Source organism: Gemmatimonas sp. (assembly GCF_027531815.1).
Classification (GTDB): domain Bacteria; phylum Gemmatimonadota; class Gemmatimonadetes; order Gemmatimonadales; family Gemmatimonadaceae; genus Gemmatimonas.
Map to the genome: position 1 here is coordinate 1 of NZ_JAPZSK010000007.1, position 56,993 is coordinate 56,993.

A 56,993-nucleotide genomic window follows, 5' to 3' on the forward strand; every position below is an offset into this window, starting at 1 on the left:
TCTCCGGCGCCACGCCCCACACCCAAACATCCACCCCCAACACCCCCACACACACCCACACCACCACCACCACACCCCACCCCAACCCCACCAACAACCCAACCACCAACCAAACCAAACCCACAACCGCCACCCCAACCCCACGTACACCGTTCACATCCCCCCGCCATTCTTGTATGGGGGGTGGGGGGGGGCGCCTGGCGCCCCCCCCCACGACCGGCTAGGCGCTCACCGCCGCCCGGTCGTATGGGATGCCCCGCTCCATGGCTTCCCACACATAGCCCATTACGTCAATGGAGCCAAGCAGGAAACGGGCACGTCCGGCACTGGCCGTTGGACTCTCCACCTCGAGGACGCTGATCGGCGATCCCGCCAGCCGCCCAAAGAACCCGGCGAACAGCCCGGTGGTGACCAGGCACCCGCCGGCGCTCTCCGGCGCCTCGCCCCAGTCGGATACATCGAGCGCCATGACGGCCTCACTCAGCGTCTGCAGCTCCACCAGACCCCAGCCGATGCCGTGGAAGTAGGCCTCCAGGAGCCATGGGAACCGCTCATCGGCCAGCCGGTCGGGGTGTGACTCCCCCTGCTCGGCCAGCCAGGTGGCAAAGTGATCGTAGAGCGCCTTGCCGGCGGCATACCCGGCATCACGAATGGCGTCGACCGGAAGCACCGTCCCGTCGCCGTACGCGGCCAGGGCGGAGTGGCGCAGGCCGGCGAAAAACTCCACCGGTAGCGAAACGGTGCGGGGCTGGAAGCTGGAGACTGGGCTCATGTTCCCGTGACGCTCGCTGACTCGGTTCGTCACGTCAAGTCGTCCGCGGTGTGACGGTCCGTGCTGGCGGCGGACGTGCGCCGCCGCAGCTCGGCCTCGTCGATGACCTCGACCCCCAGCTCGCGCGCCTTGTCGAGCTTGCTCCCGGCCTCGTCCCCCGCCACCACGAAGGTGGTCTTCCTGGAGACGCTGCTCGTGACGCGCCCCCCGGCGTTTTCCACCAGCGCCGTTGCCTCCCCCCGCGACAGCGAGGGCAGGGTGCCGGTCAGCACGACCGTGGCCCCGGTGAGCGGCCCATCGGCCTGGATGGCGTTGGGTTCGTTCAGGCGCAGGCCGTGCGCGCGGAGCGTGTCCAGCAGCAGCTGCACGGCGGGGTCGGCGAAGTAGGACGCTACGCTCGCCGCAATGATGGTTCCCACCCCGCGCACCTCGCCCAACTGCGCCGCCGACGCTGCCATCATGGCGTCGAGGGTGCCGTACTGCCGTGCCAGCAGCTGTGCCGCCTGCGCCCCGACATGCCGGATCCCCAGTCCGAAGAGCAACCGCGACAGCGGCTGCTGCTTGGCCGCGGCAATGGCGGCCACCAGGTTCTCGGCGCTTTTGCGACCGAACCGCTCGAGCCCCACCAGCTGCTCGACCGTGACCTCGAAAAGGTCGGCGACATTGTGCACGTACCCGGCAGCCAGCAGCTGCTGAATGCGCGCATACGAGAGGCCGTCGATGTCCATCGCGTCCTTGGAGGCGAAGTGCACGAGCCCTTCGAGCTGGCGCCCGGGGCAGGCGACGTTGGTGCAGTAGCTGGCCACATCCTCGCCGTCGCGCACGACGGGGGCACGGCACTTGGGGCACACGGTGGGGATCTGCCAGGGACGCTCGGTCCCGTCGCGTCGTTCGGGTACCGGCCCGAGCACGTACGGAATCACATCGCCCGCCCGCACCACCTGCACCCAGTCGCCCTCGCGGAGATCCTTGGCCGCGATCTGGTCGGCGTTGTGGAGCGACGCGAAGGTCACCGTGGCGCCGCCCACTTCCACCGGCTCGAGCACGGCAAAGGGGGTGAGCACGCCTGTGCGCCCCACATTCACGTCGATGCGCGTCAGGCGAGTGACCGCCATGTCCGGCGCGAACTTGCGCGCCACCGCCCAGCGCGGCGTGCGATCGTTGCGCACGCCGAGTTCGTCCTGCAGCGCCACGTCGTTCACTTTCACCACGCCGCCATCGATCGCGAAGCCCAGCGCCGCGCGCGTTTCGTGTTCCACCGTATCCGCCCAGGTGGCTACGTCGGCGATTGTGCGGCAGCGGGCGCGGTGGGGCGCCACCGGTACACCCCACGCCTCCAGTGTCTCCAGCAGCTCCCACTGGCTGCCGGCGGGGACGCTCCCGTCGGGCAGCACGGCGGCATACCCGAAGAAGCGCAGCGGGCGTTGAGCGGTAATGGCGGGGTCGAGCTGCCGCATGGAGCCGGCCGCTGCGTTGCGTGGGTTCACGTACACCGGCTCGCCGGCAGCAACGCGCGCCTCGTTCATGCGTTCGAAGCCGGCAAACGGCAAATACACCTCGCCGCGGATTTCCATGAGCGGCGGGTGTCCGCTGCCCATGAGCCGCAACGGCACGCCGCGAATGGTGCGCACGTTGAGCGTCACATCCTCCCCCTCGGTGCCATCGCCGCGCGTGGCGGCGGTCACGAGGAGGCCATCGCGGTAGGTCAGCGCCACCGCGGCGCCGTCGATCTTGAGTTCGACGGTGTAGCCGCTCTCGTGCACGGCGGCTCCCACCACCCGTTCGATGGACTGTTCCCACGCCTGCAGCTCGGTCTGATCGAACGCGTTGTCGAGCGACATCATGCGCACGAGATGCCGGTGCGACTGGAATGCCGACTGAATGGGCGCACCGACCCGTTGTGTGGGGGAGTCCTCGGTGCGCAGGGCCGGGTACGCGTTCTCTATGGCCTGCAGCTCACGGAAGAGCTGGTCGTACTCCTGGTCGGACAGGGCGGGACGGTCGAGAACGTAGTACTCGTGCTGCGCGCGGGTGAGCAGCGTTCGCAACGCTTCGGCGCGCACGGTCGTGGCGGATGGGACGGCTGACATGTCAGGAATCTACCGCTGGCGGCGGCGTCACCCGAGGGGCATGATGCCTACGTTCGCTGGTTTGTGGGTCCACACGCGGAGGGAGAGATGGTCCATCGAATCGAGACGCACGACGTCGACCAGGAACCACAGGACGACGTGGACGTGCGTGAGGTGCTGCTCACTGCGCCTGATGCCGGGCGCACCGACGGCCGCGCTTTCGGGCTGGGGCTGCTGCTCGGGGCGGCGCTCGGAGCCGGCATGGCGCTGCTCATGGCACCGGCCAGCGGCGAGGATACGCGGCGCCAACTGCGCCGTGGTGCGCGGCGGCTGTACGTGCGTGGCAGCGAGGCGGTCACCGATCTGCGCGACGATGCCGATCGCATGGCGCGTCGGCTGGCCCGTCGTGGCGCGCGGCGCAGCCGCGACATGGCGCAGGAGCTTCAGGATCGGGTGCGCGGGTAACGGCTGGGGAGTAGGGGGGGAGCCCCCTTCTCCCCGTTACTTGAGCCGACGCAGTTCTTCGGTGGCCTGCTGCCGATACACCCGGTCATTCGGGTCAAAATCGGCACTGGCGACCGCGGCCCGATACGCGGCGCGCGCGTCTTCCGTGCGCTCGAGGTCGCGATAGATGCGCGCGAGGTCGAGCCGGTGCACAAGCCGCTCCGGCTCCACCTGCACCGCCAGTTCGAGATAGCGTACGGCTTCGCTCCAGGACGCGGTCGAGAAGATCTGTCCACCGAGGAAGGCCTTGGCCACCGTACGGGCAATCCCGTTGAGGCGCATGATTTCGGCGTTCCACACGCCCATGACGTGCAGCGCGCCCGGGTGACGCGGTGACAGTTTGAGTGCCGCCAGCGCCTGCTCCCGCACCTCGATGCCCAGCTTCACCCGTTCGCGAGGACCAAGCGCCAGCGCCGTGCGCCCCACGGCTCGCGACAGGTGGAAATGGCCTTCGGCATCACCGGGGTTGAGCGCCACGGCACGGCGCGCATACGCGGTGGCCTTGGCGTACAGCGCGGTGCGCACGGCGTCATTGCGTTCGAACTCCCCCTGGTCCACCGCCACGGCGGCCGCCTGCCACAGCTCCGTGTAGGTGGCGGGCTCACGCGCCGCTGCCGCCGCTGCCGCCGGCAGCTGGGCCGCAACCGAGCGCCACGGAAGCAGCGCCACCGCGCTGCCCGCCACCAGCGCGCCAATGCAGAGTGCGCCCGACAGGGTGCGCGGCCGTCGTGCGGGAGCGGACAGGCTGGTGTAGGTTGGCATGACGTATGGAAGCACGAACTCTGATCGAGCGGAAGCGGAATGGCGGACGCATTGATGCGGCCGAGTGGCGCTCCCTCATGAAACACTACGCGGCGGGCGAAGTGCCCGACTACCAGATGGCCGCCCTGGCCATGGCCATCTACTTCGTCGGGCTCGATCGCACCGAGATCGGGGCCCTGACCGACGCCATGCTCGAGAGTGGCGCCATGCTGCAGCTGGACCACCTCGCGGTCGGACGGGTGGACAAGCATTCCACCGGCGGCGTGGGCGACAAGGTGTCGCTGGTCCTCGCCCCGCTCGTGGCCGCCTGCGGCGTGGCCGTGCCCATGATGTCCGGCCGCGGGCTCGGGCATACCGGTGGTACCCTCGACAAGCTCGAAGCGATCCCCGGGTTTCGCACGGATCTGTCGCTCGAGCGCGCCACGCGGCAGCTGGAGGCCATCGGGTGCGCCCTCATCGGCCAGACCCGGGAGATCGCGCCGGCCGATCGCAAGCTCTATGCGCTGCGGGATGCCACGGCCACCGTGGAGAGCATTCCCCTCATTTCAGCCAGCATCATGTCCAAGAAGCTCGCCGAAGGGCTCACCGGGCTCGTGCTGGATGTGAAGTACGGGTCGGGGGCGTTTCTTCCCGAGCTCGAGCGTGGGCTGACACTGGCGCGCACGATGATCGAGCTCGGCGCAGATCACGGCTGCCCGGTCGTGGCGTTGCTCACGGCCATGGACCGCCCGCTGGGACGCGCCTGCGGCAACGCGCTGGAAGTGGAGGAGTCCATTGCCGCGCTGCGTGGCGACGGACCGGCGGATCTCATGGACGTCACCTATGCCCTCGGCGCCGAGATGCTGGTGCTGGGCGGTGCGGCGTCGAGCCGCAACGAGGCCCGCCGGCGCATGGAGGTGGCGATTTCGAGTGGCCGCGCCGCTCGCAAGTTCCAGGAGATCATCGAAGCGCAGGGGGGGAACCCGGCCGTGGTCGACGACCCCGGGCTGCTGCCGCAGGCCGCCGAATGCGAGCTGTATCTGGCGCAGCGCGACGGCGTCGTGGCCCAGGTGGAGCCCCGCGCGATAGGTCGGGGCATCACGGCGCTGGGGGGAGGACGGACTCGGGTGGACGATCAGGTGGACCCGTCCGTGGGGTTCGTGATTACGGCGCGCCCCGGCGATGTGGTGCGCGCCGGGGAGCCACTGGCCACCATCTTCGCCCGCGATGCCGCTGGGGTTGCCGCCGGCCGCCGGGCACTCGGCGAGTCCATCCGCCTGGCGGACGAGGCGGACCCGCCGCTGCCCCTCATTTCGCACCGGGTTACGCCGGCCGGCGTCGCGGTCTGGGCCTCTGAGGACGAGGAACCGTAGGCCCCCACTCCCCGTTCGCCTCCGGATCGTCTAGCTTTGCCACGTCGGCGGCCCTCCGGCCCCTCCCTGCTCACCGGTGCCTCGCACCCCTGTCCGATCTCGTGATGCCTGCGAAAGTCGCTCCGTCCACGAACAAGCTGCTCAGCCTGGTGGCCGCGGCCGCGGTCCTGCCGCTGCTGGGCCTGTACGGGTTGCTCATGTACATCTCCACGCCCAGCCCCACGGGCGGCATGGAGCCGACGGTCACGACGGTCTGCTACATCGCCTTCACGTTCCTGTTCGGTGCGCTCATCACCGTGGCACTCAACTTCTCCAGCCAGTTGAGCCGTGAGGCCAAGGGGCAGTACACCACGCCGTAACGCCGTCTCGGCGACGCAGTCGCAAGAGGCCGCCGGGATCTCCTGGCGGCCTTTGTCGTCTCGCGTGCGCCCGCCTCGCCTCATGGGCGCCGGCCGCCGGCGTTCACCCGGCCAGTTCGAGCAGCAACGTCGTGAGCCGGACGGGCTCACTGATCATCACGTCGTGCCCGCCGCCGAAGAGGGTGCGCGTGGGATACCCGAGCCGGGCCGCGCGAGCGGCGGCCTCAGCGAACCAGGCATCGGTCGTGCACTGGATGTACGCGCGAGGCAGGTTGGCGGGCACGTCGGGCGCTGTGGGGAGCGGCTGCCCGAACGTCTTGCCGGACTGGCTGCCAAGTCTCGCCTGCACCCAGTCCACGTCCGCGCGCTCCCGGACCCCGAACTCCTCCGCGGTCGACCGGGGCGGCACACGCCAGTCACGCGCGGGCGCCGCGGCTGACGAGGTCGTCGTCGACGGTGGCGCCGGCGACGTTACCGCACCAGCGGGTCGCGTGTAATCGGCAAGCGATCGCCCCGGGTCAGGCATGAACGCGTCGAGATAGATCAGTTGCGCGAGGCGTTGCGGAGCACGCTGGGCAACGCCGGTGATGACCATGCCGCCGTAGCTGTGTCCCACCAGGACGACGTCGCGCAGATCCTCGACCTCGAGCATGGCCACCACATCCTGAATGTGGGTGTCGAGCCCGACGTCCGCCGTAAGCAGGTGCGCGCGCTCACCGAGCCCCGTGAGGGTCGGCGTGTACACCTCGTGTCCCGCGGCCATCAGCCGCGGTCGGATCTTCTTCCAGCACCAGCCGCCGTGCCACGCGCCGTGCACCAGCACGAAGCAGCGCCCTGAGGCACCAAACGCACGCGGCGCCGCGGACGAGGCGGCGAACGGGAGGGCGGCGAGTCCGGCAACGGCCTGACGGCGGGAAACGGGAGACATGCGAAACACGTTCGGGAAGGGAAGGGAATGCCGCTGGGGCAAATTGCACGCCCATGCGATGAGGCGCAGCCCCGACGCTGCCTTGGTGCAGAGACGCTCCCCCGCTTCTATTCGAGTATGGCGGACGCCCACGCATTTCTGGCCAACCTGACCCTCGTGCTGTGCGTGGCGGCGCTGACGACCTTCGTCTTCCAGCGCATCCGCCAGCCGGTCGTGTTCGGTTACCTCGTGGCCGGCATGATTCTCGGGCCGTACCTCGGGGTACCGCTCTTCGCCGACCGCAGCATGGTCACCACGCTCTCCGAGCTGGGCGTGATCCTGCTCATGTTCGGCCTCGGGCTCGAGTTCAGCCTGCGCAAGCTGGCCGAGGTCGCGCCCACCGTGGGACTCATCGCCCTCGTGGACACCAGCGCGATGTTCGGCTTCGGGTATCTCACCGGCCAGCTGCTGGGGTGGACCACGCTCGAAAGCGTGTTCGGCGGCGCCATCGTGGCCATCTCCTCTACCACGATCATCGTGAAGGCGTTCGCCGAGCAGGGCGTGCGCGGGCGTTTCACCGAACTGGTGTACGGCATCCTCATCATCGAGGACCTCATCGCGATCTTTCTCATCGCGATGCTCACCACGGTCGCTTCGGGAGCCACCGTTTCGGCTGGTGCGGTGGGCGAGACCGCGGCCACGCTGCTGCTCTTTCTCGCGCTCTTCGTGGGGCTCGGCCTGGTCGTGGTGCCGCGTATCGTGCGCGCGGTGGTCAAGCTCGACCGTCCGGAGACGACGCTCGTGGTGAGTCTCGGGCTCTGCTTCGGCGGCGCGCTGCTGGCGCTTGATGCCGGCTATTCCGTGGCGCTCGGGGCCTTCATCGCGGGTTCTCTGGTGGCCGAGTCGGGGGAAGGCAAGCGCGTCGAACACCTCGTCGTGGGCGTGCGCGACATGTTCGGCGCGGTGTTCTTCGTGTCGGTCGGCATGATGATCGACCCACGGCTCGTGGCGGAGCACTGGGTGGCCGTCGTCGTGCTCTCCGCGGTGGTGGTGGCCGGGAAGCTGCTCGCGGTGAGCGTGGGCGCGTTCCTGTCCGGCAACGACGTGCGTACCAGCACGCAGGCGGGGATGAGTCTCACGCAGATCGGCGAGTTCGCCTTCATCATCGCTGCCGTCGGCACCACGGCCGGGGTGGTGGGTGACTTCCTCTACCCCGTGGCCGTGGCGGTGTCGGCGGTCACCACGCTCACCACGCCCATCGCCATCCGTGCGTCGGGCGCCTTCGCCGCCTTCGTCGACCGCCGGTTGCCGCGTCCCCTGCAAACCTTCGTGGGCCTCTACGGCACGTGGATCGCCTCGTTGCGCACGACGCCTGACTCGGCGGGTACGGCCCCGCTGGTCCGTCGGAAGATTCGACTGCTGGTGCTCGATACCGCGTTGCTCGCCGTGGTGGTCATCGGTACCGTGTTCGCGCGGCCGCATCTGCTGGCGAAGTTCACGCCGGTGGTGCTCTCCCCCGCGTGGGCCAGTGTCGCTCTGTACATCGTCGCCGCGTTGTTGGCCGCACCGCTGATCTTCGGCGTGGTCCGGGTGTCGGGGGCCCTGTCGTCGCTGCTGGCCTATCGGGCGCTACCGCAGGGCGCGGCCAACCGGCTCGACTACGCCGAGTCGCCGCGACGGGTCCTCATGGCCACGCTGCAGCTCGGGTTGGTGACCATGAGTGGTCTGGTGGTAGTCGTGGTCACGGAGCCGTTCGTGCCGGTGGGACGCGGTGTGGCGGTGCTGGCCCTGTTCGTGGGGTGGCTGACGGTGGTGTTCTGGCGGCGGACGTCGGATCTCTACGGGCACACGCGGGCCGGGGCGCAGGTGTTGCTCTCAGCGCTGTCGAAGAGCATCGCCACCCCGCCGTCGGCGATCGGGGCCCCGTCTTCGTCGCCCGCACCCGCCTCGTCGCCCCGCGACCTGTCTACCGTGCACCGGGTGCTGCCCGGGCTGGGCGACCCCGTGCCGTACGTCATGCGTGCGGGAGATGCCGCCGCGGGCCGGACGCTGGGCGACCTGCAGATGCGCTCGCAGACGGGCGCGGTGGTGCTGGCCATCACCCGCGGCGACGACCACGTGCTGCTGCCGGTGGGGGCGGAGCGGTTGGCGGTGGGTGACGTGCTCGCGCTGGCTGGCACCGCCCAGGCGCTCGCCGACGCGATGCGCCTGCTGCACGGCGAGACCGTGGCCTCGGCCGACGCCGCGGGTGCCGTGGACGCGATCGCCACGTAGGGACTCCTGGCGCGGATCGGCGGTCGGCGCGCCCGGTGGACCGGAAACGCAAGGGGCCCCGGTCGGCTGACCGGGGCCCTTCGTGCGGCGTGCAAACGACTCAGATGTCGAGGTTGCTCACGAACCGCGCGTTCGTTTCGATGAACAGGCGCCGCGGTTCGACTTCGTCGCCCATGAGCGTCTGGAACGTCTGGTCGGCCAGCACGGCGTCTTCCATGGTGACCTGCAGCATGGTGCGCGTTTCCGGGTCCATGGTCGTCTTCCAGAGTTGCTCGGGGTTCATTTCGCCCAACCCCTTGTAGCGCTGAATCATGATGTTGCCGCGCCCTTCCGGGCCGCCGAGACGCTCGGCGTACGCGTCGCGCTCCTTCTCGGAATAGGCGTAGAACTCTTCCTTGCCCTTGGCCACGCGGTAGAGTGGCGGTTGCGCGATGTACATGAACCCGGCGTCGATGAGTTCGGGCATCTGCCGGAAGAAGAACGTGAGCAGCAACGTGCGGATGTGCGCGCCGTCCACGTCGGCGTCGGTCATGATGATGATCTTGTGGTACCGGCACTTCGCAATGTCGAACTCTTCCTTGATGCCGGTGCCGATCGCCGTGATGATGGTGCGGATTTCCTCGTTGGAGAGCACCTTGTCGAAGCGCGCCTTCTCCACGTTGATGATCTTGCCCCGCAGCGGCAGGATCGCCTGGAAATCCCGCTTGCGCCCCTGCTTGGCCGACCCGCCGGCCGAGTCGCCCTCCACCAGGTACATCTCGCAGAGCGCCGGGTCCGACAGCGAGCAGTCGGCCAGCTTGCCGGGAAGCGCGGCCACATCGAGTGCCGACTTCTTGCGCGTGAGATCGCGCGCCTTGCGCGCGGCCTCGCGCGCCCGGGCGGCCGAGATGGCCTTGTCGATGATGGCGTTGGCCGTCTTCGGATGTTCGTCGAGGTACTGCGAGAGCAGCTCGTTGACCACGCTGCGCACGGCGCCCTCGGCCTCCGAGTTGCCCAGCTTGGTCTTGGTCTGCCCTTCGAACTGCGGCTCGCGCACCTTCACCGAGAGCACCGCGGTGATCCCCTCGCGCACGTCGTCGCCGGAGAGACGGATTTCCTTGTCCTTCTTGTTGAGATTGCTCGAGCGCTCGATGTACTTGTTGATGACCGAGGTGAGCGCGCTCTTGAAGCCGGTGAGGTGCGTGCCGCCTTCGTGCGTGTTGATGTTGTTGACGAAGGAAAAGGTGGTGTCGGCGTAGCTGTCGTTGTACTGCAGCGCCACCTCGATGGCGATGCCGTCGCGCATGGTGTCGAGGTACACGACATCCTGGTGCAACGGCTTCTTGTTGCCGTTGAGGAACGTGACCATGTCCCGGAGGCCGCCGTTGGCCCAGAACAGCTCCTCACGCGGCTGCCCGTCACGACTCTCGTCGGGGCGCTCGTCGCGCAGCGTGATCTGGATGCCCTTGTTGAGATACGAGAGCTCCCGGAGCCGGCTGGCCAGCGTGGTCCAGTCGTAGCGCGTGGTTTCCTGGAAGATCGTCGCGTCGGGCTTGAACCAGACCTTGGTGCCCGTTTCCTTCACCGCCACCGTGCGCAGCACCTTGAGCTTCGTGGTGGTCGTGCCGCGCGCGAAGTCCATGTAGTGCTCCTTCCCCTCCCGCTTCACCCACACCTTGAGGTTGTCGGAGAGCGCGTTCACCACCGACACGCCCACGCCGTGGAGACCGCCCGACACGGCATAAGCATCCTTCTCGAACTTGCCGCCGGCGTGCAGCACGGTGAGGGCGATTTCCACGCCGGGCATCTTCTCGACGGGATGCACGTCCACGGGAATGCCGCGGCCGTCGTCCTCGACGGTAATGGAATTGTCTTCGTGGATCGTGACGAAGATGCGCTTGGCATGGCCCGCCATCGCTTCGTCGATCGAGTTGTCCACGACCTCGTACACGAGATGGTGCAGACCGCGCGCCGACGTCGAGCCGATGTACATGCCGGGGCGCTTGCGGACCGCTTCGAGTCCCTTGAGTACGGTGATGGATTCTGCGCCGTATTCCTTCTCGGACTCTGCGCTGCTGTTGGCCATGATGCGGAAAGCTACCGGAGGGTTTGGAGGGCAAGGACTGGCCCGGAAACACAACCTTTCAATATACCCACACCGGGGGGTGGAAGCAACTGTCCGATGGGTTTCTAAGTTGTTGTCAAGTAAAGACTTGCGGACGGGTTTTCTGCCTCCTGCTCCCCGCTTCCCGCTCCCCGCTCCCCAGCGGTGCCGGGAGGGGGCGGGACACAGGGGGCTGGGGGCAGGAACCTGGACATTACCGGCGCAGCATCCAGCGCAACTTCACGATGGGCGGACGCGACGTGTCGGCATTGAGCCGCGTCAGCAGCTGCGGCTCGAGCAGGGTGAGCTCCTGCATCCACGCGTGGGTCTTCACCATCACCACCAGCGTGCCGTCCTGCTGCAGCAGCAGCGGCTCCGTCACGCCGGCAATCTGCGCGCCCACCAGGGCGGGCCACTCGGGAATCACCGCCGCCTGCGCCACGCGATCGGTCAGCCCGGCATGCTTGAGCACCGACGCCACCACGTCGCCCAACTTCGACGGCGAGCGCTTGTGTTCGCTCATGCGTCGCTCCGGAGGGGCGTCATGTGAGCACGCCGTCGTGCATCGTGCGCCGCTCAAGCCGGGTGAAGGCCGCCGGAATGTCCTCGTCCCGCGGCACGGCCAGCAGCACCTGCGTCGCCCCGGCGTCCTCCAGCAGCTCCAGGACACGCCCCGCACGACGCAGGTCGAGCTCGGCGAAGGGATCGTCGAGCAGCAACAGCGGGGCATGGCCCAGCGCCGCGCGCAACGTGGAGAGTTCCAGCAGGCGCAGCGCAATGGCCGCGCTCCGCTGCTGCCCGGCCGATCCGAAGGTGCGCAGGTCGCGCGCCCCCAGTTGCAGCAGCAGCTCGTCGCGGTGCGGACCCGCCAGCGTTACGCCACGCCGCAGTTCGCTGGCGCGCTGTTGCGCAAAGGCGCGCGTGAGCGCGGCCGACTGCGCGTGGCTGCTGGTGCACAGCGCGTCGGTGTTGTCGCCGCCTGCCGCCACGCAGCGCAACAGCGCCGGCTCCCGCTCACCGATGGCCGCGCACAGCTGGGCATAGCGCGCGCCCTGTTCCTGCACGAACCGGTGACGCGCCGCGGCAATGACTCCCCCGTATTCCGCGAGCGCCGGCTCCCAGAGCTGCACCTGCGCCGCGTAGTCGCCACGCCCGCCATCCCGCTGCGCCGTACGCAACGTGGCATTGCGTCGCAGCAGCGCGGCCCGATACTGCTGCAGCGCCTGCAGGTACGCCGGTGAGGACAGGGCGAGCATCACGTCGAGGTAGCGCCGGCGGTCACTCGGGGCGCCGGTCACCAGCGTCACGTCATCGGGCGAGAAGGCCACCGACGGCAACGCTCCCAGCGCATTGGTGAGCCGCGACTGCTCCACGCCGTCGAGGGTGGCGCGCTTGCGCTTGGTGGAACGTTCGTAGCCCACGCTCACGGTGGTCCACGCCGCCGGGGCCGCTAGCGTGGCCCGCACGTGAAACGCGGCTGCGCCGAAGCGCACCACATCGGCATCCCGCGCGCCACGGAAGGAGCGGAGCGACCCCAGAAACGCCGCGGCTTCCAGCAGGTTGGTCTTGCCGTGCCCGTTCTCCCCCACGATCACCACACCGGCGGGGGGCACCGCCACGTCGAGGCGCGCGAAGTTGCGATAGTCGCGCGCGGTCAGGTGCTGGAGCACGGGGTGAGGACCGGCGCGCGGTGGTCGGTCAGCGGCCGGTGAAGGTGGCCGCGCGCTTCTCGAGGAACGCCCGCATCCCTTCCTTCATGTCGGCGGTCGCCGAGAGCAGGCCGAAGAAATCGCTCTCGATGGTGCACCCTTCCTCGAGCGGGACGTCCTGCCCGCGGTTCACCGCCTCGATGCACCCGGCCAGGGCGAGCGGGGCATTGGCCGCCATGGTGGTGAGCAGGGTGCGCGCGGTGTCCAGCAACGCCTCCGGCGCGACCACCTGATCCACGAGTCCGAGGCGCAGCGCCTCGGCGGCGTCGATCATGTCACCGGTGAGCAGCAACCGGAGCGCGGCGCCACGACCCACGAGGCGTGGCAGCCGCTGCGTGCCGCCGTAGCCCGGTACGATCCCGAGCTTCACCTCCGGCTGGCCAAGCTTCGCCTTGTCACTCGCGAGGCGCACGTGGCACGCCATGGCGAGTTCGCAGCCCCCGCCCAGCGCGAACCCGTTGATGGCCGCCACCGTCGGCTTGGGGCTGGTTTCGAAACGGCGGAAGATCGCCTGCCCCACACGCGCGCGGCGCTGCGCCTCGAGCGGCGACTGACTCTCCAGCTCCGAAATGTCGGCGCCGGCAATGAACGACCGGCCCGCTCCGGTGAGCAGCACCGCCGCCACGTCGGCGCGGGCATTCGCCTCGTCGATCGCGCGACCGAGTTCGGCAATGGTGGCGTCGTTGAGCGCGTTCAGCTTGTCCGGCCGGTTCACCGTGATGGTGGCAATGCGGTCGGCAACGTCGAAGGTGAGGAACTCGTACATGGGCGCGCGGGCTCGGGGCAGGGAAGTGGGAGCGGGATAAAGCTAGCGACGCGCCGGTCGCCGCCGGCATTACCTTACCCTCCAATGCATATCCCCTCCGTGGGCTGGTCCCCCGACACCGGCGCGCTCCGCATCCTCGACCAGCGCTTCCTCCCCGAGCGCGAGCTGGTGCGCGACCTCGTCGCGCTCTCCGAGACGATCGACGCCATCCGGACGCTGGCGGTGCGTGGTGCCCCCGCCATCGGGGTGGCCGCCGCCATTGGCCTGGCGGTCTCGCTGGCCGCTGACAGCGGGGGGCAGGGGAGTACCGCCCGTGCCCTGCTTCCGGAATACGCGTCGCGTCTCGTCGACGCCCGTCCCACGGCGGTGAATCTCGCCTGGGCCGTGCACCGGTTACTCCGGTTGGCTGCCGACACCGACGATGAGCGGCTGCTGGAGGCGCTGCGCGTGGAGGCCGAGGTGATCCGCCAGGAAGACGTGCAGATGTGCGCCGCCATGGGGCGGCATGGGCTGCCACTGGTGCCGGACGGGGCTCGCATTCTCACCCACTGCAACGCGGGGGCGCTGGCCACCGCGGGAACCGGGACGGCGCTCGCGCCGATCTACGCGGCCCATGCGGCCGGTCGCCTGGTGACGGTGTATGCCAACGAAACCCGTCCCCTCCGCCAGGGTGCGCGGCTCACGGCCTGGGAGCTGTCCCGTGCTGGCATTCACGTCACGGTGTTGCCCGACGGCGCGGCCGCGTCGCTCCTGGCGCAGCGGCAGGTGGATCTGGTGATCGTCGGCGCCGATCGCATCACGGCCAATGGGGATGTGGCGAACAAGGTGGGCACGTACGGGGTGGCCCTCGCGGCACGCGCCCATGCGGTACCGTTCTACGTGGCGGCGCCGTGGAGTACGATCGATCCGGCCACGGCAACGGGAGCCGACATCGTCATCGAACACCGCAGCAGCGATGAACTGGGCGAGCTGCCGCCCGGCGTGCCGGCGTGGAATCCCGCCTTCGACGTCACGCCGCACAAGCTCGTGACGGGCTATCTCACCGACCGCGGTCTCGTCACTCCTCCCTTCGCCTGAGCGACCCATGTCCGTCCTCGCCATCGATCAGGGTACCACCGGCACCACCTGTCTCGTCATCGCCCGCGATGGGCGCGTCATGGGCCGCGCCTACCGCGAAATCACGCAGCACTACCCGGCCCCCGGATGGGTGGAGCACGATGCGCATGAGATTCTTGAGCGCACGCTCGATGCGGCCCGCGAGGCAATGGCGGCGGCGGCGCAGGCGGGCGCCGAGGCGCCGGTGTGCGTGGGGATCACCAACCAGCGCGAGACCATCGTGCTCTGGGAACGGGCCACGGGACGTGCCGTGCACCGGGCCATCGTGTGGCAGGATCGGCGCACCGCCGCGCGATGCGCCGAACTCGAACCCCACAAGGCGCGCATTGGCGCACTCACGGGACTGGTGACCGACCCCTACTTCAGCGGGACAAAGTTGGAGTGGCTGCTGGCGCAGGGCGATCACCACGCGCGTGCCGATCGCGGCGAGCTGTGCGCGGGGACGATCGACAGCTGGCTGGTGTGGCACCTGACCGGCGGGGCGGTCCACGCCACCGATCACACGAATGCGTCGCGCACCATGCTGTACGACATTCACCGGCGCGTCTGGAGCGAGGAGCTGTGCGCGCTGTTCGGGGTGTCGCCCGCCCTGCTGCCCGCGGTGGTGTCGTCGAGCGGCGAAGTGGGGCGCACCACCGTGGCCACGCTTGGCGTGTCGCTGCCCATTACCGGTATCGCCGGCGACCAGCAGGCCGCGCTCTTCGGGCAGGGAGGGTGGAGCGCCGGCGACGGCAAGAACACCTACGGTACCGGCGCCTTCCTGCTGCTGAACACGGGCACGCACCAGCCGGCGTCGGGCTCCGGCCTGCTCACCACCATCGCCTGTGACGAGCGCGGGGAGCCGGTGTATGCCCTCGAGGCCTCCATCTTCATTGCCGGCGCCGCCGTGCAGTGGTTGCGCGACGGGCTGGGGATCATTGCCACGAGCCGTGAGACGGAGGCGCTCGCCCGCTCGTTGCCCTCCAACGAAGGGGTGTACTTCGTGCCCGCGCTCGTGGGGCTCGGCGCGCCGGACTGGGAGCCCAACGCCCGTGGTACCATTGTCGGCATTACCCGCGGGACCGGCGTGGCGCACTTCGCGCGCGCGGCGCTCGAGGCCATGGCCTACGCCACCCGCGACGTACTGGGGGACATGCGCACCCACGGTCGGGTGCCGTTCGACAAGCTGCGGGTGGACGGCGGCGCCACCGCCAACGATTGGCTCATGCAATTCCAGGCCGATGTACTGGGGGTGCCGGTCGACCGCCCGGACATGGTCGAAACGACGGCCCTCGGAGCCGCCGGCCTGGCCGGTCTGGCGGCCGGTGTCTGGGCCAACGGGAGCGAATTCCTGGCCAGCCGGCCGTTCACGCGCTTCTCCCCCTCGGCGGGCGGAACGGCCGCGGCCGCTGCCGCGTATGAAGGGTGGCGCCGCGCCGTCCGGGCGGCGCTGGGGTGGGCCCGTGACTCCCGGTAGTATTCCGATTAAGCCTGTCGGGAATAGTGCCCTTTCCCGGCCGTCGTAGTATCTTCCAGCCCTACCCTCCCGACCTAACAGGACGGCGACCCCGTGAAAGCTCGCAACAAGTTCCTGCTCGGCGGCGTGCTGGTGCTCGGCACTGCCTCCTATCTCATGGCCAGCTCAATCGACGAGACGGCCACCTATTATCTCACGCCGGGTGAACTGGCGGCGAAGGTGGCCGTCAACCCGCGCTTCTCCAAGAACGGCGTGAAGATCGGAGCCCGAGTGGTGGACGGCACGATCAAACGTGACCCGGGCGGCCGCGAGCTGACGTTCATCATGACCGACGGTACGAAGACGTACCCGGTGCACTATCGCGGCGTCGCTCCCGACACCTTCACCGACGGCGTGGATATCGTGGTGGAGGGGCGTCTCGACGCCAACGGGGTGTTCCAGGCCACCACGCTCCTGGCCAAGTGCGCCTCGCGCTATGAGAACGCGCCGGGGCAGCCGGGGCAGTACCCGCCGGGTGCCAAGCACCCCGACAACGTCCCCAAGGCGTAACTCGGCGTTCGTCGTGCGCGGCCGTCCGTGCCGCGACCCGTCACACCGTAGTGGCAACTCACGCGCCGGGCGCGAGTCGGCGCCCGGCCTCCGCGCACCGCGCGAGGCGTCATGATTCTTGTTGGTGAGCTGTCGCTCTGGATCGCCCTGCTGATGGCGGCCTGGACGACCACGGTCTCCTTTGCGGGCGGCATGCAGGCGCGCCCCGATCTGATCAAGAGTGGCGAACGGGCCATGTACGCCACGTTCGGCTTCGTCGTCCTGGCCTCGATCGGCCTGTGGACGGCGCTCTTCACACACGATTTCTCGCTCAAGTTCGTCGCGTCGTTCACCAGCGCGAATCTGCCCAAGGTGTACCTGTTCACGGCATTCTGGGCCGGGCAGGAGGGGTCGCTGCTGTTCTGGACGCTCATCATGACGATGTACGCGGCCATCGCGGTGTTCACCAACCGCGACAAGAACCGGGCCATGATGCCGTTCGTGACGGGGACGCTGGGCGTCGTGGCGCTCTTCTTCCTCATGACCATGGCGTTCGCGGAGAATCCGTTCGAGCGCCTCGACTGGGTGCCGGCCGACGGCCGCGGCATGAACCCGCAGCTGCAGAACCCCGGCATGGCGGCGCACCCTCCCATGCTCTATCTCGGGTACGTCGGCACCGCGGTTCCCTTTGCCTTCGCCATTGGCGCGCTCGTCACGCGGCAGCTCGATGCGCAGTGGCTGGGGGCGGTGCGTCGCTGGGCCCTCGTGTCCTGGTTCTTCCTCACCATCGGCATCGTGCTGGGCATGTGGTGGGCTTACGTGGAGCTGGGCTGGGCCGGCTACTGGGCATGGGATGCGGTGGAGAACTCGTCGTTCCTGCCGTGGCTCACGGTGACGGCGTTCCTGCACAGCATCATGATCCAGGAAAAGCGCGGCATGCTGCGCAAGTGGAACGTGACGCTGGTGGTGCTGAGCTTCCTGCTCACCATTCTGGGCACGTTCATCACCCGTTCGGGTGTCATCGAAAGCGTGCACGCCTTCGCGCGCTCCCCGATCGGCAACTGGTTCCTCGGTTTCCTCATCGCGGCCACGGCGGTCACCGTGTACCTCGTGAGCACGCGCCTCAATGACATGCAGGCCAAGGCCGAGCTGGAAAGCATGGTGAGTCGCGAGGCCGCCTTCCTGTACAACAACCTGGTGCTGGTGGGCATCTGCTTCGCCACGCTCTGGGGCACGCTCTTCCCCATTCTTTCCGAGTGGGTGAAGGGCGACAAGATCACGGTGGGGCCGCCGTTCTTCAACGCGGTCAACGGCCCCCTCGGCTTGTTGCTGCTCGCGCTGACCGGCATCGGTCCGCTCATTGCCTGGCGCCGGGCCTCCGTGGCCAACCTGCAGCGGCAGTTCACGGCGCCGCTCATTGCGGGTGTGGTGGTCTTCGCGGCCCTGCTCGCACTGGGAATGCGTGACCCGTATGCCTTGGCGTCCTACCTGTTGGCCGGGTTCGTGTTCGGCACCATCATCCAGGAGTTCGTGAAGGGGGTGGGGGCACGGCGCCGCATGTACAGCGAAGGCCTCTTGGCGGCCTTCTTCCGCCTCATCGGTCGCAATCGCCGCCGCTACGGTGGCTACATCGTGCACTTCGGTGTGGTGGTGCTCTTCTGTGCCTTCGCCGGCCTCATGTTCAAGAAGGACATCACGGCCACGCTCAAGACCGGCGAGTCGGTGAAGATGACCGACGCCTACGGTCACGACTGGGTGTTCACCAGTCAGGGCATCTCGTTCTTCGAGCAGCTCAACCGGCGCGTGACGGCCGTGACGTTCGATGTCACCCGCGATGGCAAGCGCATGGGGCTGCTCTCCAGTGAGAAGCGCCAGCACGTGAATTCGCGCGGCGAGCCCACGTTCGAGCCGTCCACCGAGGTGGGCATTCTCGAGTCGCCCAAGCAGGACGTGTACTTGGTGTTCACAGGCGCCGTGGATCGGGACACCGCCGCGGTGCACATCAACTTCAACCCGCTCGTGTGGTGGGTCTGGTTTGGCGGCATCGTGATGGCCTTCGGGGGACTCATCGTGATGTGGCCGCAGGCGCAGAAGGCGGAACGCGAAGGCGGGTACGTGGCGCAGATCCCCATGGGGCGCGAACTCGAACCGGTGGGTGCGGGCGCGTGATGGAGTCCCGTAATCCGCTCACCTCCCGCAGCGGGCAGTCGCGGCGGGCGTTCCTCCTGCGGGCGGGTGCGCTGACTGCCGGAACGGCGCTCGTGTCCCGTCGCGCGTTGGCGCAGCAGCCCGCTGCGGCGGCCCCGGGTGGCGAGGAGATGACATCGGACAGCTACAAGCCGGTGTCGCGCCCACCCAAGCCCGGCGCGAAGCCGACCATGGACGCGAAGCAGCTCGAAGCCTTCGAGCGTGAACTGGCCTGTCCGTGTCCGTGCACGCTCGACATTTACACGTGCCGGACCACCGACTTCTCCTGCGGCATTTCGCCGGCGGTGCACGGTGACATTCAGCGTCTGGTGGACGGTGGCTACAGCGGCGCCGAGATCATGGAGGCGCTCACCGGTACCTACGGCGACTTCATCCTCAACGCGCCGCGCAAGGAAGGGTTCAGCCTCGTGGCGTGGTTTGCCCCGTTTGCGGCGGTGGCCATAGGGGGGGTCGGCATTGGTGTGCTGCTGCGCAGCTGGCGCATGAATGCGAAGCGCACGGAGTCTGCACGTCCGTCGCGCACGGCAGCAACCACCGGCGAGACCACTCTCGATGCCACCCCCGAGGAACTGGCCAAGTTGCAGGCGGCCTTACGGGAGGAGCGGTAATGGCCCTGCCCGAAGGCGCCCTGCCGCTGGTGGTGGGGACCGGCCTGGCGCTCGCCGCCCTCACCCTCGTGCTGTCGCCGCTGCTTGGGGCCATGGATGCGTCGGAGAGCGTGAAGCCGGCGCGCAAGCGGCGCCGCGACGAGGACGAAGCGGTCAATACCGCCGTCGATGCCCTCCGCGAAATCGAATTCGATCGCGAAACCGGGAAGCTGAGCGAGAGCGATTACGCCGATATGAAGCAGCGCTACACCCGCGAAGCACTGGCGGAGCTGCGGGCGGCGGAGGCGGCGGCGGGTGGTGGCACCGTCGCAGCGCCCGCGCCGGCGCGGGCCGTACTCGATGGCGCGCTCGATCCGGTGGAAGCGGCCATTGCCCGTGCCCGCGCCGACGTGCGCAGCTGCGGGGTGTGCGGACCGCGGCCGGAGCCGGATGCCACGTATTGCTCCAGCTGCGGGCGCTATCTGCCGGAAAAGTGTGGTGCGTGCGGCACGGCAATCGATCTGGTCGGCTCGCGCTTCTGCAGCGGCTGCGGCACGCAACTCGCCGCAGCCTGACCGCTGACCGCTGACGGCTGACGGTTACCAGTCGGGCAGATCGGGCAATTCGTACAAGTCGTAGCCATCCACGCGCGCGTCGCCCGTGCCAATCAGCACACCGCCGGCGCGCGTGGCAATTTTGCTCCCCGCCTCGGTGGCCGCAGCGAGCAGCAGGTGAATGGTCAACCCGCGGGCTCGCCATTCGGCCAGCAGGGCGCGTCGACAGCCGCGCAGGGCCTGCGCGGCGGCACGACCGTGCGGTGTACCGGGGTGCGTCACGCACATGCCCGCGAGGTACAGGGTCACCGCACTGCCTGCCGGCAGCTGCGCCACGGCTTCATCGCCCAGCACATCGTGCTTGGTGAATTGGGCTTCGTCGATTTGGCCGGCGCGCAACGCGGCGGCCGTGCCCGGCGCGAGGAACAGCTGATCGGCGTAGCCGAGGAACTCGCCTGTTTCCGGGGATTCGGCCACGAAGAGGATGTTGGCGCAGCGCGCGGCCCAGGCGTCGAAGCACGACTCGCTGAAGTTGGGGCCGAACCACGCCTGCCCCAGCGCTTCGGCGCTGGCGTGTGCGGCGCGGTCGTGCAGTGGCGCGGTGCGCGCACGTACCCCGTCAACCTCACAGAAGATCATCGAAGGATCATCGAAGGATCGTCGAAGGATCGTCTCACGCGATCGAGCGGAGCTGCCGGCCGGTGGCGTCGCGTGGCATTACGTGCCGGTGGCGCGCTTTGGCACCGATCGCGGTATGCGATCGACGCTGGCACACAGGCCACGCACGGGGCACACGCCGCACTTGGGGGCACGCGCCGAACAGACGAGGGCCCCCAGCTCCATGAGTGCCTGATTGTGTGTCCAGCACTGCTTTCCGCTGCGCGGGAGCAGCTGTTCGGCCAAATGCCAGAGGCGCTTGAGCCCGGCCCCACTCTTGGGGTTGAGCTCAGGGGCGAAGACCCGGTGCAGGACACGCGCGACATTCGTGTCCACGAGCGCCGCACGCTTCTCGTACGCGAACGAGGCCACGGCCCCCGCCGTGTAAGCGCCCACACCGGGCAACGCGCGCAGCTGCTCGGGCTCACTGGGAATGACGCCATCACGTGTGGCCGTCACGTGGCGCGCGAGCTGGTGGAGATTGCGCGCCCGAGCGTAGTATCCGAGCCCCGCCCAGTACTCCATGACCGAGTGCGAACGGGCCCGCGCGAGCGTGGGCAGATCGGGAAAGCGTTCGAGAAAACGCCGGTAGAAGTCCAGCACCCGTGACACCTGCGTTTGCTGGAGCATGAGCTCCGAAATCAGGATGCGGTACGGGTCGCGGGTCTGCCGCCAGGGCAGGTCACGCGAGTGCTTGCGGAACCAGGCATGCAAGCGCCGCCGAAAGGCGGTGGCCGTTTCAGGGGGCGGGGCAACGAACGACGGGGCGGCGACGCGCGGAGACATGAGGCGCAAAGCTAAAGGATCGCCGGCGCCCCTTCACCCCCTGGGCACCGCGGGTCATCCCCGTTCGAGCGCGTCGAGGCGCTGCCGCGCCAGCAGCAACGGCACCGCGGTCGCCGCCGCGCACACCAGTACCCCCATGGCAAACGGCACCGCCAGGTCCAGCGGATCACGCACGCGCCCGAAATGCTCGGCCACCACCCAGCGGGCCGCCGGACGTCCAGCGAGGTACGCCACCACGCCAATGAGGCCGATGGCGGTGATCATGAACAGGAGGCCGCCGAAGGAGGTGGGAATCTGGGCGGCATTTTCGGAATCGAAGCGCGGATAGAAGGTGCCGTACCCCAGCGCCAGCGCGGTCAGCGGGAACACCAGCGCCGTGATGGACACCAGCGACACCAGATGCACGAACGGCGTGACGCGCAGCATGACGTTGGTGGCTCCCACGAGTACCAGCGCCAGCACCAGCAGCGGCACGGCGCCCACCCAGAACTTGGCCCACAACAGCTCGCCCATGGGGAGCGGACTCGAACGCAGCAGCCACAGCGCGCGCCCCTCAAGTGAGACGCTCGGAAAGACGAAGCGCGCGGCGATCGACGCCAGTACGAAGCCGGCCAGCGCCAGATTGAGGAAGGGAATGAGGTTGCGCAGCAGAACCGTTACGCCTTCGCCATTGAGTGGCAGGTAACGCACGTTGGCCACGTAGACCACCAGCAGGACCGCCAGCAGCACGAGCTGTGACCACTGGGTGCTGTCGCGGGCGAAGACCCGCATTTCCTTGAGGACCAGCTCACGACGCCGCGGGCCAAGGAAGGTGAGTGCACGATCGAGCCACGGCCGGGCACTGCGTGCCGTGCCGCGCTTGGTGGCTCCTTCCTGCGCCATGCTGTAGGCGCGGCGCCACCCGCGCGCGTACAGCACATGTCCCACTCCCACCAGCACGGCGGCCGCCGCCCAGAGGCGCAGCAGCGGTTGCCACGCGGCCTTCCCTTCGAGGTACTTCACCACCGCCGCGCTCACCCACTCGCTGGGAAGCCACGGCGAACTCGGGGTGTCGAGGGCGGCCACGAACTGCATGAAGTTGGCGAAGCCTTCGGGACGCGCGAGCTGCTCGGGGCGCGCCGCGCGGAAGAGCAGCACGAGTCCCGCCACCGCCAGAGCCGCGATCACGCTCAACAGGTCCCGTGTGCGGCGCGCGGGAAAGATGTTCACCAGCAGCAACGTCACCGCCGAACCGAGGGCGGCGGGAATGAGCAGGAACGGAACGAATACCGCGAGCGCGAAGAGCACGAAGTCGAGCCCTCCGCGATAGGCCACGCCGTAGGCACCCACCAGCGGGACCAGCAGCAGCGCCACCATCCAGCTCGAGTGCAACGCGGTCTCAGCCAGGCGCGCCCGGTACAACGAACCACTGCGCACCGGCGCGGCCGCCAGCTGGTCGAGGTCGCGGGCCAGGAAGAAGTTCGAGAGCGCCGCGATGGTGTTCGAGAGCAGGAGGATGGAGCCGAAGGAGAGCAGGATCATGGCCAGGAGCTTGGCCGCCAGCAGCGCGCCAATGTCCTCGGCGCTGCGGAAATAGCGAAGCAGGCGCAGCGCGAGCGCGAAGGTCGCACTCCAGAAGAGCAGCGCGACGGACCCCACCACGACGACGCGCCGCAGGTCACCCTGCTGGTGGTGGCGGGTTCGATTGCGTGCCATCTGCCACTTGGGGCGCAGCAGCGACCACGCGCCGCCATCCATGGTGCCAGGCACGGGGGGCATCCCCGCCTCAGGCATCCAGCACCTCCACCAGTTCCCGCGCCACGAGGTCGCCCGTGAGTCGCAGGAAGATGTCCTCCAGGGCGTCGTCCTGTCCCGACGAGGCGCGCAGCTCGTCCATGGTCCCGCACGCCACCAACTCCCCCTTCTGCATGATGCCGATGCGATCGCACATGCCTTCGGCGATCTCCAGGGTGTGCGTACTCATCATCACCGTGTGGCCACGGCGAGTGTACTCGCGGAACAGGTCCTTGAGGATCTTCGACGACTTCGGGTCGAGACCGACCATCGGTTCGTCCACGACGATCACGGCCGGACGGTGCACGAAGGCGCTGGCGATGATCAGCTTCTGCCGCATGCCGTGGCTGTAGCTCTCCACCAACTCGTCCCGCCACGGCTCCAGGTCGAACAGGGCGAGGAGCTCGTGGCCGCGACGATCCACGTCGGGACCCGCCTCGCCATAGAGCCCGGCGCTGAAACGCAGGAACTCGATGCCGGTGAGCTTCTCGTAAATGAACGGCCGGTCCGGAATGAACCCCAGCGCGCGCTTGGCCTGCATGGGGGCGGCCAGCAGATCATGACCGGCGATCCGAATGGCACCGGCGCTGGGCTGCAGGATGCCGGCAATCATGCGCATGGTGGTCGTCTTGCCGGCGCCGTTGGGCCCCAGAAAGCCGAACAGCTCGCCGGCGGGGACCACGAGGTCGAGGGAGCGTACGGCGGTGAAGGTGCCGTACTGCTTGGAAAGCGAAGAGATCTCGATCATGCGCAATAGACGACCGAGAGCCGTCGGGCGGCACGGACCCGGCGGGGTTGTGTCGCTCCGGGGCTTCTCGCAGCTTCCACGACTATGCCTGAACCGACGATCCCCTCTGTGAATCCGCCCGCGGCGCCCGCATCCGACGCCCTCGTGGTTCGTGGGGCGCGTGAGCACAATCTGCGCAACATCAGCGTCACGATCCCGCGCGACAAACTGACGGTCGTCACCGGCTTGTCGGGTTCCGGAAAATCCTCGCTCGCGTTCGACACGATCTACGCCGAAGGGCAGCGGCGGTACGTGGAGTCGCTGTCGGCCTACGCGCGGCAGTTCCTCGGGCTCATGGAGAAGCCCGACGTGGACGCCATTGAAGGGTTGTCGCCGGCCATCTCCATTGAACAAAAATCGGCCGGACACAATCCGCGCTCCACGGTGGGCACGGTCACCGAGATCTACGATTACCTGCGCCTGCTGTTCGCCCGTACCGGAACACCGCACTGCCCCAGCTGCGGCCGGGCGGTCCAGCGACAGAGTCCCACGCAGATTGCCGAACAGGTCCTCGCGTGGCCCGACGGGACGCGACTCGAGATTCGCGCGCCCCTCGTGCAGGAGCGCAAGGGCGAGTTCCGCGAGCTGTTCGAAGGGGCACGGAAGCAGGGGTTCGTTCGCGCCGTCGTGGACGGGGAACTCATTGAGCTCGCCGATCCGCCCAAGCTCAACCGCCGGCTCAATCACTCGATCTCCGTGGTGGTCGATCGGCTGGTGGTACGCACGGAAGACCGCGGCCGCATCACCGATTCGGTGGAAACCGCGCTGCGGCTGGCCGAAGGACTGGTGGAGGTGGTGCGCTACGACGGTGGGGACCCACACACGGAGATGTTTTCCGAGCGCTACGGGTGCCCCACCTGCGGCATCTCCATGCCCGAGCTGGAGCCTCGCCACTTCTCCTTCAACTCGCCCTTCGGCGCCTGCGAGAGCTGCAGCGGCCTCGGGACCACCCGCAGCGTGAGCGAGGAGCTCATTCTCGGCGACCCCAGCATTTCCATTCTCGAAGGGGTCATCCTCCCCTGGGGCGAACCCGACGGCTACCTGCGCAAGGTCATCCTGCCGGGGCTGGCCAAGCTGCTCGGGTTCGACCTCAACGCACCGTGGGGAAAGATTCCGGCGTCGGTGCGCACGCAGCTCCTGTACGGCATGGGTGACGCACCACCGCGCGCGCGCCAGGCGGTCAAGAAGGCGGTCAAGGGTTCGGCGGCCAAGACGGCGGCCAAGGCGTCCGAAACGTCGTGGGAGGGGATCGTCACCCACGTGCAGCGGCGCTACGACGAGAGCAGCTCCGATGGCGTGCGTCTCGAACTCGATGCGTACATGGTGGCGGCGCCGTGCCCCGCGTGTGCCGGCAAGCGGCTGCGCCCCGAGTCCCTCGCGGTGACGGTGCACGGCAGCAACCTCGGCGATGTGGTGCAGCTGAGCGTGGCCGACGCCCTGGCCTTCTTCGAGCGCGTGCCGGTGCGCAGCGCGGGACATCCCGGTCTCGATCCCGGCATTGCGGGTCCCATTCTCAAGGAAGTCCGCGAGCGGTTGCGTTTTCTCGTGGACGTGGGACTCGACTACCTCACGCTCAATCGCAGCGCCGAATCCCTTTCCGGCGGCGAGGCGCAGCGCATTCGCCTGGCCACGCAGATCGGGTCCCGGCTGGTGGGGGTACTGTACATCCTCGACGAGCCGAGCATCGGTCTGCACCAGCGCGACAACGGACGGCTGCTGGGCACACTCAAGCAGCTGCGCGACCTTGGCAACACGGTCATCGTGGTCGAGCACGACGAGGAGACCATTCGCGAGGCCGACTACCTCATCGACCTTGGCCCCGGTGCGGGCAAGCACGGGGGCGAGGTCATTGCCGCCGGCTCGGTGCAGGATGTGCTGGACACGCCGGCGTCGATCACGGGTGCCTATCTGCGTGGAACGCGCCGTATCCAGGTGCCCGTGGCCCGTCGGCCGCGTGATGCCGCGCGCACGCTCACGGTGCACGGCGCACGGGAGAACAATCTCAAGGATGTCACGGCGGAGTTTCCCCTCGGTTGCTTCGTGGCCGTCACCGGCGTGTCCGGCTCGGGCAAGTCCACGCTGGTGACGGACATTCTGCAGAAGGCGCTCTCCCGTCACTTCTTCCGGGCGCGGGTGCTGCCGGGGCTCCACACGCGCATCACGGGACTCGATCATCTCGACAAGATCATCGACATCGACCAGAGTCCCATTGGCCGCACGCCGCGCTCGAATCCGGCCACCTACACGGGGGTCTTCACGCCGGTGCGCGAGCTGTTTGCGGAGTTGCCCGAGGCCAAGATCCGCGGCTACGGCCCGGGTCGATTCTCCTTCAACGTGAAGGGCGGGCGTTGCGAGGCGTGCCAGGGTGACGGACTCGTGAAGATCGAGATGCACTTCCTCCCCGACGTGTTCGTGCCGTGTGACGTGTGCAAGGGGAAGCGCTTTAACCGCGAAACGCTTGAGGTGCGCTTCCGCGGGTTGAGCATTGCCGAGGTGCTCGACCTCACCGTGGAGGATGCGTGCGGTGTGTTCGAGCATCAGCCGCGCATCGTGCAGAAGCTCGAGACGCTGCGCGACGTGGGACTCGGGTACATCCATCTCGGGCAAAGCGCGACGACGCTCTCCGGCGGCGAAGCGCAGCGCGTGAAGCTCGCCACGGAACTGTCGAAGCGGGACACGGGGCGCACCCTGTACATCCTCGATGAGCCCACGACCGGGTTGCACTTCGAGGACGTGCGCGTACTGCTCGACGTGCTGCACAAGCTGGTGGACCGCGGCAACACGATTCTGGTGATCGAGCACAACCTCGACGTCATCAAGACCGCCGATTGGCTGGTGGACCTCGGACCCGAAGGTGGCGTGCGGGGTGGAACCATTGTGGCGCAGGGCACGCCGGAGGAGGTCGCGCGCGTGCCGCAGAGCCACACCGGTCGCTACCTTGCCCCCATGCTGCGCGTCTGAGGCGCGGACGCGGCGGCGGCGTCGCGACATCGCCCTCGGTCGCTACATTGCCCATCTATGGTTTCCCTTCTCGACATCATCGGCCCCGTCATGGTCGGGCCAAGCTCCAGTCACACCGCCGGCGCCTGTCGCCTGGGGCTGCTCGCGCGCTGCCTTGTGGGGGGCACGCCCGACACGGCGCACATCGAGTTGCACGGCAGCTTTGCCCGTACCGGTGAGGGGCACGGTACCGACAAGGCGCTGGTGGGTGGACTCATGGGCTTTCGCCCCGACGACGAGCGGCTGCGCACGGCGCTCGAGATCATGGAGCGCGAGGGACTCCAGTACACCTTCGAAAAGACGTCGCTCGGCGACGAAGCGCACCCCAACACCGTGCGCATCTCGCTGGAGCGCGGGGGGCGGCGGTCGGTCATGGTTGGCGCATCGCTCGGCGCGGGCCGTGTACTCGTCACGGAGATCGACGGGTACCCGGTGGAGGTATCGGGCAACTTGCACACGATCGTCCTGGTGGCACACGACGTGAAGGGTTCGGTGGCTCGCATCGCCGGCATTCTCGCGGAGGCCGATGTGAACATCGCCACGCTCAAGCTGTCGCGGAAACAGCGGGGAGGCGACGCGTTCATGGTCATCGAGGTGGATGACCAACCTCGTGAGGCCGTGCGCGACGCCATTCGGGCGCTTCCGTGGGTAACGTGGGCCTTCCGCCTCGACAAGGTGAGTGCATGACCGCGCCGCTGCGCGCAGGAGCACGCTGATGTTCAAGAGTCTGGCGGACGCGATCCGCGAAGCGGAAGCGCGGCAGACCACCCTTGCCACCGTCGCGCTCGAGGCCGAAGCGCAGGACCAGGGGCGCCCCGTGGAGGAGATCCGTGATGCGCTGCGGCGCGCGCTGCAGGTGATGCGTGGCGCCGTCGATCGCGGTCTGGTGGGCGACCTGCGCAGTGCGTCGGAGCTCGTGGGTGGCGATGCGGCCAAGCTGCGTACGGGGCCGGCCGGCCCACTGGCGGGTACGGCCTTCCGCGATGTGCTGGCGCGGGCGCTGGCGGTGCAGGAGGTGAACGCAGCCATGGGCGTGATCGTGGCGGCGCCCACTGCGGGCGGTGCCGGTGTCCTCCCCGCCGTGCTCACGGGACTGGCGGCCGCCCAGGGGATCGATGACGAACGCGTGGTCGATGCGCTGGCCACGGCCGGTCTCATTGGCGCCGTGGTGGCGGAGCGGGCTTCGCTGTCGGGGGCGGAAGGCGGATGTCAGGCCGAGACCGGTGCCGCGGCCGGTATGGCCGCCGGCGCGGCCGTGGAAATGCTCGGCGGCTCCCCGCGCCAGGTGGGGCACGCCACGGCGCTGGCGCAGCAGGGCACGCTCGGGCTGGTCTGTGATCCGCTCGGCGGTTTGGTGGAATTGCCCTGCGTCTTCCGCAACGCCACCGGCGCTGCGATTGCGCTCGCGGCCATCGAAATGGCCATGGCGGGCGTCGAATTCGCGATCCCGGCCGACGAAGTGATCGACACGATGGGGGAGATCGGCGCGAGCATGGACGTGCGCTACCGCGAGACCGCCGGCGGCGGTCTCGCGGCCACGCCGACCGGACGCCGACTTGCGCGAGAGCGCCTGTACGAGCTGAAGCGCACCGGTGGGTGAGCGGGGGGGCGCGGGAGGCGGGGGCACCGCTGGGGCGGCTGCTGCCGCCCTTGCGTGGCGCGCCGGTCTGCTGCTGACCGGCCTGCTCGTGGCGGGGTGCGATCGCGTGGGAGGCAGCCAGCTGCGGTGGGTGCGCCAGGGCGACGTGGTGCTGCGCGAGACCCACCGCAGTGGGCGCTTCGCCGACGACGCGCTGGAAGAAGCGTCGGGCGCCGTGGTGTCGGTAGGGGAGCCCGGCGTGATCTGGAGTCAGAACGACAGCGGGAACGACGAAACGCTGTTTGCCTTCGACAGCACGGGGCGCGCCCTCGGGCGGGTCGACGTGAAAGGGGCGAAGAACCGGGACTGGGAAGCGCTGGCCACCGGTCCTTGCAATGAGGGACAGTGCCTCACCATTGGCGACGTCGGTGACAACGCGGCCTATCGCGGAACGCTCACGTTGTACCAGCTCGCGGAGCCGCGCGCCGCCATGGGCACGGTGCGGGTGCTGCGGTCGCTCGATGTGCGCTATGCCGATGGATCGCACGACGTGGAGGCGATGTACGCCGGCGCCGATGGCGGCCTGTGGCTGGTGACCAAGCGCCCCGCGCGAGGTGCCGGCGGTGCGTGGCGCCCGGTGCGCGTGTACCATGTGCCCCGGGCGGCGTGGGGACAGGGGGCCGAGTATACGGCGGCGGTGGTGGACTCGCTGCCGCTCATCCCCGAACGTGGCACGGCGCACAACTGGGTAACCGACGCCAGCCTGTCGGCACCGCTGGTCGACGGCCGGCGACGCCTGGCCCTGCTCTCGTATGGCGCGGTGCATGTGTTCGATGCCGATCCGGCCACCGGACGTCCCGGTGCCCTGGTGGCCCGATGTGCCCTCCCCATTCGCGAGGATACCGCCGAGGGGCTCACCTGGCTCGCCGACGGTCGCCTGCTGCTCGTCACCGAGGGGCGGCAGGGCGCGATCTATGTCGGCCGCTGTCCCTGACCCGTTTGCGGCGTATCTTCCGCGGTGGGCGTGGGTCGTGTCGAAACGAAACCGCGCCCGCTCCCGTACGGCTCAGCAACCGAACCTCAAGGGAATCGAACATGGTCACGCGTGAAGACATCGAGGCCTTCCTCGACCGGCTCAATGCCGACGGCGCCACGTATCAGGAAGTCGAACCCGGACTCTGGGTGGTGAAGCCGGGGGGCGCACTCGATTTCGATGTCGTCGTCACCCACAACCCGCCGGTGGTGCTGTTGCGCGTGAAGGTGATGCCCCTGCCGGCAGACGCCGCCGAATCGGCCGCGCTCAACCGTCGCCTCCTGGAGCTGAACGCCACCGACCTGTTGCATGGCGCGTACGGAATCGATGGCGATGCCGTGGTGCTCACCGAGGCGCTCGAACTCGCGCACCTTGACTTCGAAGAGTTCCTGGCGTCGTTCGAAAGCATGACACTTTCGCTCACCGGACATTTGCGTGAGCTGGCCGCCTTCCGCGAGGCTCGCTGATCCATGGGTATCTTCGATCGTCTTTCGACGCTGATCAAGTCGAACCTGAACGACCTCATCTCCTCGGCGGAAAACCCCGAGAAGATGCTGAACCAGATCATCGTCGACATGCGCAATCAGTTGGCGAAGGCCAAGCAGCAGGTCGCTGCCGCCATCGCCGACGAGAAGCGCCTCAAGGATCAGGCGGAAGCCGAGTTCAAGCTGGCCGACGACTGGGAGAAGCGCGCCATGCTCGCGGTGCAGGAAGGGCGCGACGACCTGGCCAAGCAGGCGCTCATGCGTGGGCAGGAGCATCTCGAGCACGGGCAGCAGCTGGCGGCCACGTGGGAGGCACACAAGCAGGAGACCGAGAAGCTCAAGCAGTCGCTGCGCGATCTCAACGACAAGATCGAGGAAGCGAAGCGCAAGAAGAACCTGCTGCTGGCGCGCCAGCGGCGTGCCGAGGCCCAGGCGCGTATCTCGCAAACGATGTCGGGGCTATCGGAGAACTCGGCGTTCGAAGCGTTTGCGCGCATGGAGGAGAAGATCACCGCCAACGAGCGTCAGCTGCAGGCCGCGCAGGAGATCGACGAGGAGTTCAGCGGCGATCGGCTGGCCGGCGAGTTCAAGCAGCTCGAGCGTGCGTCCGGTGGCGTGTCGGCCGACTTGCAGCTGTCGGCGCTCAAGCAGCGTATGGGCATGCTGAGCGCTGGTGCCCCGGCACCGTCGCGTCAGCTTGGCGCAGGGCCCACGGAGGCGGCCGCTCCGTCCGCCCCACCGGCGCAGCTGCCGGCCTCGACGTCTCCCGCGGCGGCATCTGACGCGAAGACCGCCGAAGCCGATCTGATCGCCGAAATCGAGCGGCTCGGGCAGACGAATCCCGGGCGCTGAATCGGCGGGTTGATCCTGCCCCAGGGTCGCAACGCGGCGTCTCCGTAGGCACGGGGACGCCGCGTTGCCATGGCACCGTGGTGTGGCGCCGCGTGGCAAAGGTAGGGTGTGCACGATTTCGATGACACACGCCACGCGTGCATCGTGCATCGTGACGCATGACCTCTGCATCGCGTCCGCTGCTGTCGCTGGTGAACGCCTCCGCCGAATGGCAGGCGGGGCTTCCCCCGCTGTGCCGTGCAAGCGTGCGGCTCCTCGATCGGGTGCACTTCAGCGTGCGGCAGGGCGACTGCATCGTGGTGCACCATCGCGACCCGTCCAGCGCCACGGTGCTGCTGGCCGCGCTGCGTGGTCACGGCGCACTGACCGTGGGCGCGCACCTCACTGGTGAACGTCTCGTTCGCACGGGGGTGCGTATCCGGCGCTGCAGCATCAGTCTCGAGGCAATGCAGGCGGTGCAGGAGGGATGGGGCAGCGCGCCTGAGGAGGCGGCGTCATCACCGGGCCGCGCCGTGGTGTATCTGCTGCGCGCCACACGGCGGCGCCCCGAGGTCGCCGGTACGCGTCAGCAGTGGCGGCAGTGGGCGCAGCGCGCACGCACAGCCGGAGACGCCCTGGTGCTGGTAACCCAGCACGTCGCGCACGGCGACGATCCTGCGGTCGCACGGCCTCGCGCCGCGCTGCACGAACCGGCACCGCACGGGTATTCCCTGTCCCGGGAGGGGAGCCGGGTGATGCGTCTGCACCACGGACGCCTGTTCGACATGCCACTGAGGGAATGATGGGTCGCCAGCGGTGGTGGCAACGCCGCGCGCCCGAGGCCGAAGCCCCGGGCGCGCCGGTCGAACGAACGGTGGCGAGGCCGCTCGGACCTACTGCCCCAGCTGATTGGCCGGGGTGCTGGCCGGGTAGTAGCGGTGGCGCACAGCGCTGCGCTTGGCGTCGATGTCCCACAGCGTGCTCTGCACCATCATGCCACGCATGCGGCGCTGGTTGGTGATGGGAGCCGGCGTGTAGCTGGTGCCCACCACGGGCGGCAGCGGCGCAAGCGCTTCGTGCGCGATCACGTCAGCGACGTTGGGGTACTTCACCGTCCCGTCGGTCTTCTGCATGATGAAGACGCGGCCCACGACCGGGCGCCCGTTGATGAGCGTCTGCCCCGTCACGGGGTCCACCGGCCAGGCGGCGGGCGCGGCCGGCGCCGGAGCCGCGGCGGCAAGGGCGGCGGGCTGAAGGGCAGCGGTCATCGCGGGCGCCAGCGCATCCTGCACCGCCAGCGAGTCGGTCGCGGTGCTGTCCGGCGCGGAGTTCTGCCCGGTCGACGAGTCGGTGGCCGGTGCGGCGGGTGCCGCCGGCTGGGAGGGGGGCGGCATGAGCACGACCTGAGCGGCCCGACCGCTGCGCGCCGTGATGCCCACGGCGATCAGGGCCGCCACGACGGCGGCGTAGCGGGCGCGGGATGAACGCGGTGACGAGAACGACGCTGCACGCATGGTCGGTACCGGACGAGGGTGGGGAGCCGAGGGGGGTGACAGGCCCCCTACATTCAACGCGTTACTTTGCGTGGAGATCCCGCGCGTTTCAAGGTTTCTGCCTCCGCCACCTGCGCCAATGCCCGAGTTCCGCCTGTACAACACGCTCACGCGCCGCGTCGAGCCGTTCGCGCCCGCCGATGGACAGACGGTGCGCATGTACACGTGTGGACCCACGGTCTACAACGCGGCCCACCTCGGCAATTTCCGCACGTTTCTCTTCGAGGACCTGCTGCGGCGGGTGTTCCGGTTGGCCGGCTGGCAGGTGGAGCAGGTCATGAACCTCACCGACGTGGATGACAAGATCATCCGCAAGGCGCAGGCGAATGGCCAGCACATCCTTGAGGTCACCGAACCCTATACCGAACTCTTCCACACCGACCGCCGATACCTGCGGATCGAGGACGCCGAGCGGTACCCCAAGGCCACAGAGCACATCCCGGAAATGATCGCGCTGGTCGAGCGGCTGGTGGCCAACGGCGTGGCCTACGTGGCCGACGACGGGTCGGTGTATTTCGCGATCGACCAGTTCGCCGATTACGGGAAGCTCTCGCAGCTCGACAAGCGCGAGGTGAAGAGCGGGGCGCGGGTGGCGCAAGACGAGTACGCCAAGGAAAACGCCCAGGACTTTGCGCTCTGGAAGGCGGCCAAGCCCGAGGACGAGGCCACCGGGGCCGCTTGGGACTCGCCCTGGGGGCGCGGTCGTCCCGGCTGGCACCTGGAGTGCTCGGCGATGGCCATGAAGTACCTCGGCGAGACGTTCGACCTCCACGCCGGGGGCATCGACCTCATTTTCCCGCATCACGAGGACGAAATCGCCCAGAGCGAAGCGGCCACCGGCAAGCAGTTCGCGCGCTGCTGGTGCCACGGGGAGTTCCTGCTCACCGATGGCGCCAAGATGGCCAAGCGGGTCGGCAACGTGGCCAACGTGGTGGAGTTGCGGGAGCAGGGGATCAGCGGGACCGCCTACCGGCACTTCGTGTTCAGCGCACACTACCGCAAGCAGCTCAATCTGGGCGAGGACTCGCTCGAGCAGTCGCGGGCGGCGGTGAACCGCATTGGGGCCTTTGCCAGGCGTCTGGCCGAGGCGACCGGTGCCACCCCGCCACTCGCCGCTGCGGCCACACGGGCGGAGAAGGCGTTTCTCGACGCCCTCTTCGACGACCTCAACGCCCCCGAGGCCATGGCGGCGCTGTTCACCTTCATCACCGAGGCCAACCGGGAGCTCGACGCCGGGGGAACGGACGGGGCCGCGCTGGAACGGGCGCGGGCGGCGTTCCGCCTCATGGATTCGGTGCTCGATCTCGTCCCTGAGCAGGATACGGAAAGCGAGCTGGCGGCCTGGGTGGAGGAGCGCCTGGCCGCCCGTCGCGCGGCCCGGGAGCGTCGGGATTTTGCTGCCGCCGACCAGGTGCGCGCCGAGCTCACGGCGCGGGGCATCCTCATCGAGGATGGCCCGGGCGGGACGCGCTGGCGACGCGGCTGACGGTCGCGGCGACTGGGGCGGGGGAGCTACCGCGCGGCACCTCGCCCCATTAGCATTGGGGTCTCTGGGAGTTCGGGTCCTTTCTGCTGACGTAGCTCAGTTGGTAGAGCAGCTGATTTGTAATCAGCAGGTCAGGGGTTCGAGCCCCCTCGTCAGCTTTCGCGGTACTCGCGCGGCGGCCGGCGGAACTTGGGTGGGGTACTCAAGTGGCCAACGAGATCAGACTGTAAATCTGACGGCGCAAGCCTTCGAAGGTTCGAATCCTTCCCCCACCATGGCAGGACCGCCGGCGCAGTGGCGGGTAGCACCGTAAGCACGCGGGAGTAGCTCAGCTGGTAGAGCGCAAGCCTTCCAAGCTTGATGTCGCGGGTTCGAGCCCCGTCTCCCGCTCTGTTGGTGAAGGTGCAGGACGCTCACGTAGCTCAGTCGGCAGAGCACATCCTTGGTAAGGATGAGGTCACCGGTTCGATCCCGGTCGTGAGCTCTTTTCAGAGGCCATCAGTGCCCCCGTCGCCAGGAGCGCGACGGGGGCACTGGCGTTTGCGCCGGCCGTGACAAACGCGTCCGTGCGAATGGGCTTGGGGCGGCTCATGGCGTCGCGCGTGCTGAGCGGCCGCCACCTCTGCCGGTGAGTCATGGTGCACGTGGCCCGCGAGACTCCTGCGCGTGTGGCGGTCGTCGATGACGAGACAGGTGGTGCCGGTGGTCCCCGCGCCGGGGGTTGGTCGCTATTGACTGTCTGTTCGGGAGCGATTCGGGTGGGGCTGCAGACCGGTAAGGTGCTGCTCTACCGACACTTGCATACTTGGACCGCTCGGTGTGGATAGCTTGGGCGCGTGACTTGCGGGGGGCGTCCGGCGCTACTACGTTGCAAGGCTCACCCCACTTCGGTGAAAGCCGGAGGTGGGTCCGAACTATCGGGAATTTTCGAAGAGCTGTGACGGAGCCGGGATATGCCGCGCGAGAAGATCATCCTCGGGTGCACCGAGTGTAAGAACCGCAACTACTTCACGATGAAGAACAAGCGTCTTCATCCGGAACGCGTGGAGTGGAAGAAGTACTGCCCGCGCTGCAACAAGCATCAGCTCCACAAGGAAACCAAGTAAGCCATGACGGCACCCGTCGAGGTTTCCCGTCCGGGGCTCGGCACGCGGCTGGTCACGTTCTACCATGACGTGATCGCCGAGATGAAGAAGGTGACGTGGCCGGATCGCCCGCAGCTGCAGTCGGCGACCGTCCAGATCATCATCTTCGTGCTGATTCTTGGAGCGCTCATCGGCCTGGTGGACGTGGCGCTGCAGTTTGCGCTCGTCCGCCTGCCGTCCATGCTTTTCGGTCGCTGACGTGATGCCCATGTCCGTGTCGATGCTCGAGCACCGCTGGTACGCCATTCAGACGACGTCCGGCCACGAGAACAAGGTGCAGCGTCTGATCCAGCGCAAGATCGACATGGATCCGGCGCAGCCCGAGGATCGCCTGATTCGTCAGGCGCTCGTGCCGACGCAGGAAGTCGTGGAAATCAAGAACGGCAAGAAGGTGGCGGTGGAGCGGAAGATCTTCCCGGGGTACGTGCTCGTGGAGATGGTGGCGTCGCAGGATACGCTGCACGAGATCAACGCTATTCAGGGTGTCATCAAGTTCGTGGGCAAGGATCGCGATCCCATGCCGCTGCGCGACGACGAAGTGCGTCGGTTGCTGGGGCAGGCGGATCCGGCCGACGAGGGCCCGGTGCGCGAGGAGATTCCGTTCCTCGTGGGGCAGGCAGTGGCCATCACGGAAGGTCCGTTCGCGGACTTCAACGGGACGGTCGAGGAGATCCTGCCGGACAAGGGCAAGGTGCGGGTGTCGGTGAGCCTGTTCGGTCGGCCGACGAGCGTGGAGCTGGATTACCTGCAGCTGCGCGGGTACTGAGAAGCAGTCTCGAGTTGTGAGTTCCAAGTCATTGAGTACTGAAAACTCATCACTCGGAACTTCGGACTGTTGTTGCCGGACGCCGCCACCACTCGGCGCAAAACAACGTGGCAGCTAGACCGTTGCGGGATGGTCCCGCGGCGGAACTCGCGATGAGGAAGTCGCATGGCCAAGAAGGTCACTGGATTCGTCAAGCTGCAGATTCCGAGCGGCAAGGCGAACCCGGCGCCCCCGGTAGGTACGGCCCTCGGTCCCCAGGGTATCAACATCATGGGGTTCTGCAAGGAGTTCAACGCTCGCACGCAGGGCGGGGATATGATCATTCCCGTCGAGGTCACGATCTACGCGGACAAGTCGTTCACCTTCATTCTGAAGACTCCGCCGGCGGCGGAGCTCATCAAGAAGGAGATCGGCGTGGACAAGGGCTCGGGTCAGCCGAACAAGGTAAAGGTGGGAACGATCACGCGGGCGCAGCTCGAGAAGATTGCGACCACGAAGATGCCCGACCTCAATTGTGAGAGCATGGAGAGCGCCGTGGCGATGATCGCCGGGGCCGCGCGGTCCATGGGCATCACGGTCAAGGACTGAGTCGCATGAACACGCATGGAAAGAAGTACCGCGCGGCGAGTGAGCGGCGCGACCAGGCCAAGGCGTACGACTCGAAGCAGGCGATCGCGCTGGTGAAGGGCATGGCGTTCGCCAAGTTCGACGAGACCGTCGAAGTGGCGATCCGCCTCGGCGTCGATCCGCGTCATGCCGACCAGGTGGTCCGTGGCACCGTCGTGTTGCCGGCTGGTACGGGCAAGACGATGCGCGTGCTTGTCATCGCCGCTGGGGCCAAGGTGCAGGAAGCGCAGGACGCCGGCGCCGACTTCGTGGGCACCGAGTTCCTGCAGAAGATCAAGGACGGCTGGCTCGACTTTGACGTGCTGATCGCGACCCCCGACCAGATGGGCCAGTTGGGCCAGCTCGGTCGCGTGCTCGGTCCGCGTGGCCTCATGCCGAATCCGAAGGCCGGCACGGTCACGTTCGACGTGGCGAAGGCGGTGCGCGAGTCGAAGGGCGGCAAGATCGAGTTCCGCGTCGACAAGGGCGGCAATGTGCACGCGCCCATCGGCAAGGTGTCGTTCACCCCCGAGCAGCTCGAGTCCAACTTCACTGCGCTGCTGGACACCATCGTGCGCGCCAAGCCGGCGGCTGCGAAGGGTGTGTACATCCGCAACGTCGCGATCTCCAGCTCCATGGGTCCTGGCGTCACCATCGACACCACGCCGTTCCGGTAAGAGGGAGACGCAACCATGAAAGCCAAGCCGAAGGCCAAGAAGGCCGACAAGCAGATCCTGGTGGACAGCCTGAAGGCGTCGATGGAAGGCGCGCAGGCGCTCTACTATACCGACTTCACGGGGCTGAACGTGAAGCGCATGACGGAGCTCCGTCGCCGGTTCCGCAAGGCCGGTGTCGAGTACGTCGTGATCAAGAACACGCTGGCGCTCCGGGCCGTGAACGAAAGCGGACTGGTGGCGCAGCGCCTGAAGGGCCCGACGGGGGTGGTGGTGGCGAAGGATGCCATCACGGCAGCCAAGGTTCTCTCCGACTTTGCGAAGGAGAACGACCAGAAGCCCGCCGTGAAGGGTGGCATCTACGAGGGCAATGCGGTCGACGAGGCGATGGTCAAGAAGCTGGCCTCGCTGCCGAACCGCGAAGAGGCGCTCTCGATCTTCGCCGGCTACCTCAACAGCATCCCGATGATGTTCGCCCTCGCCCTCGACGCCCGTAAGGCGCAGCTCGAAGGCTCCAACTGAGTTCCCCAGGCGTACGCCTGATTACACGCCCCAGGACCCCTGGGGGACATTCACGGAGAACGTTTTACCATGGCTAACACGACCCTGAGCAAGGACGAGATCCTCGACGCGATCGGCGCGATGAGCGTCATCGAGCTCTCCGATCTCATCGAAGCGTTCAAGACGAAGTTCAACGTCACCATCGCCGCCGTGGCGGCGGGCGGCGGCGGCGGCGCGGCGGCGGCGGCTCCGGCGGCTGAAGAGCAGACCGAATTCACCGTCATCCTCAAGGAAGCCGGCGCGAAGAAGATCCAGGTCATCAAGGTGGTGCGCGAGCTCACCGGCCTGGGCCTGAAGGAAGCGAAGGACCTGGTCGACGGCGCGCCCAAGACGCTGAAGGAAAATGTGTCGAAGGACGAAGCCGCGCAGATCAAGGCCAAGCTCGAGGCCGAAGGCGCTGGCGTCGAAGTCAAGTAATCCGTCGGCCCTCCAGCCACCGGCTTACGTCGACACCCTGTAGTTCCGCCGTTGTAACGCTCCGCCCCGGGGGCTCCGGTCACGAAAAAGTGACCGGAGCCGTCGGGGACGGAGCGCTTTGCGCCCCCGGGCGGCCGAACGGCCTCCCCGGGACCGCGCGCCCCGCCAGAGGGTGAGCCCCTTAAGGATATGATGAACCAGATCTCGTTCGCGAAGCTCGAGACGGGCATGGACATGCCCCACCTGCTGGACATCCAGACGCGCGCCTTCGAGTCGCTGCTGCAACTGGATGCCGCGCAGCAGGAGCGCGAGGACGTCGGCCTCGAGCGCGTCTTCAAGGACCTGTTCCCGATCACGGATGTCCACGAGAACTTCTCGCTGGAATTCGTGCGGTACTCGCTGGGTGAGCCCAAGTACACGGTCGCCGAATGCATCGAGCGCGACATGACTTACTCGGCCCCACTCAAGGCCACCCTCCAGCTCGTCATTTTCGAGGATACCGGCGACGGCAAGCGTCCCCGGAACATCATCGAGAAGGAAGTCTATCTCGGTGAACTGCCGCTCCTCACCGAGCTCGGCACCTTCGTCATCAATGGCGCCGAGCGCGTCATTGTCTCGCAGCTGCATCGCTCGCCGGGCGTGGTGTTCGAGGAGAGCACGCACCCCAACGGCCAGCGTCTGCTGTCGTCGCGGATCATTCCGTTCCGCGGTTCGTGGGTCGAGTTCACCGTGGACATCCACGACGTGATCTACGTCCACATCGACAAGAAAAAGAAGTTCCCCGCCACGGCGCTGCTCCGGGCCTTCGGCTACGGCGAAAACCGCGACATCCTGCGGCTCTTCTTCGCCGAGCGCGAGCTCGACCTCATGAAGAAGCGCGAAACGCGCAACGACATCCGTGAAGTGCTCGGCGCCATCATCGCCGAGGACATCACGCTCGAGGGTGAAGTCACCGCCGAGGATGCGCCGAAGCCGAAGACCAAGAAGGCCAAGGCCGAACGTGAGCGCAACGAAGCGGCGCTGCTCGTGCGCGAGGGCGATGAGCTCACCGAAGAGGTGCTCAATCGCCTTGTGCGCCAGGGCGTCAAGAAGATCAAGGTCTTCGCCTCGTACACCCAGATCGACCTGCGCGACGAACAGGACGCGATCGACCGGGGAGAGCGCGAAGTGCGCCGCACCCTGGCCCGCGACGTGATCGACGCCGACACCGGTGAAGTCGTGGCCGACAAGGACACGGCCCTCACCGACGCCGTCATCAAGAAGATCCGCAAGGCGGACATCGTGAAGGTGTTCGTGTTCGTCGCCTCCGGCCGCGCCGAGTCGACGCTCATCAAGAACACGCTGGCCAAGGATCCGACCAAGCACGAAGAAGAGGCACTCAAGCAGATCTACGCGCTGCTGCGCCCGGGTGACGCACCCAATCGCGAAACGGCCAAGCAGGCGCTCGAGCGCCTGTTCTTCTCGCCCAAGCGCTATGACCTCGGGCGCGTGGGCCGCTACAAGATCAACCAGCGCCTGCGCCTCAACACGCCCATGAGCACCACGGTCCTCACGAAGGAAGACTTCGTGGAGATCATGCGCCAGCTCGTCGAGCTGCACGAGGGTCGCGGCGATGTGGACGACATCGATCAGCTGGGCAACCGCCGCATCCGCTCGGTGGGCGAGCTGATCGCGAACCAGTTCTCCGTCGGCCTCTCGCGCATGGCGCGCCTGGTCAAGGAGCGCATGTCGATCAACACCGACCCCGAGAAGATCTCGCTCGATGACCTCGTCAACGCCCGCACGGTGTCGGCCGTCATCCAGGCGTTCTTCGGGTCGTCGCAGCTGTCGCAGTTCATGGACCAGACCAACCCGCTCGCCGAGCTGACGCACAAGCGGCGTCTGTCGGCGCTCGGACCGGGCGGCCTCACGCGCGAGCGCGCCGGCTTCGAAGTCCGTGACGTGCACTATTCGCAGTACGGGCGCATGTGCCCCATCGAGACGCCGGAAGGTCCGAACATCGGCCTCATCACGTCGCTCGCCTGCTTCGCCCGCGTGAACGATCTCGGCTTCATCGAGACCCCGTACCGCATCGTGAAGGATGGGCGCGTGACCGGCGAGATCGTGTGGCTCGACGCGAACCGCGAGGAAGACGCGATCATCGCGCAGGCCAACTCGAAGCTCAATCCCGACGGTACCTTCGTCGACGGGCTGGTGCTGTCGCGCAAGCGCGGTGACCTGCCGCTCGTGCCGCCCACGGACATCGACTACATGGACGTGGCGCCGGAGCAGCTGGTGTCCATTGCCGCGGCGCTGATTCCGTTCCTCGAGCACGACGACGCCAACCGCGCGCTCATGGGCTCGAACATGCAACGCCAGGCCGTGCCGCTGCTCAACCCGGCCACGCCGCTGGTGGGCACGGGCCTCGAGGCCACGGTGGCCGTGGACTCCGGCGCGGTGATCATCGCGCGCCGGGCGGGGATCGTCACGAGCGTCACCGCCGACGAGATCATCGTGGACGCAGGGCTCATCGCCGGGAACGTGGAAACCGACCGACCGCTGGCGCGGCTGGGCCAGCTCGATCGCTACAAGCTCAAGAAGTACTGGCGTACCAACCAGGACACGGCCATCAACCAGCGCCCGCTGGTCACGATGGGACAGCAGGTCGCGAAGGGCGAAGTGCTCGCCGACGGCGCCGCCACCGAAATGGGGCAGCTGGCGCTCGGCCGCAACGTCACCGTGGCCTTCATGCCCTGGTACGGCCACAACTTCGAAGATGCCATCGTGCTCTCCGAGCGCCTGGTCAAGTTCGACGTGTTCTCGTCGATCCACATCCAGGAGCTCGAACTGCACGTGCGCGATACGAAGCGCGGGCAGGAAGAGATCACGCGCGAAATTCCGAACGTCGCCGAGGAGTCGCTGGTCGACCTCGACGAGCGCGGCATCGTGCGGATCGGCGCGCAGGTGAAGCCCGGGGATATCCTCGTCGGCAAGATCACGCCGAAGGGCGAAACCGAGCTGTCGCCGGAAGAGAAGCTGCTCACGGCCATCTTCGGTGAGAAGGCGAAGGACGTGAAGGACAGCTCGCTCAAGGTGCCGCCCGGCATGGAAGGCACCGTGATCGACGTCAAGATCTTCTCGCGCGTGGAAGATCAGGTGGTGGAGAAGGATCGCGGTGAGCGCATCGGTGAAGTGCGCCGCCTCGAGGGCGAGGAGAAGATCCGCGTCAACGAGGTGCGCGACGCCGAGCTGGCGACGCTGCTCACGGGCGAAACGATCCAGCTGGCGCTCAAGGCGGGCACCGTGGAAGAGGCGATCCCGGCCGGGACCGTGCTCACCGCGGAGATGCTCGCCGGCCTCCGCTTCGCGACGCTCGACCTCAAGACGTTCCGGGTGGAGAAGAAGGCGGCCAACGAGCGCGTGCGCGAGATCATCGACGCCGCGAACGAGGAGAAGAGCCGCATCGAGGAGCGGGCGGAAGAGCGCATCGACCGCATCCTGCAGCCCGACGAACTGCCGCCGGGCGTGATTCAGCTGGTGAAGGTCTACCTGGCCGAGAAGCGCAAGATCTCGGTGGGTGACAAGATGGCCGGCCGTCACGGCAACAAGGGTATCGTGGCGCGTATCGTCCCCGAGGAAGACATGCCGTTCCTGCCGAACGGTCGTCCGGTGGACATCGTGCTCAACCCGCTGGGCGTGCCGTCGCGCATGAACGTGGGGCAGATCCTGGAGACCCACCTCGGGTGGGCCGCGAAGCTGCTCAACTTCTACGCGAAGACGCCGGTGTTCGAAGGGGCGAACGAACGCGAAATCGGCCTGCTGCTGAAGCTGGCCGGGCTGCGGTGGGCGCGCGAAACGCTGGTGCTGGGTGAGGCGGCCAGCGACGCCACGCCGGCCGAAGTGAAGGCGCTGCTGGCCGACATCAAGCCGGACCGCCGTCTGCCGGACAAGGTGGAGCTGCTGGCCGACGCCAATCTGAACGACTTCAACGCCAAGGGGATGAGCCCCGAGACGAAGGCGCTGTTCAGCAAGGTGAAGGGCTTCGTGACCGCGGCGGCGCGCACGCTGGCGGAGCGCGAAACGGCGGCGGTGCAGGCGGCGATCGCCGTGCACCGGGCCGGTGACGAGTTGCCGGGCGATGCCACCGCGGCGTCGGCCGCGGCGGCCATTGCCAGCCTGGAGGCCGAGGCGGCGCTGTCGCCGGCCGATACGTTGCGTCGGATCGGCCAGCCCGCGCTGGCGGCCCTGCTGGCCGGGGAAAGCGATGTGGACGCGGCCGCGGCGGAGCTCATTCGCCTGGCCGGCCTCACGCCCACGGGCAAGGCCAAGCTGCGCGACGGACGCACCGGAGAGTTCTTCACCTCGCCGGTCACGGTGGGGGAGATCTACATGCTGAAGCTGTCGCACCTCGTGGACGACAAGATCCATGCACGCTCCATCGGACCCTACTCCCTCGTCACGCAGCAGCCGCTGGCGGGCAAGGCGCAGTTCGGTGGTCAGCGCTTTGGAGAAATGGAGGTGTGGGCGCTGGAGGCGTACGGCGCGGCGCACACGCTGCAGGAAATCCTCACGGTCAAGTCCGACGACGTGAACGGCCGCAGCCGTGTCTACGAGGCGATCGTGAAGGGGCAGAACCTGCCCGAACCGGGCATCCCGGAGTCGTTCAACGTGCTCGTGAAGGAACTCCAGGCGCTGGGCATCAAGGTGACGCTCGGGGCCAGCGATGGCACCGGCGTGGAGCTCATCGATGCCGGCGGCAACAGTAACGGCGGGGAGGAGTAACGCATGATCGATTTCCGCAGCTCGCGCGAAGCCCGCGCGTCGGCGTTCGACTACATGTCGGTCCGCATCGCTTCTCCGGAAGAGATCCGCGGCCCGAAGGACCCCAAGGAGCGCGAGCGGTTGGAGATGGCCGGCTTGCGCACCTGGTGGTCGTGGGGCGAAGTCACGAAGCCCGAAACCATCAATTACCGCTCCTTCAAGCCCGAGAAGGACGGCCTGTTCTGCGAGCGCATCTTCGGTCCCGTAAAGGACTGGGAATGCCATTGCGGCAAGTACAAGCGCATCCGCTACCGCGGCGTGATCTGCGACCGCTGCGGCGTGGAAGTCACGCTCAGCAAGGTGCGGCGCGAGCGCATGGGTCATATCGAACTGGCCGTGCCGGTTGCGCACATCTGGTTCTTCAAGACCCTGCCGAGCCCCATGGGCAACCTGCTCGACGTCACGCTGCGTGACCTCGAGAAGGTGATCTACTACAGCAACTACATCGTCATTGAGCCGGGCAATCAGGAGGTGCGTGAGCGCCAACTGCTCGACGAAGACGAGTACCTCACGCTGCGCCAGAAGGCCAAGGCCGAGGGTGACACGGCGTTCCAGTGCGACATCGGCGCGCCGGCCGTGCGTGAACTGCTCAAGCGCCTCGACGTCGACAAGACGGCCGAGGAGCTGCGGGGCTCCGTGGTGGGCGAGACGAGCCAGCATCGCAAGAAGCAGATGCTCAAGCGTCTCAAGATCGTCGATGCCTTCCGCACGTCGGGCGAGGGCGGCGAAATCCGCAACCGTCCGGAGTGGATGATCCTCGACGTCATCCCGGTCATCCCGCCCGACCTCCGTCCGCTCGTGCCGCTCGATGGCGGCCGCTTCGCGACGTCGGACCTGAACGACCTGTACCGCCGCGTCATCAATCGCAACAACCGCCTGCAGAAGCTCATCTCGCACCGTGCGCCGGAAGTCATCCTGCGCAACGAGAAGCGCATGCTGCAGGAAGCGGTCGACGCGCTGTTCGACAACGGGCGCCGCTCGAAGGCCATCCGTGGCCGCGGCAAGCGCCCGCTCAAGTCGCTCTCCGACATGCTCAAGGGCAAGCAGGGCCGGTTCCGTCAGAACCTGCTCGGCAAGCGCGTGGACTACTCGGGCCGTTCGGTCATCGTCGTGGGACCGGAGCTCAAGCTGCACCAGTGCGGCCTGCCCAAGGCCATGGCGCTCGAGCTCTTCAAGCCGTTCATCATCCACAAGCTGGTGGAGAGCGGCGAGGCGGAGACGGTGAAGCGCGCCAAGAAGATCGTGGAGCGCGAGAACGCGATGGTCTACGAGGTGCTGGAAGGCATCATCAAGGACCACCCCGTGCTGCTCAACCGCGCCCCCACGCTCCACCGTCTGGGCATTCAGGCGTTCGAGCCGGTGCTGGTGGAAGGCAAGGCCATTCGTATTCACCCGCTCGTAACGACGGCGTTCAACGCCGACTTCGACGGTGACCAGATGGCCGTGCACGTGCCGCTGTCGTTCGAGGCGCAGATCGAGGCGCGCGTGCTCATGCTCTCCTCGAACAACATCCTCAAGCCCTCGGACGGCCGTCCGGTGGCCGAGCCGTCGCAGGACATCGTGCTTGGCTGCTACGTCGCCACCAAGGCGCCGTCGGCCGACTTCGACAAGAAGAAGGAAGATCCCAATTTCGTGAAGACGCTGCCGGCCTACGCCAGCTCGTCGGAAGTGGAAATGGCGATCGCCAACGGTCGGGCCAACTACCAGACGCCGATCCGCTGGCGCCTGGAAACCGAGTCGGGCTCGGAGTGGATTGGCACCACCGCCGGGCGTGTCATGTTCAACGGCATCGTCCCGAAGGCGCTGCCGTTCCTGAACAAGGACATGAAGAAGAAGGCGCTCGGGGAACTCGTGTTCGAGAGCTACCGCTCGGCGGGGCTCGCGGAAACGGTGGCCATGCTTGACCGTCTCAAGGAGTTCGGCTTCCGCAACGCGACGCGCGGCGGCGTCTCCATCGGCATCGAAGACCTGCACATTCCCAAGGAGAAGCAGGTCCTGCTCACCGAGGCGTCGGAGCGCGTAGAGCGCTTCCAGCGCGCCTACGCGACGGGCAACATCACGAACGGTGAACGCTACAACAAGGTCATCGACACGTGGACGCACGCGAACACCGACATTGCCGACGCCATGGTGAAGACCATGCGCGAGTCGCAGGGCGGGTTCAACCCGGTGTTCATGATGTTCGACTCCGGTTCTCGTGGTAGCCGCGACCAGATCCGTCAGCTGGCGGGTATGCGCGGCCTCATGGCGAAGCCGCAGAAGAAGCTCACGGGTGGTATCGGCGAAATCATCGAAAACCCGATCAAGTCGAACTTCCGTGAAGGGCTGTCGGTGCTCGAGTACTTCTCGTCCACACACGGTGCGCGTAAGGGTCTCGCGGACACGGCGCTCAAGACGGCCGACGCCGGGTACCTCACGCGTCGTCTGGTGGACGTGGCCCAGGACATGACGATTGCCGAGGAGGATTGCGGCACGATCCTGGGCATCGATACGGCAGCGCTGAAGGAAGGCGAAGACGTGATCGAGCCGCTCGCCGAGCGTCTCGTCGGCAACGTGGCGGCCGAGGATGTGTACGATCCGATGGAACGCGATGAGGCGGGGCGTCCGCGCCTGCTCGTCGAGGCGGGCTCGCTCATTTCGGAGGAAACGGCGCAGGGCATCGAGGACGCGGGCATCGAAACGGTGAAGATCCGTTCCGTGCTCACCTGCGAAGCCAAGCGCGGCCTCTGCCGCATGTGCTACGGCCGCAACCTGGCCACCATGCAGATGGTGGATCTGGGCGAGGCGGTGGGCATCATTGCCGCGCAGTCGATCGGCGAACCGGGAACGCAGCTGACGCTCCGCACCTTCCACGTGGGTGGAACGGCAGCGCGTATCGCCGAGCAGACGGCGCGCAAGACCAAGAAGGCCGGTGTCATCGAGTTCGGCGACCGTCTCGTGACCGTCGTCAACCCGGACGGCCAGAAGGTCGTGACGTCGTACGAGGGCGAGCTCATCATCAAGGCGTCGGCCGACAAGAACGCGGCGATCGAGGCGCGCCTGCAGGTGCCGCTCGGCGCGTACCTCATGGTCGAGGACGGCCAGGCCGTGAAGAAGGAAGACACGGTGTTCACGTGGGACCCGTACTCGAATCCGATCATCGCGGACGTCGAGGGAACCGTGCGCTTCGTGGACCTCGTGGAAGACGAATCGCTGGCCGAGGAGCTCGACGAACTCACGGGTCTCCGTCAGCGCGTCGTGATCGAAGACCGCGAAAAGAAGCTGCACCCGCACATCGAGATCTGGCAGAACAAGGGCGGCAAGGAGAAGCGCGTGCGCGACTTCATCCTGCCCGTGGGCGCCGTGATCACGATCGAGGACGGCGAGGAGATCAAGGCGGGCACCATTCTGGCCAAGATCAGCCGCGAGGCGTACAAGACTCGCGACATCACGGGTGGTCTGCCGCGCGTGGCCGAGCTCTTCGAGGCGCGCCGGCCGAAGGACCCGGCGACGATCTCCGAGGTGGACGGGTTCGTGCGGTTCGGCGAGATCAAGCGCGGCAAGCGCGAGGTGTTCGTGCGCCCGGCGGTCATCGACCGCGGCGTGTGGCAGGTGGACGAAAGCCAGGCGGAGCAGGTGTACGAAGTGCCGTCCGGCAAGCACCTGCGCGTGCACGAGGGCGACCGCGTGCGCGCCGGCGACCGCATCAGCGAGGGCCCGGTCAACCCGCACGACATTCTCCGCATCAAGGGGCCGCGCGCCGTGCAGGAATACCTCCTGAACGAAGTGCAGGAGGTCTACCGCCTGCAGGGCGTGAAGATCAACGACAAGCACATCGGCGTGATCGTCAAGCAGATGTTGCAGAAGGTGCGTATCGTGGAGTCGGGCGACACCGAGATGCTCGAGGGCGAGCATGTCGATCGCGCGGTCTTCCGCGAGACGAACGAGGACGCCAAGAAGCGGAAGATCACGCCGGCCACGGCGGAGCCCCTGCTGCTCGGTATCACGAAGGCCTCGCTCACCACGCAGTCGTTCGTGTCGGCGGCCTCCTTCCAGGAGACCACGCGCGTCCTCACCGACGCGGCCATTCGTGGCTCGCGCGACGACCTGCTGGGGCTCAAGGAGAACATCATCATCGGTCACCTCATCCCGGCCGGTACGGGCATGTACCGCTACCAGGAAGTGGACGTTGAGAGCGATGCGCTCCCCGAGCCGGAGCCGCTGCCGGACGCGATCGAGCCCAATTTCGATGCGCTGCTGCCGAGCTTCGAACCGTCGGCGTTCACGATGCCGGACGAGTAAACAGAGCAACGAAACGCGGGGCGGGCCTTCTGGCCCGCCCCGCGTTTCGTTGCTGCCTCTGGCGACGTGAGACCCGAGACGGGAGCGAGAGATTTGCGACCTGAGAGGGAGAGGTGAGCCCGGATCGCGGTGAGAGTTGAGTGTCCCCGCGGTGAGAATTGAGTGCGTAGGATTGGCACGAGGCGTGGGATTCGGATGACGCACCTTCGGGGCTGCTCGCCTATCGTGGCGCATGGCACACAACCCTCATGCGCTTCAGGTAGTGCAGCGCGCCTTCGCGCTCTCCGTAGATGTGCATCGACTCGCGGACCGATGCCACGAGTCGATGGCGCGAGTGTCACCCGGCATGCGCAACCAGCTGCTGAGGGCGGTCAACTCCATTGCGCTCAACCTGGCGGAAGGTGCCGGGTATCAGTCGCCCTCGAGAACGGCATCGTTCTGTACGACGGCAATAGGTTCGTGCAACGAGGTCGAGCTTCAACTGCGCCTCGCGCGTGCACTCAACGCGATCCCGGACGACTACGATGTGCTGATCGACGAAGTGGTCGAGATCAGAAAGATGTCGTACGGCTTCCGGAAGCATGTCATGGGCAGGCGAGACAAGGCCGCACCCCCCTGAGCTCTCACCGCTGGCCCGCTGACCTCTCACCGCGATCCAGGCTGCCCTCTCCCTCTCACCCATTCTGCTCTCCTGCTCACCGCTCCGATCTCACCGTCTCACCGTCTCCGCGGTGCGTCGGCGCGCGGCGATGGTTGCCGCCGTGTCCAGCCACACGCTCATCTGCTTGCGGGCCTGCTCCATGCTGGTCGCGTCGGCGGTGGTCACGGTTTCCAGCGCGCGCGTGAAGCGACCACTGCGCACGTCGGTCAGCATCGTCACCATCGCCACCGAATCGCCGCGGGCAATGAGCCACCCGCTGACGACATAATCGGCGCGCAGCGCCCAGCCCACCGACATCTTGTCGGGGAGCGTGCGGGTGGCCCGTTCGGTCAGGTCAGCCGGTACCACCTCGAACCGATCCGCCGGGATGGCCTCGCGCAGTTCGCTGGCCGCGCTCCGTGCCAGCGCGCTCACTTCACGCTTGCCCGTGGCATTGGTGAAGGCGGCCACCACGACGCGCAGGCGGCCATCGGCAGGTGGCGCCATGAGCGGCGCGACGGGCATGTTCGGGCGCGAGGCGCTGCGGGCGTCGAACACCAACGACCGTCCGCCACTCCCCGCATCGGCCGGCGGCATCTCCGGACGCACGAAGCGCGGCGCGCTGGCCAGCGTGACCTCCATCTCCCTGATCGCACGGGTCATGGAGTCGGCGAAGATGCGGCCCACCTCAGCGAGCAGCAGCGCGCGATCGATCCGGGTGCTGTCGCCGGCTGGCGCCGTTGGCGCCGCCCCGCGGGGCTCGGCGCTGCGCTGGCGCTTGGTCACGGCTGCCGCAATCGCCAGCGATTCGGCACGGGTGATCACGAACGGCGTCACCGCCTCCATCGCCGCCTCATCGGCAAGGCGAAGCGCCGCGCTGGAGTCGGTCTGCACGCCGCCTGTCGGCTCGGTCGGTGCGGTGAGGGGCGTCCCGGTGCGGCCGCCCGGTCCGGCGTCACGCGCCTCCAGCGCGTCCGCCACGCCACGTGGAGGCGTGCGGTCGGGCACGACGGCCCAGAGCAGGGCGCCAAGCAAGGCCACGGCGCCCGCCGCGCCAAGGGCGCGGGCACGCCGGGCTCTGGCAAATACGCTGGAGGGCCCGCGCACGCCGAGCGTCTGTCCCGGCATGGGTGGGAGCGCCTCGAGGGTGGCAAGGAGCGCCTGCGCCGTCTGGGGGCGCTTGGCGGCGTCCTTGGCGAGACAGTGCATGATGAGCCGAGACAGCGGCTCGGGGATGTCGCTCACCGTGCGATGCGGTGGCTCCGGCATGACCGTCAGTTGGGCCGCCAAGGTGGCCTGCGGTGAGGAACCGCTGAACGGGCCCTTGCCGGTGAGCAGCTCGTAGGCCAACAGCCCCACGGCGTAGAGGTCCACGCGATGGTCGGCGGCCGGGTCGGCCGCCAGCTGCTCAGGCGCCATGTAGGCTGGGGTGCCGATCGCCAGGCCGGTGCTCGTGCCGCTGTGCCCCGGCCCCGAGGCGCTCAGCGCCTTGGCGACCCCGAAATCGGTGACCAGTGCGTGCATACCCGACGTGAGGATGTTGTCGGGCTTGATATCCCGGTGCACCACGCCCCGTCCGTGGGCGTAGGCGAGGGCGTCGACCACATCGTGCAGGATGCGCACCACGTCGCGTGGCGAGAGCCGCCCGTGGCGGGCAAGGGTGCCACGAAGCGACTCCCCCTCGATGTAGGGCATGGAAAACCAGAGCAGCCCGTGGTCATCGCCCGCGGCAATGAGTGGCACGATATGCGGGTGCTGCAACTGCGCCGCCAGCTGGATCTCGCGGCGGAAGCGTTCCACATTCACGCCCGCCGCGAGCTCCGGCGGCAGCACCTTCACGACCACCGTCCGGTTGAGGGCCCGTTCGGTCGCCACGAATACCCGCGACATGCCGGCGCCGCCGAGTTCCCGGTCGATGTGGAACCCGGGGGCCAAGGCGCGCTGCAGGCGCTCCAGAAAATCAGTCACGGCGGTCGTTTCCCGATGGATGCGGCGTCATCATGGTCACCTCCAGTCTACGCTCGTCAGCCCCGTTGGTTACGACACCGCCGGGGTGGTCGTGGTGCCATGGGGCGCCGGGGAGCAAGGATCGCGGCCGGAAACGCCCGCCACGATGCCCGGAGCCATGTGTGGTGCGCGGCTACGGGATTCCGCGAGAGACCCGCGACGGCAGCGCCTCCAGGCGCCGTGTGCCCTTGCGCAGCGGCATCGTGAGCAGGGCCCGGGCGGTGGTGTGCTCGCGCTCGTCAAAATGGGTATCGATGCCGTAGACGAGGCGCGACCGGTCGATCGTCATGAACGTGCCGAAGAGCCGGTCCCACACCGCGAAGACGTTACCGTAGTTGGAGTCCGTGTGCGGCAGCACGTAGTGATGATGAACCTTGTGCATGTCGGGAGACACGACGACCCACGACAGGGCCCGGTCGAGCGCGGCAGGGAGCGCGATGTTCGCGTGGTTGAACTGGCTGAGCACCACGCTCAGGCTCTGATACAGGAACACGAGCCACATCGGGGCGCCGGTGATCGCCACCGCGACCAGCGTGAACACGAAGCGGACAACGCTCTCGCCGGGGTGGTGGCGGTTGGCGGTCGTCGTGTCAACGTGGCGGTCCGAGTGGTGGACGAGATGGAGACGCCAGAGCAGCGGCGTCTTGTGCTCGACGAAATGCGGCAGCCACGCCCCCACGAGATCGAGGACGAGGAGCCCGATGAGAGCCTGCATGGCGAGTGGCAGGGCGGCGAGCCACGGCAGCAGCCCCACCCCGGCCGCTTCTGCCCACGCCGACGTGCGCAGCAGCAGAAACGCGAGCGCGAAGTTGACGACGATTGTCGTGCCGGTGAAGAAGATGTTCACCAGCGCGTGACGCCCCTTGGCGTAGGGCCGCCGGTCGAGCGGGGCCGCCAGTTCCCAGAGCCAGAAGAACGCGATGCCGCCCGCGAGAATAAGTGAGCGGTGGCTGCTGGGAATGGTGGTGAAGTAGGCGACGAGTCCGTCCATGCCCCGGAACATTCCCCGGGTGCTTCGCGCTGTCCAGAGCTCGGCCCCTCCGCGTCCCATTGATCCGATCATGCCGTACGAGGCACGCATGAGAAAATCGCCCGGACCTCGTGCCGTTCGACGATCCCCCTAACAACTCCACCAGTCGGTCGTCTTACGGAGCGATACCCGCACGCCGCGACGTCCCTCGTCTCTTTCCGCCAATGCGACCGATCCTTGCCGCCCTCCTCCTCGGCACCATCCTGTCCGCCTGCTCCAGTGCGGCCACCGAGCCCGACGCAACCCGCCCCACGCCATCAACGCCGCCGTATCCTGTGGGGCAAATGACCGACCAGACCCTCGTGGTCGGTGGGGTGACGCGCCAGTATCGCGTGCATGTGCCGGCGGGGCTCACGACCCCGAAGGCGGTCGTGTTCGTCCTGCATGGCGGCGGGGGCGAAGGGCTCGATGTGGCGATCCTCGGCCGGCACCCGCTCTCGGTCTTCCGCACCGTGGCGGACCGTGAAGGATTCGTGGTGGTGTACCCCGGGGGCCTGCCCGCGAACGATGCCCAGCGCCTGCCGGGGTGGGTCGACTGCCGGGCCGACAACACGGTCGAGAGCAATGCCGACGACATCGGCTTCCTGGCGGCGCTCGTGGAACGGGTGCGCGGCGAGTACGGGCTGACCACATCACGCATGTTCATGAGCGGCGGATCGAACGGCGCCCAGATGACGCACGCGTTCGCGTTCCAGCGTGCCGATCTCGTGGGTGCCGTCGCCACCGGCGCCGGCAGTCTGCCCGTGACCCCGAAGCCGGGCCGCTGCACCTCCGGCCCCACGCGCCCCCTCCCCATCCTGCTGCTGCACGGGAGCGGTGACCCGCAGATGCCGTGGAATGGCGGCTGCGTGGCCGATATTGGCGGCGCCTGCAATCGGGGACGCGTGATCTCCGCGCTCGCCACGCGCGACCGCTGGCTCGCCATCAACGGGCTCGCCGCCGCCACGCCCACGACCGCCGTGATCGACTCAAGCACCGCCGACACCGGCCCCGCCAATCGGTTCGATTATGCCGGCGCGACCCCCGTGCAGTGGTGGCGCCTCGATGGGGCAGGGCACGCGGTACCCAGTCGTACCGTGTTCTCGGCCAGCAACCCGGCCACCGGCACGCAGAATCGGGATGTGGAGTTCGCCGAGGTGGTGTGGGCGTTCTTCAAGGCGCGGCTGCCGTAGGGTCCGCGCGCCTATCGTCGCAGGATCCCCCACGAGAACTCCCGCCCGAGGGTCGCGCTGGCGGTGATCCACACGAGCGCCGCCGGCTCCTGAAAACGCGCCCGGGCCAGCGGCCCGAGGCGCACCGGCTCGAAGCCGATGCTCGTCGCCAGCTCGGCCACCTGTGCGCACGCGTCCGCATCATCTCCGCTCATCCAGAGCACCGATCGGCCGTTGGCAAAGACGGGGTTCGCCATCACCTCCATGCCGATGGCGTTGAACGCCTTCACGACCCGTGCGCCCGGCACCCACCGCGCCACCTGCTCCGCGCCGGAGTCGGTGGTGCCGTGCGTGAGCACCATCCCTGGTCCGATGGGATTGGTGGCATCCACGAGGACCTTGCCCGTGAGATCGCCGGCGCCCTCGAGCGCCTCCTGCGCCCCAGCCCACGGCGTGGTGAGCACGACGACGTCCGCCGCCGCCGCCGCGTCGCTGATGGTGGCCACGGTGCCGATCCCGGCGTACTTGGGACTATCCGGCGTGCGCGCACCGTAGACGACGTGGTGACCGGCGCGCTGGAACTGCGTGCCGAGTGTGGTGCCCACGCGGCCGGCACCGATGATCGCGATCTTCATGAGTCCCTCGTGCTGGGTACGCGCCAGGCCCGCGAGTGTCCGACCGGGCGCCTCGATGGCTCGCCGCGCCGCGGTCGCTCCGGACCTCGGCTGCTGTCATGGCAAGCCTACGCCAATTGGATTTCCCGCGACAGTACGCACCTTTTCGACATAGACTTCCCGGCAGGTAAGTCGCGCGTCGGAGGACCAGCGCCGGCGTTCACGCGTGACCGCCACCCTCCCGGGATCCTTCGGGGAGGTATGCATGCCGGAAGTCCTCTGACGCACACCATGCGCTCCCCGCAGCTCGGCGAACTCGACGGGGCGGAGCTCATCACCCGTAGCGTGCACGCGGCTGTTCCGCCGCGCGAGGACTACGCCAGCACCATGCTCGGCCAATCGGCACTCCCGCCCATCAACGGGCTCCGGAGCTGGGACGCCGCGTATGGCACGGCACGCGATCCCGGCCGGCAGCCCACGCTCGATGGCCCCACGCTGCACGTGCGCCCACTCGCGGCGTCCGATTTCGAGGCGTGTGGCAGCGCGACCCATGGGGAACTCAAGGCGCTGATGCTGGCGCACGCCGACACGCAGGTGGATGTGGTGTGGTTCCACATCGGGCGCGACCATCACCGGTCATGCACGGCGGCCGAGAAGACCTGCGCGGTGCTCGATCACGAGGGGCAGCGGGACCAGCATCCGTACTGCTGGTCCCGCATCGATCGGCCACCCGCGTGACGCGAGCGTGCCGGTCACCTGTCCTTATGGACGTGTGACAGCGGACGTCGCGTCCGTGCCGAGGCCGCGCAGCCACGCCAGCGTGTCCACCCACAGTGCCAAGGCCTGCGGACGGAAGTAGCCCATGTGGCCGATGTTGCGGAGGCCGAGCTTGCGCGGATCGAGCGTGACCGCGTCGACCGGAGCATTCCGGTACTGGGCCATGAAGGCATCCCGTGAGGCGGGGGGTGCCCAGTGGTCGTCGAGGGCGTTCACCGCGCGAATGGGCATGCGGACCTCCGCGAACTGCTCGGCCAGTCCGGGGAGCTCCGGGTCCTCGAAGAAGTAGCGCGGCCACCGGCACCATCGGCGCCACTGGTGGAAGAGATCGCGTGGCAGATCTTCGCCGAGCCCCAGCCGACTCCACGCCAGATACCCGGTGGCGCTCACCAGCAATGGTCCCATCACGCGCCACAGGAACTGCACGCGCAGTCGCTCCAGTGGCGGCATCCAGCCGTGCCACCCTGCGCCGGTGGCGAACGTGACCACCCGCTGGATCCGCTCGTGCCCGGGCAGCAGCCCGATCGCGTGGCCGCCGAAGGAATGCCCCACCAACCAGAGTGGACCATCACCGCGCCCGTCGACATGGTCCAGCAGGGCCGCCAGATCGAGACGGGCCCAATCGAGGTAGTTCATGCGGAAGTCGCGCAGCGACGCGGGGCGCGAGGCGCCGACGCCACGATAGTCCAACATCCACACCGCGATCCCCTGCGCGGCGGCGAACCGGGCGAAGCGCGCGTAGAAGCGCTGCGGCACACCCGTCGCGCCGGCGACGATCAGACGCCCCTGTGCCGGCCCGGACGGGGCGACGTGGGTCACCCCGAGCGGATAGCCGTCGGCAGCGGGCACTACGAGTTCGGAGGCGATCAGGTCGGAGGCCATGGGGAGCGAGGTACGCCGAAGTCCGTCGAAGCGGCACGACGAGGAGGCGCGCAGCGCATTCGGCGCGCTGGCGCCGCGTTCGATCGCTGGTGCGGTGGGTCCGGTCAGTCGAACTGCCGCTCGCCGGATCCCATGAGGACGTAGACCACGGCCCCCCCCACCGAGATGGCCGCCGTGACGAGGAAGGGGGCCGTATAGGCACCGGTCTGCTCCACCAGCCATCCGGTGACATACACGCCGACGATTCCGGGGATCGTCCCCGCCGTGTTGCTGATCCCCCAGATCACGTCGGCGTAGCGCGGGGCGATGTCCAGGCCATTGGCACCGAACCCCGCCATGCAGCAGGCCAACGCCCCCGCGGCGCCGCACATGAGCACCGTGGCGATCGCCGCCGATGGAGCCAGCGGAATGAGCGACAGGAAGGTGGCACCGCCGAGCAAACCAAGGCACTGGAGGCGCCGGCGCACGCGAGTGGCGGACATCCCGGCGGTGAGCATGCGGTCGGCCCACGCCCCGGCCGCATTGGCCATCGCGAACGAGCAGAGCCAGGGTGCCGCCGACAGCAGTCCGGCGCTGGCCAGCGACACATCGAACGTGGACTTGAAGTACGACGGCAGCCACGCCAGCAGCACGTACAGCGACCAGTTGTGGCAGAAGTGATTGATGATGATGGCCCACACGGCCGGGGCGCGCAGGAGGCGCCCCCAGGGAACGGTACGGGGGGCCGCGTCGGCGGGGTCCGTCATGGCCGGGTCGCGCCCCTCGCGGACGAGCGGGTACCACCCCATGGCCCACAGAAAGCCGAGCGCGCCGAAGGCATAGAACGCCATGGGCCATCCGAAGTCCCGAATGATCCACCCGGTTACCGGGAGTGCAATGACCGTTCCCATGGCCACGCCGCTGCTGACGAGCGCCACGGCGCGGGTCCGATGCTCGAGGCGAACCCACCGCGCCAGCATGTTGAAGGAACCCGGAAACACCGCGGCCTCGCCGATGCCCAGGGCAATGCGCGCGGCCAGCAGCGCGGGGAGCGAGTAGCGCGCCGCCAGCGGGGTCAGCAGGGTGAAGAGCGACCACCAGAGCACCGCCGCTCCCAGCACGCGCCGTCCGCCGTACCGGTTGGTGAGCCAGCCGCTTCCGACCTGCAGCAGCAGGTAGCCGACGAAGAACGATGACAACACCAGCCCCTTCACCGACTCGGTCCATCCCAACTCCTGCTGCATGGGGATGGCCGCCACCGACAGGTTGCTGCGGTCGAGGTAGGAGATGAAGACCGCCGCGAAACAGAGCAGAACCACCGTCCGGGATACCGGCCAGCGAGTGGTGGGGGCGGCAGTCCTGTCCGTCATCTCGGGCGCAAGCGGCGCGGGGGGGATGGTGGTCGTCGGTTCATCCGACTCAGCACCGTGATCGAGTCCAGATCTGTCGGTAAGTGTACCGCACGAATCGCGATGGCGATACGCGGCGGTGTCCGCAGCCGATCGCCGGGCCGGCCATCACGAGGGTGCGCGCCGCCACCAGCAGCGGCAATGCGCTGTCGATCCGGCGCTCGAACCGGTGGGGATGCGCCGCCCGACCACACCGGCCTGTCGGGGAGCCGCCCAGGACTGGCGACCAGGGCGGCGGCGTGCCTCAGGGCCGTGGGTGGTCCACGGGAGAGTGGGGTGGGGGCGTTGGGGCTGTTGCCACGCGTGATGGACCGTCCATGGATGCTATCCCTCCACGCCAGGGGAGAGAAATGCCTCCACCTCCGCGAGGAACCGGTCCGGCAATTCGGCGAACGGCGCATGGCCGCAGGGGAGTGCCACAAACCTGGCCCCGGGAACCGTGCGCGCCGCGACGGCGCCGTCGCGCGCGGCCGGAATCGTTGGATCGCGCGTGCCGAAGAGCAGCAGCGTCGGGGTCGAGCATGCACGCGCCGCCTCGCGCAGGTCGCTCTCGGGGAGCACGAAGCGCCGCCAGAGGGCGCGGTTGAGCGCGCGGCGCGTGGGCGTCGACTGGATGGTGGCGGCCCGGTCCAGCATCGCCCGCACGGTAGGGGTACGACGATGCAGATACAGGCGCGCGAAGAGCGCCGGGGGTAACGACCAGCGACTCCCCTGCCACGCGCAGAAACGCCGCGTCAGCCACGTGTGCGGCGTGAACCCGCCAGGCGCCACGAGCACCAGCGCCTGCACCCGTTCGGGGGACGCGAGCGCGAGTCGCGCCGCGACGGTGCCACCGATGGAGTTGCCCACGAGAATCACGGACGAGAGCGCCAGCGCATCGAGGAACTCCCGGAGCACCTCCACCAGCCATGGGATGGAGACCGCCTCCACGTCTGCCGGCGCCATCGACTCCCCATACCCCGGCCAATCCAGCGCCATCACGCGGAACCGCGCGGCCAGCGTCGGGATCACCGCGTCATAGTCGCGGCGGTCGCCGGGGTTGGCGTGCAGCAGCACGAGCGGGGGGCCCGCCCCCTGCTCCACGTAGGCAAGGGGGCCGGTCGACAGGGCGACCGTGCGCATCGTCCGTTCCATGGGTCGGCATTTGGGGTGATCGTGGTGATCTGGAACAGGAACCGTACTGGCCGCCACGGCAAGTTGCACACCGAAGGGCGTGGACGTGTTGCGCCGAATCGCCGCCGTCGCCACTTGCTCCACTGCCCCTGCCAGCTTAAGCTC

General features: G+C 68.0%; 49 protein-coding genes and 4 tRNA genes. 34 read left to right on the forward strand and 19 right to left on the reverse strand.

What is annotated here, in order from left to right:
• Nucleotides 1-220 precede the first annotated feature (220 nt).
• Nucleotides 221-772, reverse strand: coding sequence for a hypothetical protein (locus tag O9271_RS10715; RefSeq protein ID WP_298269343.1), 552 nt, complete (start codon nucleotides 770-772; stop codon nucleotides 221-223).
• Nucleotides 773-801: 29 nt separating this feature from the next.
• Entirely contained in the window at nucleotides 802-2,862 is a 2,061-nt protein-coding gene (gene ligA, locus O9271_RS10720) for an NAD-dependent DNA ligase LigA (RefSeq protein ID WP_298269347.1), read from the reverse strand.
• 87 nt (nucleotides 2,863-2,949) lie between these two features.
• Between ligA and O9271_RS10725 the strand changes: the two genes are divergently transcribed.
• Nucleotides 2,950-3,306, forward strand: a complete 357-nt coding sequence (locus O9271_RS10725; protein ID WP_298269350.1) for a YtxH domain-containing protein — start codon at nucleotides 2,950-2,952, stop codon at nucleotides 3,304-3,306.
• Nucleotides 3,307-3,342: 36 nt separating this feature from the next.
• Here O9271_RS10725 and O9271_RS10730 read toward each other — a convergent pair whose 3' ends face one another.
• Nucleotides 3,343-4,107 (reverse strand): hypothetical protein, encoded by a 765-nt coding sequence (locus tag O9271_RS10730; RefSeq protein ID WP_298269353.1) that lies wholly within the window; start codon nucleotides 4,105-4,107, stop codon nucleotides 3,343-3,345.
• Nucleotides 4,108-4,112: 5 nt separating this feature from the next.
• On the opposite strand from O9271_RS10730, the gene O9271_RS10735 reads away from it, so the two are divergent.
• Complete coding sequence (locus O9271_RS10735; RefSeq protein ID WP_298269355.1) at nucleotides 4,113-5,459, forward strand: thymidine phosphorylase; 1,347 nt, start codon at nucleotides 4,113-4,115, stop codon at nucleotides 5,457-5,459.
• Between the two features lie 104 nt (nucleotides 5,460-5,563).
• Nucleotides 5,564-5,818 carry a hypothetical protein gene (locus O9271_RS10740; RefSeq protein WP_298269358.1) on the forward strand — a complete coding sequence of 85 codons (255 nt, stop codon included), beginning with the start codon at nucleotides 5,564-5,566 and terminating at the stop codon, nucleotides 5,816-5,818.
• Nucleotides 5,819-5,921: 103 nt separating this feature from the next.
• Here the strand turns inward: O9271_RS10740 and O9271_RS10745 are convergent, their stop codons facing one another.
• The gene (locus O9271_RS10745) at nucleotides 5,922-6,746 is read right to left on the reverse strand and encodes an alpha/beta hydrolase (RefSeq protein ID WP_298269361.1); all 825 of its coding nucleotides are present in this window, start codon (nucleotides 6,744-6,746) and stop codon (nucleotides 5,922-5,924) included.
• A gap of 117 nt (nucleotides 6,747-6,863) precedes the next feature.
• Here O9271_RS10745 and O9271_RS10750 point away from each other — a divergent pair, with 117 nt between their 5' ends.
• Nucleotides 6,864-8,999, forward strand: a complete 2,136-nt coding sequence (locus O9271_RS10750; protein WP_298269364.1) for a cation:proton antiporter — start codon at nucleotides 6,864-6,866, stop codon at nucleotides 8,997-8,999.
• A gap of 100 nt (nucleotides 9,000-9,099) precedes the next feature.
• Here O9271_RS10750 and gyrB read toward each other — a convergent pair whose 3' ends face one another.
• The 4 genes from gyrB to O9271_RS10770 all read right to left on the reverse strand — a co-directional run bounded on the left by gyrB (nucleotide 9,100) and on the right by O9271_RS10770 (nucleotide 13,557).
• A complete protein-coding gene (gyrB, locus tag O9271_RS10755; protein ID WP_298269367.1) occupies nucleotides 9,100-11,064 on the reverse strand; it encodes a DNA topoisomerase (ATP-hydrolyzing) subunit B in 1,965 nt (654 codons plus the stop codon).
• Between the two features lie 232 nt (nucleotides 11,065-11,296).
• Nucleotides 11,297-11,605, reverse strand: coding sequence for a DUF721 domain-containing protein (locus tag O9271_RS10760; protein WP_298269370.1), 309 nt, complete (start codon nucleotides 11,603-11,605; stop codon nucleotides 11,297-11,299).
• 19 nt (nucleotides 11,606-11,624) lie between these two features.
• On the reverse strand, nucleotides 11,625-12,752 hold the full coding sequence (gene recF / locus O9271_RS10765; RefSeq protein WP_298269374.1) for a DNA replication and repair protein RecF: 1,128 nt from the start codon (nucleotides 12,750-12,752) through the stop codon (nucleotides 11,625-11,627).
• Between the two features lie 28 nt (nucleotides 12,753-12,780).
• Nucleotides 12,781-13,557 (reverse strand): enoyl-CoA hydratase-related protein, encoded by a 777-nt coding sequence (locus O9271_RS10770; RefSeq protein WP_298269377.1) that lies wholly within the window; start codon nucleotides 13,555-13,557, stop codon nucleotides 12,781-12,783.
• 84 nt (nucleotides 13,558-13,641) lie between these two features.
• On the opposite strand from O9271_RS10770, the gene mtnA reads away from it, so the two are divergent.
• From mtnA to O9271_RS10800, 6 genes are all read left to right on the forward strand, one after another.
• Entirely contained in the window at nucleotides 13,642-14,634 is a 993-nt protein-coding gene (mtnA, locus tag O9271_RS10775; protein WP_298269380.1) for an S-methyl-5-thioribose-1-phosphate isomerase, read from the forward strand.
• Between the two features lie 7 nt (nucleotides 14,635-14,641).
• Nucleotides 14,642-16,129: a glycerol kinase GlpK gene (gene glpK, locus O9271_RS10780; RefSeq protein WP_298269383.1), complete on the forward strand. Its 1,488-nt coding sequence runs from the start codon at nucleotides 14,642-14,644 to the stop codon at nucleotides 16,127-16,129.
• A gap of 93 nt (nucleotides 16,130-16,222) precedes the next feature.
• The gene (locus tag O9271_RS10785) at nucleotides 16,223-16,678 is read left to right on the forward strand and encodes a cytochrome c maturation protein CcmE (protein ID WP_291266686.1); all 456 of its coding nucleotides are present in this window, start codon (nucleotides 16,223-16,225) and stop codon (nucleotides 16,676-16,678) included.
• 111 nt (nucleotides 16,679-16,789) lie between these two features.
• The gene (locus tag O9271_RS10790) at nucleotides 16,790-18,826 is read left to right on the forward strand and encodes a heme lyase CcmF/NrfE family subunit (RefSeq protein WP_298269387.1); all 2,037 of its coding nucleotides are present in this window, start codon (nucleotides 16,790-16,792) and stop codon (nucleotides 18,824-18,826) included.
• Nucleotides 18,826-19,473 carry a cytochrome c-type biogenesis protein CcmH gene (locus O9271_RS10795; protein ID WP_298269634.1) on the forward strand — a complete coding sequence of 216 codons (648 nt, stop codon included), beginning with the start codon at nucleotides 18,826-18,828 and terminating at the stop codon, nucleotides 19,471-19,473. The genes O9271_RS10790 and O9271_RS10795 overlap by 1 nt, the downstream gene beginning before the upstream one ends.
• Entirely contained in the window at nucleotides 19,473-20,027 is a 555-nt protein-coding gene (locus tag O9271_RS10800) for a zinc ribbon domain-containing protein (protein WP_298269390.1), read from the forward strand. The genes O9271_RS10795 and O9271_RS10800 overlap by 1 nt, the downstream gene beginning before the upstream one ends.
• A gap of 24 nt (nucleotides 20,028-20,051) precedes the next feature.
• Here the strand turns inward: O9271_RS10800 and O9271_RS10805 are convergent, their stop codons facing one another.
• From O9271_RS10805 to O9271_RS10820, 4 genes are all read right to left on the reverse strand, one after another.
• A complete protein-coding gene (locus O9271_RS10805) occupies nucleotides 20,052-20,645 on the reverse strand; it encodes a hypothetical protein (protein WP_298269392.1) in 594 nt (197 codons plus the stop codon).
• Nucleotides 20,646-20,723: 78 nt separating this feature from the next.
• A complete protein-coding gene (locus O9271_RS10810; protein WP_298269395.1) occupies nucleotides 20,724-21,449 on the reverse strand; it encodes an A/G-specific adenine glycosylase in 726 nt (241 codons plus the stop codon).
• A gap of 54 nt (nucleotides 21,450-21,503) precedes the next feature.
• Entirely contained in the window at nucleotides 21,504-23,207 is a 1,704-nt protein-coding gene (locus tag O9271_RS10815) for a hypothetical protein (protein ID WP_298269398.1), read from the reverse strand.
• A gap of 7 nt (nucleotides 23,208-23,214) precedes the next feature.
• On the reverse strand, nucleotides 23,215-23,970 hold the full coding sequence (locus tag O9271_RS10820; RefSeq protein WP_298269401.1) for an ABC transporter ATP-binding protein: 756 nt from the start codon (nucleotides 23,968-23,970) through the stop codon (nucleotides 23,215-23,217).
• An 84-nt stretch (nucleotides 23,971-24,054) separates the two neighbouring features.
• On the opposite strand from O9271_RS10820, the gene uvrA reads away from it, so the two are divergent.
• The 7 genes from uvrA (at nucleotide 24,055) to O9271_RS10855 (ending at nucleotide 31,740) form a co-directional block, all read left to right on the forward strand.
• Nucleotides 24,055-26,970 (forward strand): excinuclease ABC subunit UvrA, encoded by a 2,916-nt coding sequence (gene uvrA, locus O9271_RS10825; protein WP_298269403.1) that lies wholly within the window; start codon nucleotides 24,055-24,057, stop codon nucleotides 26,968-26,970.
• 57 nt (nucleotides 26,971-27,027) lie between these two features.
• On the forward strand, nucleotides 27,028-27,696 hold the full coding sequence (gene sdaAB / locus O9271_RS10830) for an L-serine ammonia-lyase, iron-sulfur-dependent subunit beta (protein WP_298269406.1): 669 nt from the start codon (nucleotides 27,028-27,030) through the stop codon (nucleotides 27,694-27,696).
• Nucleotides 27,697-27,724: 28 nt separating this feature from the next.
• On the forward strand, nucleotides 27,725-28,609 hold the full coding sequence (sdaAA, locus tag O9271_RS10835) for an L-serine ammonia-lyase, iron-sulfur-dependent, subunit alpha (RefSeq protein WP_298269409.1): 885 nt from the start codon (nucleotides 27,725-27,727) through the stop codon (nucleotides 28,607-28,609).
• A complete protein-coding gene (locus O9271_RS10840; protein WP_298269412.1) occupies nucleotides 28,602-29,582 on the forward strand; it encodes a hypothetical protein in 981 nt (326 codons plus the stop codon). Before sdaAA ends, O9271_RS10840 begins: the two co-directional genes overlap by 8 nt.
• Before the next feature lie 101 nt (nucleotides 29,583-29,683).
• Nucleotides 29,684-30,088: a YbjN domain-containing protein gene (locus O9271_RS10845; RefSeq protein ID WP_291263384.1), complete on the forward strand. Its 405-nt coding sequence runs from the start codon at nucleotides 29,684-29,686 to the stop codon at nucleotides 30,086-30,088.
• A gap of 3 nt (nucleotides 30,089-30,091) precedes the next feature.
• On the forward strand, nucleotides 30,092-30,958 hold the full coding sequence (locus tag O9271_RS10850; protein WP_298269415.1) for a PspA/IM30 family protein: 867 nt from the start codon (nucleotides 30,092-30,094) through the stop codon (nucleotides 30,956-30,958).
• Between the two features lie 158 nt (nucleotides 30,959-31,116).
• The gene (locus tag O9271_RS10855) at nucleotides 31,117-31,740 is read left to right on the forward strand and encodes a hypothetical protein (protein WP_298269418.1); all 624 of its coding nucleotides are present in this window, start codon (nucleotides 31,117-31,119) and stop codon (nucleotides 31,738-31,740) included.
• 90 nt (nucleotides 31,741-31,830) lie between these two features.
• Here the strand turns inward: O9271_RS10855 and O9271_RS10860 are convergent, their stop codons facing one another.
• Nucleotides 31,831-32,451, reverse strand: coding sequence for a hypothetical protein (locus O9271_RS10860; RefSeq protein WP_298269421.1), 621 nt, complete (start codon nucleotides 32,449-32,451; stop codon nucleotides 31,831-31,833).
• A 118-nt stretch (nucleotides 32,452-32,569) separates the two neighbouring features.
• Here O9271_RS10860 and cysS point away from each other — a divergent pair, with 118 nt between their 5' ends.
• The 15 genes from cysS to O9271_RS10935 all read left to right on the forward strand — a co-directional run bounded on the left by cysS (nucleotide 32,570) and on the right by O9271_RS10935 (nucleotide 47,845).
• Nucleotides 32,570-33,976: a cysteine--tRNA ligase gene (cysS, locus tag O9271_RS10865; protein ID WP_298269424.1), complete on the forward strand. Its 1,407-nt coding sequence runs from the start codon at nucleotides 32,570-32,572 to the stop codon at nucleotides 33,974-33,976.
• Nucleotides 33,977-34,061: 85 nt separating this feature from the next.
• A tRNA-Thr gene (locus tag O9271_RS10870) sits at nucleotides 34,062-34,134 on the forward strand.
• Between the two features lie 34 nt (nucleotides 34,135-34,168).
• Nucleotides 34,169-34,251 (forward strand) — tRNA-Tyr (locus O9271_RS10875).
• 42 nt (nucleotides 34,252-34,293) lie between these two features.
• Nucleotides 34,294-34,366, forward strand: a tRNA-Gly gene (locus O9271_RS10880).
• A gap of 21 nt (nucleotides 34,367-34,387) precedes the next feature.
• A tRNA-Thr gene (locus O9271_RS10885) sits at nucleotides 34,388-34,460 on the forward strand.
• A 469-nt stretch (nucleotides 34,461-34,929) separates the two neighbouring features.
• On the forward strand, nucleotides 34,930-35,082 hold the full coding sequence (gene rpmG, locus O9271_RS10890; RefSeq protein ID WP_291164129.1) for a 50S ribosomal protein L33: 153 nt from the start codon (nucleotides 34,930-34,932) through the stop codon (nucleotides 35,080-35,082).
• Between the two features lie 3 nt (nucleotides 35,083-35,085).
• Complete coding sequence (gene secE / locus O9271_RS10895) at nucleotides 35,086-35,319, forward strand: preprotein translocase subunit SecE (protein ID WP_298269426.1); 234 nt, start codon at nucleotides 35,086-35,088, stop codon at nucleotides 35,317-35,319.
• A gap of 10 nt (nucleotides 35,320-35,329) precedes the next feature.
• Complete coding sequence (gene nusG, locus O9271_RS10900; protein ID WP_298269429.1) at nucleotides 35,330-35,887, forward strand: transcription termination/antitermination protein NusG; 558 nt, start codon at nucleotides 35,330-35,332, stop codon at nucleotides 35,885-35,887.
• A gap of 165 nt (nucleotides 35,888-36,052) precedes the next feature.
• A complete protein-coding gene (gene rplK / locus O9271_RS10905) occupies nucleotides 36,053-36,475 on the forward strand; it encodes a 50S ribosomal protein L11 (protein WP_298269432.1) in 423 nt (140 codons plus the stop codon).
• A gap of 5 nt (nucleotides 36,476-36,480) precedes the next feature.
• A complete protein-coding gene (gene rplA, locus O9271_RS10910; RefSeq protein ID WP_298269435.1) occupies nucleotides 36,481-37,170 on the forward strand; it encodes a 50S ribosomal protein L1 in 690 nt (229 codons plus the stop codon).
• A gap of 15 nt (nucleotides 37,171-37,185) precedes the next feature.
• Complete coding sequence (gene rplJ, locus O9271_RS10915) at nucleotides 37,186-37,689, forward strand: 50S ribosomal protein L10 (protein WP_298269437.1); 504 nt, start codon at nucleotides 37,186-37,188, stop codon at nucleotides 37,687-37,689.
• An 84-nt stretch (nucleotides 37,690-37,773) separates the two neighbouring features.
• Nucleotides 37,774-38,145 (forward strand): 50S ribosomal protein L7/L12, encoded by a 372-nt coding sequence (rplL, locus tag O9271_RS10920; RefSeq protein WP_343213900.1) that lies wholly within the window; start codon nucleotides 37,774-37,776, stop codon nucleotides 38,143-38,145.
• 192 nt (nucleotides 38,146-38,337) lie between these two features.
• Nucleotides 38,338-42,906, forward strand: a complete 4,569-nt coding sequence (rpoB, locus tag O9271_RS10925; RefSeq protein WP_298269636.1) for a DNA-directed RNA polymerase subunit beta — start codon at nucleotides 38,338-38,340, stop codon at nucleotides 42,904-42,906.
• A 3-nt stretch (nucleotides 42,907-42,909) separates the two neighbouring features.
• Nucleotides 42,910-47,226 carry a DNA-directed RNA polymerase subunit beta' gene (rpoC, locus tag O9271_RS10930; protein ID WP_298269443.1) on the forward strand — a complete coding sequence of 1,439 codons (4,317 nt, stop codon included), beginning with the start codon at nucleotides 42,910-42,912 and terminating at the stop codon, nucleotides 47,224-47,226.
• A gap of 232 nt (nucleotides 47,227-47,458) precedes the next feature.
• Complete coding sequence (locus O9271_RS10935) at nucleotides 47,459-47,845, forward strand: four helix bundle protein (RefSeq protein WP_298269445.1); 387 nt, start codon at nucleotides 47,459-47,461, stop codon at nucleotides 47,843-47,845.
• A 90-nt stretch (nucleotides 47,846-47,935) separates the two neighbouring features.
• On the opposite strand, the gene O9271_RS10940 is transcribed toward O9271_RS10935, so the two are convergent.
• Both O9271_RS10940 and O9271_RS10945 read right to left on the reverse strand, forming a co-directional pair.
• Nucleotides 47,936-49,834: a serine/threonine-protein kinase gene (locus O9271_RS10940; RefSeq protein WP_298269446.1), complete on the reverse strand. Its 1,899-nt coding sequence runs from the start codon at nucleotides 49,832-49,834 to the stop codon at nucleotides 47,936-47,938.
• 172 nt (nucleotides 49,835-50,006) lie between these two features.
• Nucleotides 50,007-50,864, reverse strand: coding sequence for a sterol desaturase family protein (locus O9271_RS10945; RefSeq protein ID WP_298269449.1), 858 nt, complete (start codon nucleotides 50,862-50,864; stop codon nucleotides 50,007-50,009).
• A gap of 203 nt (nucleotides 50,865-51,067) precedes the next feature.
• Between O9271_RS10945 and O9271_RS10950 the strand changes: the two genes are divergently transcribed.
• Nucleotides 51,068-52,075: a PHB depolymerase family esterase gene (locus tag O9271_RS10950; RefSeq protein WP_298269451.1), complete on the forward strand. Its 1,008-nt coding sequence runs from the start codon at nucleotides 51,068-51,070 to the stop codon at nucleotides 52,073-52,075.
• An 11-nt stretch (nucleotides 52,076-52,086) separates the two neighbouring features.
• Here O9271_RS10950 and O9271_RS10955 read toward each other — a convergent pair whose 3' ends face one another.
• Complete coding sequence (locus O9271_RS10955; protein WP_343213901.1) at nucleotides 52,087-52,746, reverse strand: NAD(P)-binding domain-containing protein; 660 nt, start codon at nucleotides 52,744-52,746, stop codon at nucleotides 52,087-52,089.
• A gap of 213 nt (nucleotides 52,747-52,959) precedes the next feature.
• Here O9271_RS10955 and O9271_RS10960 point away from each other — a divergent pair, with 213 nt between their 5' ends.
• Nucleotides 52,960-53,406 carry a winged helix-turn-helix transcriptional regulator gene (locus O9271_RS10960; protein ID WP_298269452.1) on the forward strand — a complete coding sequence of 149 codons (447 nt, stop codon included), beginning with the start codon at nucleotides 52,960-52,962 and terminating at the stop codon, nucleotides 53,404-53,406.
• A 24-nt stretch (nucleotides 53,407-53,430) separates the two neighbouring features.
• On the opposite strand, the gene O9271_RS10965 is transcribed toward O9271_RS10960, so the two are convergent.
• The 3 genes from O9271_RS10965 to O9271_RS10975 form a co-directional block, all read right to left on the reverse strand.
• On the reverse strand, nucleotides 53,431-54,327 hold the full coding sequence (locus O9271_RS10965; protein ID WP_298269454.1) for an alpha/beta fold hydrolase: 897 nt from the start codon (nucleotides 54,325-54,327) through the stop codon (nucleotides 53,431-53,433).
• Nucleotides 54,328-54,431: 104 nt separating this feature from the next.
• Nucleotides 54,432-55,676 (reverse strand): ACS family MFS transporter, encoded by a 1,245-nt coding sequence (locus tag O9271_RS10970; RefSeq protein WP_298269457.1) that lies wholly within the window; start codon nucleotides 55,674-55,676, stop codon nucleotides 54,432-54,434.
• A gap of 363 nt (nucleotides 55,677-56,039) precedes the next feature.
• On the reverse strand, nucleotides 56,040-56,849 hold the full coding sequence (locus tag O9271_RS10975; protein WP_298269460.1) for an alpha/beta fold hydrolase: 810 nt from the start codon (nucleotides 56,847-56,849) through the stop codon (nucleotides 56,040-56,042).
• Between the last annotated feature and the right edge of the window lie 144 nt (nucleotides 56,850-56,993).

Coding starts and splice junctions, on each gene's coding strand:
- O9271_RS10715 (WP_298269343.1), bottom strand. CDS start 772: ATGAGCCCAGTCTCCAGCTTCCAGCCCCGCACCGTTTCGCTACCGGTG.
- ligA (WP_298269347.1), bottom strand. CDS start 2,862: ATGTCAGCCGTCCCATCCGCCACGACCGTGCGCGCCGAAGCGTTGCGA.
- O9271_RS10725 (WP_298269350.1), top strand. CDS start 2,950: ATGGTCCATCGAATCGAGACGCACGACGTCGACCAGGAACCACAGGAC.
- O9271_RS10730 (WP_298269353.1), bottom strand. CDS start 4,107: ATGCCAACCTACACCAGCCTGTCCGCTCCCGCACGACGGCCGCGCACC.
- O9271_RS10735 (WP_298269355.1), top strand. CDS start 4,113: ATGGAAGCACGAACTCTGATCGAGCGGAAGCGGAATGGCGGACGCATT.
- O9271_RS10740 (WP_298269358.1), top strand. CDS start 5,564: ATGCCTGCGAAAGTCGCTCCGTCCACGAACAAGCTGCTCAGCCTGGTG.
- O9271_RS10745 (WP_298269361.1), bottom strand. CDS start 6,746: ATGTCTCCCGTTTCCCGCCGTCAGGCCGTTGCCGGACTCGCCGCCCTC.
- O9271_RS10750 (WP_298269364.1), top strand. CDS start 6,864: ATGGCGGACGCCCACGCATTTCTGGCCAACCTGACCCTCGTGCTGTGC.
- gyrB (WP_298269367.1), bottom strand. CDS start 11,064: ATGGCCAACAGCAGCGCAGAGTCCGAGAAGGAATACGGCGCAGAATCC.
- O9271_RS10760 (WP_298269370.1), bottom strand. CDS start 11,605: ATGAGCGAACACAAGCGCTCGCCGTCGAAGTTGGGCGACGTGGTGGCG.
- O9271_RS10770 (WP_298269377.1), bottom strand. CDS start 13,557: ATGTACGAGTTCCTCACCTTCGACGTTGCCGACCGCATTGCCACCATC.
- mtnA (WP_298269380.1), top strand. CDS start 13,642: ATGCATATCCCCTCCGTGGGCTGGTCCCCCGACACCGGCGCGCTCCGC.
- glpK (WP_298269383.1), top strand. CDS start 14,642: ATGTCCGTCCTCGCCATCGATCAGGGTACCACCGGCACCACCTGTCTC.
- O9271_RS10790 (WP_298269387.1), top strand. CDS start 16,790: ATGATTCTTGTTGGTGAGCTGTCGCTCTGGATCGCCCTGCTGATGGCG.
- O9271_RS10795 (WP_298269634.1), top strand. CDS start 18,826: ATGGAGTCCCGTAATCCGCTCACCTCCCGCAGCGGGCAGTCGCGGCGG.
- O9271_RS10800 (WP_298269390.1), top strand. CDS start 19,473: ATGGCCCTGCCCGAAGGCGCCCTGCCGCTGGTGGTGGGGACCGGCCTG.
- O9271_RS10805 (WP_298269392.1), bottom strand. CDS start 20,645: ATGATCTTCTGTGAGGTTGACGGGGTACGTGCGCGCACCGCGCCACTG.
- O9271_RS10810 (WP_298269395.1), bottom strand. CDS start 21,449: ATGTCTCCGCGCGTCGCCGCCCCGTCGTTCGTTGCCCCGCCCCCTGAA.
- O9271_RS10815 (WP_298269398.1), bottom strand. CDS start 23,207: ATGCCCCCCGTGCCTGGCACCATGGATGGCGGCGCGTGGTCGCTGCTG.
- O9271_RS10820 (WP_298269401.1), bottom strand. CDS start 23,970: ATGATCGAGATCTCTTCGCTTTCCAAGCAGTACGGCACCTTCACCGCC.
- uvrA (WP_298269403.1), top strand. CDS start 24,055: ATGCCTGAACCGACGATCCCCTCTGTGAATCCGCCCGCGGCGCCCGCA.
- sdaAB (WP_298269406.1), top strand. CDS start 27,028: ATGGTTTCCCTTCTCGACATCATCGGCCCCGTCATGGTCGGGCCAAGC.
- sdaAA (WP_298269409.1), top strand. CDS start 27,725: ATGTTCAAGAGTCTGGCGGACGCGATCCGCGAAGCGGAAGCGCGGCAG.
- O9271_RS10845 (WP_291263384.1), top strand. CDS start 29,684: ATGGTCACGCGTGAAGACATCGAGGCCTTCCTCGACCGGCTCAATGCC.
- O9271_RS10850 (WP_298269415.1), top strand. CDS start 30,092: ATGGGTATCTTCGATCGTCTTTCGACGCTGATCAAGTCGAACCTGAAC.
- O9271_RS10855 (WP_298269418.1), top strand. CDS start 31,117: ATGACCTCTGCATCGCGTCCGCTGCTGTCGCTGGTGAACGCCTCCGCC.
- O9271_RS10860 (WP_298269421.1), bottom strand. CDS start 32,451: ATGCGTGCAGCGTCGTTCTCGTCACCGCGTTCATCCCGCGCCCGCTAC.
- cysS (WP_298269424.1), top strand. CDS start 32,570: ATGCCCGAGTTCCGCCTGTACAACACGCTCACGCGCCGCGTCGAGCCG.
- rpmG (WP_291164129.1), top strand. CDS start 34,930: ATGCCGCGCGAGAAGATCATCCTCGGGTGCACCGAGTGTAAGAACCGC.
- secE (WP_298269426.1), top strand. CDS start 35,086: ATGACGGCACCCGTCGAGGTTTCCCGTCCGGGGCTCGGCACGCGGCTG.
- nusG (WP_298269429.1), top strand. CDS start 35,330: ATGTCCGTGTCGATGCTCGAGCACCGCTGGTACGCCATTCAGACGACG.
- rplK (WP_298269432.1), top strand. CDS start 36,053: ATGGCCAAGAAGGTCACTGGATTCGTCAAGCTGCAGATTCCGAGCGGC.
- rplA (WP_298269435.1), top strand. CDS start 36,481: ATGAACACGCATGGAAAGAAGTACCGCGCGGCGAGTGAGCGGCGCGAC.
- rplJ (WP_298269437.1), top strand. CDS start 37,186: ATGAAAGCCAAGCCGAAGGCCAAGAAGGCCGACAAGCAGATCCTGGTG.
- rpoB (WP_298269636.1), top strand. CDS start 38,338: ATGAACCAGATCTCGTTCGCGAAGCTCGAGACGGGCATGGACATGCCC.
- rpoC (WP_298269443.1), top strand. CDS start 42,910: ATGATCGATTTCCGCAGCTCGCGCGAAGCCCGCGCGTCGGCGTTCGAC.
- O9271_RS10935 (WP_298269445.1), top strand. CDS start 47,459: ATGGCACACAACCCTCATGCGCTTCAGGTAGTGCAGCGCGCCTTCGCG.
- O9271_RS10945 (WP_298269449.1), bottom strand. CDS start 50,864: ATGGACGGACTCGTCGCCTACTTCACCACCATTCCCAGCAGCCACCGC.
- O9271_RS10950 (WP_298269451.1), top strand. CDS start 51,068: ATGCGACCGATCCTTGCCGCCCTCCTCCTCGGCACCATCCTGTCCGCC.
- O9271_RS10960 (WP_298269452.1), top strand. CDS start 52,960: ATGCGCTCCCCGCAGCTCGGCGAACTCGACGGGGCGGAGCTCATCACC.
- O9271_RS10965 (WP_298269454.1), bottom strand. CDS start 54,327: ATGGCCTCCGACCTGATCGCCTCCGAACTCGTAGTGCCCGCTGCCGAC.
- O9271_RS10970 (WP_298269457.1), bottom strand. CDS start 55,676: ATGACGGACAGGACTGCCGCCCCCACCACTCGCTGGCCGGTATCCCGG.
- O9271_RS10975 (WP_298269460.1), bottom strand. CDS start 56,849: ATGGAACGGACGATGCGCACGGTCGCCCTGTCGACCGGCCCCCTTGCC.